42 protein-coding genes are annotated in these 48,467 nt (G+C 43.1%); 32 read left to right on the forward strand and 10 right to left on the reverse strand.

Going from position 1 to position 48,467, the window contains the following annotated elements; all coding sequences use genetic code 11:
* Positions 1–91 precede the first annotated feature (91 nt).
* The 9 genes from lacG (at position 92) to A0765_RS04370 (ending at position 12,647) form a co-directional block, all read left to right on the forward strand.
* Positions 92–1,498, forward strand: coding sequence for a 6-phospho-beta-galactosidase (gene lacG / locus A0765_RS04330; RefSeq protein WP_062004854.1), 1,407 nt, complete (start codon positions 92–94; stop codon positions 1,496–1,498).
* A gap of 223 nt (positions 1,499–1,721) precedes the next feature.
* On the forward strand, positions 1,722–3,617 hold the full coding sequence (locus tag A0765_RS04335) for an ABC-F family ATP-binding cassette domain-containing protein (protein ID WP_062004919.1): 1,896 nt from the start codon (positions 1,722–1,724) through the stop codon (positions 3,615–3,617).
* Positions 3,618–3,662: 45 nt separating this feature from the next.
* Positions 3,663–4,019 carry a hypothetical protein gene (locus A0765_RS04340; RefSeq protein WP_045635007.1) on the forward strand — a complete coding sequence of 119 codons (357 nt, stop codon included), beginning with the start codon at positions 3,663–3,665 and terminating at the stop codon, positions 4,017–4,019.
* A 4-nt stretch (positions 4,020–4,023) separates the two neighbouring features.
* Positions 4,024–4,887 (forward strand): Rgg family transcriptional regulator, encoded by an 864-nt coding sequence (locus tag A0765_RS04345; RefSeq protein ID WP_045635006.1) that lies wholly within the window; start codon positions 4,024–4,026, stop codon positions 4,885–4,887.
* A gap of 78 nt (positions 4,888–4,965) precedes the next feature.
* Entirely contained in the window at positions 4,966–6,147 is a 1,182-nt protein-coding gene (locus tag A0765_RS04350; RefSeq protein ID WP_062004856.1) for an MFS transporter, read from the forward strand.
* A gap of 256 nt (positions 6,148–6,403) precedes the next feature.
* Positions 6,404–6,808 (forward strand): PaaI family thioesterase, encoded by a 405-nt coding sequence (locus tag A0765_RS04355; protein WP_061910014.1) that lies wholly within the window; start codon positions 6,404–6,406, stop codon positions 6,806–6,808.
* On the forward strand, positions 6,789–7,550 hold the full coding sequence (locus A0765_RS04360; protein WP_062004858.1) for an HAD family hydrolase: 762 nt from the start codon (positions 6,789–6,791) through the stop codon (positions 7,548–7,550). The genes A0765_RS04355 and A0765_RS04360 overlap by 20 nt, the downstream gene beginning before the upstream one ends.
* Before the next feature lie 158 nt (positions 7,551–7,708).
* A complete protein-coding gene (gene tpiA / locus A0765_RS04365) occupies positions 7,709–8,467 on the forward strand; it encodes a triose-phosphate isomerase (protein ID WP_062004860.1) in 759 nt (252 codons plus the stop codon).
* Positions 8,468–8,531: 64 nt separating this feature from the next.
* On the forward strand, positions 8,532–12,647 hold the full coding sequence (locus A0765_RS04370; protein ID WP_062004921.1) for a GBS Bsp-like repeat-containing protein: 4,116 nt from the start codon (positions 8,532–8,534) through the stop codon (positions 12,645–12,647).
* Positions 12,648–12,678: 31 nt separating this feature from the next.
* Here A0765_RS04370 and A0765_RS04375 read toward each other — a convergent pair whose 3' ends face one another.
* The 4 genes from A0765_RS04375 to A0765_RS04390 are packed head-to-tail and all read right to left on the reverse strand — an operon-like array spanning position 12,679 to position 17,255.
* Positions 12,679–13,914: an aminoacyltransferase gene (locus A0765_RS04375; protein WP_062004862.1), complete on the reverse strand. Its 1,236-nt coding sequence runs from the start codon at positions 13,912–13,914 to the stop codon at positions 12,679–12,681.
* Between the two features lie 14 nt (positions 13,915–13,928).
* Positions 13,929–15,143 (reverse strand): aminoacyltransferase, encoded by a 1,215-nt coding sequence (locus tag A0765_RS04380; protein ID WP_062004864.1) that lies wholly within the window; start codon positions 15,141–15,143, stop codon positions 13,929–13,931.
* The gene (yidA, locus tag A0765_RS04385) at positions 15,143–15,952 is read right to left on the reverse strand and encodes a sugar-phosphatase (protein WP_062004874.1); all 810 of its coding nucleotides are present in this window, start codon (positions 15,950–15,952) and stop codon (positions 15,143–15,145) included. Before yidA ends, A0765_RS04380 begins: the two co-directional genes overlap by 1 nt.
* Position 15,953: 1 nt before the next feature.
* Positions 15,954–17,255, reverse strand: coding sequence for an HD domain-containing protein (locus A0765_RS04390; protein ID WP_062004876.1), 1,302 nt, complete (start codon positions 17,253–17,255; stop codon positions 15,954–15,956).
* 117 nt (positions 17,256–17,372) lie between these two features.
* On the opposite strand from A0765_RS04390, the gene A0765_RS04395 reads away from it, so the two are divergent.
* The 3 genes from A0765_RS04395 (at position 17,373) to A0765_RS04405 (ending at position 21,545) form a co-directional block, all read left to right on the forward strand.
* Complete coding sequence (locus A0765_RS04395; RefSeq protein WP_062004878.1) at positions 17,373–17,777, forward strand: YwiB family protein; 405 nt, start codon at positions 17,373–17,375, stop codon at positions 17,775–17,777.
* 191 nt (positions 17,778–17,968) lie between these two features.
* Positions 17,969–20,665 (forward strand): cation-translocating P-type ATPase, encoded by a 2,697-nt coding sequence (locus A0765_RS04400; RefSeq protein ID WP_062004880.1) that lies wholly within the window; start codon positions 17,969–17,971, stop codon positions 20,663–20,665.
* Between the two features lie 88 nt (positions 20,666–20,753).
* Complete coding sequence (locus A0765_RS04405) at positions 20,754–21,545, forward strand: DUF2785 domain-containing protein (protein WP_062004882.1); 792 nt, start codon at positions 20,754–20,756, stop codon at positions 21,543–21,545.
* Here the strand turns inward: A0765_RS04405 and A0765_RS04410 are convergent.
* The gene (locus tag A0765_RS04410; protein ID WP_062004883.1) at positions 21,539–22,399 is read right to left on the reverse strand and encodes a metallophosphoesterase; all 861 of its coding nucleotides are present in this window, start codon (positions 22,397–22,399) and stop codon (positions 21,539–21,541) included. The genes A0765_RS04405 and A0765_RS04410 overlap by 7 nt on opposite strands.
* A gap of 280 nt (positions 22,400–22,679) precedes the next feature.
* Here A0765_RS04410 and prfB point away from each other — a divergent pair.
* The 3 genes from prfB (at position 22,680) to ftsX (ending at position 25,441) form a co-directional block, all read left to right on the forward strand.
* Positions 22,680–23,775 (forward strand): peptide chain release factor 2 gene (prfB, locus tag A0765_RS04415; protein WP_142325634.1). Its coding sequence is split into 2 segments (ribosomal slippage): positions 22,680–22,751 and positions 22,753–23,775, totalling 1,095 coding nucleotides; the frame shifts between segments, so codons are not numbered across the junction.
* Between the two features lie 54 nt (positions 23,776–23,829).
* Positions 23,830–24,522: a cell division ATP-binding protein FtsE gene (ftsE, locus tag A0765_RS04420; RefSeq protein ID WP_048763806.1), complete on the forward strand. Its 693-nt coding sequence runs from the start codon at positions 23,830–23,832 to the stop codon at positions 24,520–24,522.
* Positions 24,515–25,441 (forward strand): permease-like cell division protein FtsX, encoded by a 927-nt coding sequence (gene ftsX / locus A0765_RS04425; protein WP_005589699.1) that lies wholly within the window; start codon positions 24,515–24,517, stop codon positions 25,439–25,441. Before ftsE ends, ftsX begins: the two co-directional genes overlap by 8 nt.
* A gap of 476 nt (positions 25,442–25,917) precedes the next feature.
* On the opposite strand, the gene A0765_RS04435 is transcribed toward ftsX, so the two are convergent.
* Positions 25,918–26,550, reverse strand: a complete 633-nt coding sequence (locus A0765_RS04435) for an MBL fold metallo-hydrolase (RefSeq protein WP_062004890.1) — start codon at positions 26,548–26,550, stop codon at positions 25,918–25,920.
* A 132-nt stretch (positions 26,551–26,682) separates the two neighbouring features.
* Between A0765_RS04435 and A0765_RS04440 the strand changes: the two genes are divergently transcribed.
* The 9 genes from A0765_RS04440 to A0765_RS04480 all read left to right on the forward strand — a co-directional run bounded on the left by A0765_RS04440 (position 26,683) and on the right by A0765_RS04480 (position 38,386).
* Complete coding sequence (locus tag A0765_RS04440; protein ID WP_062004892.1) at positions 26,683–29,127, forward strand: bifunctional DnaQ family exonuclease/ATP-dependent helicase; 2,445 nt, start codon at positions 26,683–26,685, stop codon at positions 29,125–29,127.
* 115 nt (positions 29,128–29,242) lie between these two features.
* Positions 29,243–30,217, forward strand: coding sequence for a YeiH family protein (locus A0765_RS04445; RefSeq protein ID WP_062004894.1), 975 nt, complete (start codon positions 29,243–29,245; stop codon positions 30,215–30,217).
* Positions 30,218–30,229: 12 nt separating this feature from the next.
* On the forward strand, positions 30,230–31,462 hold the full coding sequence (locus tag A0765_RS04450) for an FtsW/RodA/SpoVE family cell cycle protein (RefSeq protein WP_062004896.1): 1,233 nt from the start codon (positions 30,230–30,232) through the stop codon (positions 31,460–31,462).
* Positions 31,463–31,498: 36 nt separating this feature from the next.
* The gene (locus tag A0765_RS04455) at positions 31,499–32,047 is read left to right on the forward strand and encodes a DJ-1 family glyoxalase III (protein WP_062004897.1); all 549 of its coding nucleotides are present in this window, start codon (positions 31,499–31,501) and stop codon (positions 32,045–32,047) included.
* Positions 32,048–32,169: 122 nt separating this feature from the next.
* The gene (locus tag A0765_RS04460; protein WP_062004899.1) at positions 32,170–32,748 is read left to right on the forward strand and encodes an HAD-IA family hydrolase; all 579 of its coding nucleotides are present in this window, start codon (positions 32,170–32,172) and stop codon (positions 32,746–32,748) included.
* A gap of 1 nt (position 32,749) precedes the next feature.
* The gene (gyrB, locus tag A0765_RS04465) at positions 32,750–34,699 is read left to right on the forward strand and encodes a DNA topoisomerase (ATP-hydrolyzing) subunit B (RefSeq protein WP_061910407.1); all 1,950 of its coding nucleotides are present in this window, start codon (positions 32,750–32,752) and stop codon (positions 34,697–34,699) included.
* 85 nt (positions 34,700–34,784) lie between these two features.
* Entirely contained in the window at positions 34,785–36,509 is a 1,725-nt protein-coding gene (gene ezrA / locus A0765_RS04470) for a septation ring formation regulator EzrA (RefSeq protein ID WP_062004901.1), read from the forward strand.
* Between the two features lie 99 nt (positions 36,510–36,608).
* On the forward strand, positions 36,609–37,256 hold the full coding sequence (serB, locus tag A0765_RS04475) for a phosphoserine phosphatase SerB (RefSeq protein WP_062004903.1): 648 nt from the start codon (positions 36,609–36,611) through the stop codon (positions 37,254–37,256).
* 8 nt (positions 37,257–37,264) lie between these two features.
* Positions 37,265–38,386, forward strand: coding sequence for a glycerate kinase (locus tag A0765_RS04480; RefSeq protein WP_062004904.1), 1,122 nt, complete (start codon positions 37,265–37,267; stop codon positions 38,384–38,386).
* Here A0765_RS04480 and A0765_RS04485 read toward each other — a convergent pair.
* Together A0765_RS04485 and A0765_RS04490 are read right to left on the reverse strand one after the other, a co-directional pair.
* Positions 38,383–38,721, reverse strand: a complete 339-nt coding sequence (locus A0765_RS04485; RefSeq protein WP_062004906.1) for a nuclear transport factor 2-like protein — start codon at positions 38,719–38,721, stop codon at positions 38,383–38,385. The two genes, A0765_RS04480 and A0765_RS04485, sit on opposite strands and share 4 nt — an antisense overlap.
* The gene (locus tag A0765_RS04490) at positions 38,718–39,176 is read right to left on the reverse strand and encodes a DUF1694 domain-containing protein (RefSeq protein ID WP_062004908.1); all 459 of its coding nucleotides are present in this window, start codon (positions 39,174–39,176) and stop codon (positions 38,718–38,720) included. Before A0765_RS04490 ends, A0765_RS04485 begins: the two co-directional genes overlap by 4 nt.
* 184 nt (positions 39,177–39,360) lie before the next feature.
* Here A0765_RS04490 and eno point away from each other — a divergent pair, with 184 nt between their 5' ends.
* Both eno and A0765_RS04500 read left to right on the forward strand, forming a co-directional pair.
* Positions 39,361–40,665 (forward strand): surface-displayed alpha-enolase, encoded by a 1,305-nt coding sequence (gene eno / locus A0765_RS04495; RefSeq protein WP_015604660.1) that lies wholly within the window; start codon positions 39,361–39,363, stop codon positions 40,663–40,665.
* A 262-nt stretch (positions 40,666–40,927) separates the two neighbouring features.
* Positions 40,928–41,326, forward strand: coding sequence for a hypothetical protein (locus A0765_RS04500; protein WP_257000811.1), 399 nt, complete (start codon positions 40,928–40,930; stop codon positions 41,324–41,326).
* A gap of 58 nt (positions 41,327–41,384) precedes the next feature.
* Here A0765_RS04500 and A0765_RS04505 read toward each other — a convergent pair whose 3' ends face one another.
* Positions 41,385–41,570 (reverse strand): hypothetical protein, encoded by a 186-nt coding sequence (locus A0765_RS04505; protein WP_005589722.1) that lies wholly within the window; start codon positions 41,568–41,570, stop codon positions 41,385–41,387.
* A gap of 31 nt (positions 41,571–41,601) precedes the next feature.
* Positions 41,602–42,612 (reverse strand): lactonase family protein, encoded by a 1,011-nt coding sequence (locus A0765_RS04510; RefSeq protein WP_062004912.1) that lies wholly within the window; start codon positions 42,610–42,612, stop codon positions 41,602–41,604.
* 238 nt (positions 42,613–42,850) lie between these two features.
* On the opposite strand from A0765_RS04510, the gene A0765_RS04515 reads away from it, so the two are divergent.
* The 6 genes from A0765_RS04515 to A0765_RS04540 are packed head-to-tail and all read left to right on the forward strand — an operon-like array spanning position 42,851 to position 48,352.
* Positions 42,851–43,117 (forward strand): hypothetical protein, encoded by a 267-nt coding sequence (locus A0765_RS04515; protein ID WP_005592220.1) that lies wholly within the window; start codon positions 42,851–42,853, stop codon positions 43,115–43,117.
* A 28-nt stretch (positions 43,118–43,145) separates the two neighbouring features.
* Positions 43,146–44,411: an efflux RND transporter periplasmic adaptor subunit gene (locus A0765_RS04520; RefSeq protein ID WP_062004914.1), complete on the forward strand. Its 1,266-nt coding sequence runs from the start codon at positions 43,146–43,148 to the stop codon at positions 44,409–44,411.
* A complete protein-coding gene (locus tag A0765_RS04525) occupies positions 44,398–45,072 on the forward strand; it encodes an ABC transporter ATP-binding protein (protein WP_062004917.1) in 675 nt (224 codons plus the stop codon). The genes A0765_RS04520 and A0765_RS04525 overlap by 14 nt, the downstream gene beginning before the upstream one ends.
* 11 nt (positions 45,073–45,083) lie before the next feature.
* Positions 45,084–46,301, forward strand: a complete 1,218-nt coding sequence (locus A0765_RS04530; protein WP_048764025.1) for an ABC transporter permease — start codon at positions 45,084–45,086, stop codon at positions 46,299–46,301.
* A gap of 21 nt (positions 46,302–46,322) precedes the next feature.
* The gene (locus A0765_RS04535; RefSeq protein ID WP_045496783.1) at positions 46,323–46,979 is read left to right on the forward strand and encodes a response regulator transcription factor; all 657 of its coding nucleotides are present in this window, start codon (positions 46,323–46,325) and stop codon (positions 46,977–46,979) included.
* Positions 46,976–48,352, forward strand: coding sequence for a sensor histidine kinase (locus A0765_RS04540; RefSeq protein ID WP_048764028.1), 1,377 nt, complete (start codon positions 46,976–46,978; stop codon positions 48,350–48,352). Before A0765_RS04535 ends, A0765_RS04540 begins: the two co-directional genes overlap by 4 nt.
* The last annotated feature ends 115 nt before the right edge of the window (positions 48,353–48,467 follow it).

Raw genomic sequence — 48,467 nt, forward strand, 5'->3', positions numbered from 1 at the left:
TCAACCACTGCGTCTTGCTCGATAATCCAAAGACAATTGAGAGGCTAGGACTTTTGTCCCACTCTCCAAATGTTATTGAAAGGAAAATAAGATGATAAAAACCTTACCTAAAGATTTTATTTTCGGTGGTGCAACAGCAGCCTATCAAGCTGAAGGAGCAACCCACACAGATGGGAAAGGACCTGTTGCCTGGGATAAGTACCTAGAGGATAACTACTGGTACACGGCAGAACCTGCCAGTGACTTTTACCACAAATACCCTGTGGATCTGAAATTGGCTGAAGAGTATGGTGTCAATGGTATTCGGATTTCCATTGCTTGGTCACGGATTTTCCCGACAGGCTATGGCGAGGTCAATCCAAAAGGTGTGGAATTTTACCATAATCTTTTCGCAGAATGTCACAAGCGGCATGTGGAACCCTTTGTGACTCTTCACCATTTTGATACGCCAGAGGCTCTTCATTCAAATGGCGATTTCCTCAATCGGGAAAATATTGAGCACTTTGTGGATTATGCAGCTTTCTGTTTTGAAGAATTTCCAGAAGTTCGCTATTGGACAACTTTCAATGAAATTGGTCCCATTGGTGATGGTCAGTACTTAGTAGGAAAATTCCCTCCAGGTATCCAGTATGACTTGGCCAAGGTTTTTCAATCCCATCACAATATGATGGTCTCACATGCCCGTGCTGTTAAGCTCTATAAGGACAAGGGTTACAAGGGTGAAATCGGTGTCGTTCATGCACTTCCGACAAAATATCCTTACGATCCAGAAAATCCAGCAGATGTCAGAGCGGCAGAGTTGGAAGATATTATTCATAATAAATTTATCCTTGACGCTACTTATCTGGGACACTATTCAGATGTAACTCTGGCAGGAGTAAACCATATCCTTAAGGTCAATGGTGGTCAGCTGGATCTACGAGATGAAGACTTTGCGGCTTTAAAAGCAGCTAAAGACCTCAATGACTTCCTTGGCATCAACTACTATATGAGTGATTGGATGCGCGACTTTGACGGTGAAACAGAAATTATCCATAACGGAAAAGGCGAAAAGGGAAGCTCTAAGTACCAGATTAAGGGTGTAGGGCGCAGAGAATCTCCGACCCATATACCGAAAACGGATTGGGATTGGATTATCTATCCGCAAGGTCTTTATGACCAAATCATGCGGATTAAGAAAGATTATCCAAACTACAAGAAGATTTATATCACAGAAAATGGTCTGGGTTATAAAGATGAATTTGTGGACAATACGGTTTACGACGATGCTAGGATTGATTACGTCAAGCAGCATCTGGAAGTTTTATCCGATGCGATTGCGGACGGGGCTAATGTCAAGGGCTACTTTATCTGGTCTCTGATGGATGTCTTTTCTTGGTCTAACGGTTATGAAAAACGCTACGGCTTATTCTACGTAGACTTCGAAACCCAGGAGCGCTATCCGAAGAAATCCGCTCACTGGTATAAGAAACTAGCTGAAACACAAATCATTGAATAAAAAATAAAGCCGTTAGAGTTGAGCTCTTTCGGTTTTTTTGGGCATGCTAATCCATAGAAGTCTGATTTGATGGTATTCAATCGCTAGACAGGATATTCTGGTCTGAGTGCTTGCGGAAAAATTTAAAATTCTCCTTTGAATTGGCTTGAGAGATAGACAGTTTGGATTTCATTTTTTATGACAGCCAATGGCTCTGTACTTGGAAATCTGCTATAATGGTTTTATGATTATTTTACAAGCAAACAAGATTGAACGCTCTTTTGCAGGGGAGCTACTTTTTGACAATATCAACCTGCAGGTAGATGAGAATGACCGGATTGCACTGGTCGGTAAAAACGGAGCTGGTAAGTCAACCCTGCTCAAGATTTTGGTGGGCGAGGAAGAGCCGACTTCTGGTCAAATCAATAAAAAACGAGACTTATCCTTGTCCTATCTGGCTCAGGACAGCCGCTTTGAGTCGGAGAATACCATCTATGACGAGATGCTGCTGGTCTTTGATAGTCTGCGTCAGCAGGAAAAACGCTTGCGGCAGATGGAGCTGCAAATGGGAGAATTGTCAGGGGAAGACCTGACTGCTCTCATGAACCAGTACGATCAGCTGTCAGAGGACTTTCGACAAAAGGGTGGTTTTACCTATGAGGCCGATATTCGAGCGATTTTAAATGGCTTCAAGTTTGACCAGTCCATGTGGCAGATGAAGATTTCTGAGCTGTCGGGCGGGCAGAATACCCGTCTAGCTCTGGCCAAGATGCTCTTGGAAAAGCCAGAGCTGCTGGTCTTGGACGAGCCAACTAACCACTTGGATATCGAGACCATTGCTTGGCTGGAAACTTACTTGATTAACTACAGCGGTGCCCTGATCATCGTCAGCCACGACCGCTATTTCCTAGACAAGGTTGCGACCATCACGCTGGACTTGACCAAGCATTCCTTGGATCGCTATGTGGGCAATTACTCCAGTTTCGTGGTCCAAAAGGAGCAGAAGCTGGCCACTGAAGCCAAGAACTACGAAAAACAGCAGAAAGAAATCGCTGCGCTGGAGGACTTTGTTAATCGCAATCTAGTCCGGGCCTCCACAACCAAACGGGCTCAGTCCCGCCGTAAGCAACTGGAAAAGATGGAGCGTTTGGACAAACCAGAAATCGGCAGCCGCTCGGCCAATATGACTTTCAGATCTGATAAGGTTTCTGGAAATGTTGTGCTGACCTTGGAAGATGCAGCTATTGGCTACGGAGAGGAAGTCCTGTCGGAGCCGATTAACCTTGACATTCGTAAGTTCAATGCGGTAGCTATTGTCGGGCCAAATGGGATTGGAAAGACGACCTTGATTAAATCACTAATCGGTCAAGTTCCTTTCATCAGAGGCAAGGAGCAGCTGGGAGCTAATGTGGAAGTAGGCTACTATGACCAGACCCAGAGCAAACTGACTGCCAGCAATACGGTACTTGACGAGTTATGGAACGACTTCAAGCTGACGCCAGAGGTCGAGATTCGCAATCGCTTAGGTGCTTTCCTCTTTTCGGGAGACGATGTCAAGAAGTCTGTCAGCATGCTATCAGGTGGAGAGCGGGCGCGGCTGCTTCTAGCCAAGCTGTCTATGGAAAACAACAACTTCCTCATCCTAGACGAGCCGACCAACCACCTGGACATTGACAGCAAGGAAGTGCTGGAAAATGCCCTGATTGACTTTGATGGCACCCTGCTCTTTGTCAGCCATGACCGTTACTTTATCAATCGCGTGGCCACCCAGATTATCGAGCTCTCTGAGAGAGGCTCTACCCTTTATCTGGGTGATTATGACTACTATCTTGAGAAAAAGGCAGAGCAGGAAGCCTTGCGTGAGGAGACGGAGCAGGTTGATTCTGACAAGCCTGTCCCTGCCAATGACTATCAGCTTCAAAAGGAAAACCAGAAAGAACAGCGCCGGCTGGCCCGCCGCCTAGAGCAATTGGAAGCGCAAATCGAGGACTTGGACAGTCAGATCAGTCAGCTTCAGGAAGCCATGCAGGCTACCAACGACGCCAGTGAACTCATGGAGAGCCAGCAGCAAATCGACCAGCTGACCGCCGCCCAAGAAGAAGCCCTACTCGAATGGGAAGAACTGGCGGAGAAGGTCTAGTATTTTTAGGGGCAGTCAGTCCGCCCGCTTTGAAAGGAGCTACTGATGACGACAGAAAACGATTGGTTTATGCGGCAGATCAAGGGAGCGGCCAATATGCTTGGTTCGGCTCTGCGCCTAACAATCCAGCATTTGGATCTGGGGCAGTTTGAAGATGAGCAAGGCCGGCAGCTTGATGGAGCTGATTATTTGCAAGAGTTGCTGGAAAGCGAGCATTTTGCAGAGGCAGCTGATTTCGTTCAGGCCCAGATGAAGCGCCTGCCTTTCCATCAATATGAGATACTGGCGGACCAGTTCTTGCTTTATCTGGCCAGTCTGGAAGCCCCAGTAAAAGACCGGAATGGCTTGGATGAAGCCTATTTACAGGATTTGGAAAAGAAACTGAAAGAATTTAAGTGGTAAACAAATGGAAAATTTAGGCAAGGTTTTTCGTGATTTTCGTTTAAATGGGCATTATTCTTTGAAGGAAGCGGCGGGTCAGGTTTGCTCGACTTCTCAGCTGTCTCGTTTTGAGCTGGGTGAGTCGGACATGACCCTCTCGAAATTTTTAGATCTCTTGGATAATATTCATGTGACCCTTGAAAATTTTATGGACAAGGCACGGAATTTCCAGCAGCATGAGCACGTGGCCATGATGGGTAAAATTATCCCTCTTTACTACTCAAATGACATCAAGGGATTTCAGGACTTGCAAGCGGAGCAGTTGGAAAAGGCCAAGGCCAGCAGTGTTCCTCTTTACTATGAGCTGAATTGGATTTTGATGCAGGGCTTGATTTGTCAGCGGGACAGTCAGTTTCGCATGAGGCAAGAGGATTTAGATAAGGTGGCTGATTATCTTTTCCAAGTGGAAGACTGGACTATGTATGAGCTGATTCTCTTTGGCAATCTCTATAGTTTTTATGATGTGGACTATGTCTACCGTCTGGGCAAGGAAGTTATGGAGCGGGAGGACTACTACAAAGAAATCGGTCGCCATAAGAAATTGGTCTTGATTTTAGCCCTCAATTGTTACCAGCATTGTTTGGAAAGTCGTTCTTTTGATAAGGCTAGTTATTTTGAGGCTTACGTAGAGAAAATCATTGGCAAAGGCATCAAACTCTATGAACGCAATGTGTTCCTCTATCTCAAGGGTTTTGCGGCCTATCAGAAGGGGGAGAATAAGCAGGGCATCAAGCAAATGCAGGAAGCCATGCACATCTTTGAAGTGCTGAATTTACCTGAGCAAGTCGCCTATTATCAAGAGCATTTCGATAAGTTTGTAAAAGCATAATTTCCCAAATATGGGAAAAATAAAGAACCTCCCTCTATTCCTGATACAATAGTTTCAGAAATGGAGGGAGGTATTTTTATGAATCGACAAGCAGTGCAGCTGATTACACGGGCTGCTATTAATAAAAGTGGAAATATGCTTTATGACTATGGGAACAGCGTTTGGCTTGCTTCTATGGGAGCTCTGGGACAGACAGTCTTGGGTATTTACCAGATATCGGAGCTAGTCACCTCCATCTTATTCAATCCTTTTGGTGGAGCCATTGCGGACCGCTTTTCCAGACGTAAGGTGCTGATGGTAACAGATTTGATTTGTGCCGGTCTTTGTTTACTGATTTCCTTTATCTCAAATGACCAGCTCATGATTGGAGCGCTGATTTTTGCTAATGTGGTTCAGGCTATAGCCTTTGCTTTTTCTCGACCAGCTAATAAGTCTTATATTACCGAAATTGTGGACAAGGAAGACATTGTAACCTACAATTCTCATCTGGAATTGGCCTTGCAGGTTATCAGTGTCTCAGCCCCAGTTTTATCTTTTATCGTGATGCAGTATGCAAATCTGCGCATGACCCTTCAGCTGGATGCCCTTAGCTTCTTTCTGGCTTTTGCCTTGGTTTACTTTCTGCCCAATCATGAGCCAAGCAAGAAGAAGTCTCCCATCAATCTTGGAAATATCCTGAGAGATATCAAGGAAGGTTTAGTCTATATACGTCAGCAAAAAGAAATCTTCTTTCTGCTCTTGGTAGCTTCTGCCGTCAACTTTTTCTTTGCGGCCTTTAATTACCTGCTGCCTTTTACCAATCAGCTCTACGGTAAGACTGGCTCTTATGCAACTGTTTTGAGTTTGGGTGCTATCGGCTCAATCATAGGAGCCATTCTAGCCAGCAAGGTTAAGGCTAGTATGGGAAATTTACTTGTAGCTCTGCTATTGACTGGTGTTGGGGTAGCAGTCATGGGTGTCTCTGCCTTGCTACCGGTTCATCCATATTTCTCCTATTCTGGTAATCTTATCTGTGAGCTTTTTATGACTGTGTTCAACATTCATTTCTTCAGCCAGGTTCAGACCAAGGTGGACAAGCAGTATCTAGGCCGCGTTTTCTCAACGATTTACACGCTGGCAATTCTTTTTATGCCTCCTGCGACTTTTCTGATGACTCTTCTGCCGAGTGTCCATACCCTTTCCTTTCTCCTGATTGGTTTCGGAGTGATGGGATTGGCTTTGATTTCCTACCTTTATCAAAAGAGAATACAAAAAGACTAGGTTGGAGTGATTTCCAACCTAGTTTAATGTTTTGTCTTGCAAATCTTCAGCTGAGAATTTTTAAATTCATTACTAGCCTAATTTGGCTTAGAACTTTATTTCCAACCTACCAGCTCAAATCGGCTGATAGATTAGGAGTGCTAGAGATTTGGATAGCTGGTAGAAAAAATTTTTCCATTGGAATGTACATATAATCATTGTTCCTTGCTAGTAAAAGTAGTATGATGGGGTATAAGCAAAATTAATGGAGTGAGGAATGAAAGATTTTCATTTTGATGCAATTTCAGCATTTGAAAACTATAAAATTGAGGAGGCCAAAGATGGCCATGTTTTAGTAACCACAGAGGTCGTCCCCTCTTCTCTAAACTATTATGGCAATGCACATGGAGGCTACTTGTTCACCTTGTGCGATCAGATAAGTGGTTTGGTTGTTATTTCACAAGGAGCTGACGCTGTGACCTTGCAATCTTCCATCAATTATCTTAAAGCGGCTAAACTAGGCGATACTCTGAGCATTGAGGGGAACTGTGTCCATACTGGCCGGACGACTAGAGTGGTGGATGTGGATATTGTCAATCAAGATGGGAAGAATGTCTGCAAGGGGACCTTTACCATGTTTGTCACTGGCGAAAGGGGCGAAAATGCACAAGTTAGAATATAAACATTATCTTTTTGACTTTTATGGAACACTAGTAGATATCCGGACTGACGAAGATGATCCGACTTTATGGTTGTATCTTTCCCACATCTATGCAGCATATGGAGCAGATTATCAGCCAGAAGACTTGAAAAAGAAATATGGACAATTGGTAGTAGAGCAGGAAAAAAAGATGGCTCAAGAGAAAGGCGTTGCCTATCCAGAGGTTGATTTGGTGGCGGTTTTCATTCAGCTTTTGCAGGAAGCTCCAACTAAGCATGAAACCCAGACTCCGCTTCTTGATTTGCAGGCTTGGGGAGAGCAGTTGGCCGTAACGTTTCGGAGTTTGTCCCGTCGTCAGCTCCATGCCTATCCCAATACCCTGAAAGTTTTAAAGGCTATTAAGGAGCAGGGAGGCGATGTTATTTTGCTCTCTAATGCTCAAAAGGCTTTTACAATGCCAGAAATTGAATTGACGGGTTGTGCCGATTATCTGGACAAAGTTTATATTTCTTCGGATTATCAGATCAAAAAACCACAAGCAGAATGGTTAGAACTCGTACTGGAGGAGAATCGGTTCAATCCAGAAGATACGGTGATGGTTGGCAATGATTTTTCTACAGATATGGCTATTGCTCAAGCTGTTGGAATTGATAGCGTTTTGCTGAACACCTTTCCATACTCAGCTGCAGAGATAAATAAGCTTAATAAAATGCAGGCCAGAGTCATTACGGATATAGAAGAACTGCTGGAAAATAGGAAGTAAAAGATGTTACAAGGTCTTTGAATGATTTATTCACAGCCAAAACTGTGGATAACTCGTAGAAACATTACGATTTGATGAAAAATTGTGGATAACCTTTATTAATTTGCTTACTTATGATATAATAGCTCATATAAATAAAAATAGAAGAGGTATGTGAAATGTCACGTAAACCATTTATCGCTGGTAACTGGAAAATGAACAAAAATCCAGAAGAAGCAAAAGCATTTGTTGAAGCAGTTGCATCAAAACTTCCTTCATCAGACCTTGTTGAAGCAGGTATCGCAGCTCCTGCAGTTGATTTGACAACTGTTCTTGCTGCTGCAAAAGGTTCAAACCTTAAAGTTGCTGCTCAAAACTGCTACTTTGAAAATGCAGGTGCTTTCACTGGTGAAACAAGCCCACAAGTTTTGAAAGAAATCGGTACTGACTACGTTGTTATCGGTCACTCAGAACGTCGTGACTACTTCCATGAAACTGACGAAGATATCAACAAAAAAGCAAAAGCAATTTTTGCAAATGGTATGCTTCCAATCATTTGTTGTGGTGAAAGCCTTGAAACTTACGAAGCTGGTAAAGCTGCTGAATTCGTAGGTGCTCAAGTATCTGCTGCATTGGCTGGATTGACAGCTGAACAAGTTGCTGCATCAGTTATCGCTTACGAGCCAATCTGGGCTATCGGTACTGGTAAATCAGCTTCACAAGACGACGCACAAAAAATGTGTAAAGTTGTTCGTGACGTTATAGCTGCTGACTTTGGTCAAGAAGTTGCTGACAAAGTTCGCGTTCAATACGGTGGTTCAGTTAAACCTGAAAACGTTGCTTCATACATGGCTTGTCCAGACGTTGACGGTGCCCTTGTTGGTGGAGCGTCACTTGAAGCTGAAAGCTTCCTAGCTCTTCTTGATTTTGTTAAATAAGAATAACAATAAATGGCTTGTTGCCCTAAAGGTGGCAAGCTTTTTAAAAGTTTGGAGAAAAAAGGTGAAATCAAAGGAACTTATCTATTTAGCCAGCACTGCCATATTGCTAGCAGCAACGGCTAACGTGGTACAGGCAGAGGAAAATACGCCGACAACCACAGACCCTGAAGTAGCTAAAGCAGAACTTCAAGTAAAAAATGATCATCAACCTCAGCAGGGAGCCTTACCAGAAGAGGTGTCTACTGACCGTCAAGTCAAACAAGAAAGCTCGGTCGCAAAAGATGAAACTAGTCCAGTATACAAGGCACCAGAAAATCTGGCACCTGCTGCTAGTCTGGTCAAGGAGAATGTACCAGAAAATAAAGCAAGTGAACAAGCAAAATCAGCTGCTTCTGAAGCGATTCAGAATCCAGTAAAGGCTGAGCAGACTTCCTCAGCGATCAGCGCCAGTCCTGCATCTAAAAAAGGAAGCACTTCTTTTTATAATGCGGCTTCTTCATCTGGACAAACAGCGCGTGGCAATTCACAAGCAGAAATCAAGGGCTCTACCTTTGTGGATGTGAGTAGTCATAACGGCCATATCAGCGTAGAAGACTATCGCCAATTAGCATCCAAAGGTGTCGGCGGTGTCGTTGTCAAACTGACAGAAGGAACCCACTATACAAATCCTTATGCTGAGTCTCAGGTTCGAAATGCGCAAGCAGCTGGTTTGCAAGTATCAACCTATGCCTTCTCGCATTATACAAGTGATGCCGAAGCGAGAGCAGAGGCTCGTTACTATGCTGCTTTTGCTAATAAACTGTCCTTGCCTAAAAATACAGTCATGGTCAATGACATGGAAGACCCTAAAATGCAATCGGGGATCAACCAGCATACTCAGGCTTGGGCAGATGAAATGCGCAAGCAGGGATATGCAAATCTTATGTATTACACGAGCGCTAGTTGGGTTGACCAGAATAACCTACGCCACAAAGGTTCAATCAATACATCTCTCTTTGGCCTTGATAATTTTTGGATTGCTCAGTATCCAGCACCTAAGCTAAGTGCAAATGATGCTAAAAATTTGAAATATAATAGCAGAGCAGGAGCTTGGCAATTTACTTCTCAAGCGCAGCTGCTTTCTGGTAAGCATGTTTTCGACCAAAGTATTGACTACTCTGGTAGATTCACAGCTAGAGCTACTTTGGTCAAACAACCGCTGACAGGTAAGATTAGCATTCAAAATAATAATCCAAAAACTGGTACGTTTGATGTCGTTGTTTCCGAAGTTTCCGCACCACATGGAGTTCAGGAAGTTAAACTTCCGACTTGGTCCAGTGAGCGTGGGCAAGATGATATTGTTTGGTATACTGCAACGAAGCAAGCCAACGGAACTTATAAGCTGACAGTTAATGCTGCCAACCATAAAGGTTCTACGGGCGAATACAATGTTCATTTATATTACGTTCAAGGTGACGGCAAGCTGGTCGGCGTCGGTGGTACAACGACTAAGGTTTCAGTTGCTAAGCCAGAAGGCAAGCTGACTATTGCCAACAACGATCCTAAGGCCGGTACATTTGATGTGATCGTGTCTGAAGTTTCTAGTCCACAAGGCGTTCGTGAAGTCTTGCTTCCAACTTGGTCAAATGATCAAGGTCAGGATGATTTGATTTGGCACAAGGCACAGAAACAGTCAGATGGTACTTATAAATTTACTGTCCGTGCCAGTGAGCATAAGAATTCTGTTGGCGACTACAGTGTCCACTTGTACTATATCCAAAACGACGGCAAGTTAGTCGGCGTCGGTGGTACAACGACTAAGGTTTCAGTTGCTAAGCCAGAAGGCAAGCTGACTATTGCTAACAACGATCCCAAGACGGGTACATTCGACGTGATCGTGTCCGAGGTTTCCAGCCCACAAGGCGTTCGTGAAGTCTTGCTTCCAACTTGGTCAAATGAGCGAGGCCAGGATGATTTGATATGGCACAAGGCGCAGAAACAGTCAGACGGTACATATAAATTCACGGTTCGTGCTAGTGAGCACAAAAATTCCGTTGGCGACTACAGTGTCCACTTGTACTATGTCCAAAACGACGGCAGGATGGTCGGCGTCGGTGGTACAACGACTAAGGTATCAGTTGCGAAACCAGAAGGCAAGCTGACTATTGCCAACAACAATCCCAAGACTGGTACATTCGACGTGATCGTGTCCGAGGTCTCCAGCCCACAAGGCGTTCGTGAAGTCTTGCTTCCAACTTGGTCAAATGATCAAGGTCAGGACGACATCATCTGGCACAAGGCGCAAAGACAGTCAGACGGTACTTATAAATTTACCGTCCGTGCTAGCGAGCACAAGAATTCTGTTGGCGACTACAGTGTCCACTTGTACTATATCCAAAACGATGGCAAGTTAGTCGGCGTCGGTGGTACAACGACTAAGGTTTCAGTTGCTAAGCCAGAAGGCAAGCTGACTATTGCCAACAATGATCCAAAGACCGGTACATTCGATGTGATCGTGTCTGAAGTTTCTAGCCCGCAAGGCGTTCGTGAAGTCTTGCTTCCGACTTGGTCAAATGATCAAGGTCAGGATGATTTGATTTGGCACAAGGCACAGAAACAGTCAGACGGTACTTATAAATTTACTGTCCGTTCTAGTGAGCACAAGAATTCTGTTGGCGACTACAGTGTCCACTTGTACTATATCCAAAACGACGGCAAGCTGGTCGGCGTCGGTGGTACAACGACTAAGGTTTCAGTTGCTAAACCAGAAGGCAAATTGACTATTGCCAACAACGATCCAAAGACCGGTACATTCGATGTGATCGTGTCTGAAGTTTCTAGCCCACAAGGCGTTCGTGAAGTCTTGCTTCCAACTTGGTCAAATGAGAACGGTCAGGATGACATCATCTGGCATAAGGCGCAGAAACAGTCAGACGGTACATATAAATTTACCGTCCGTTCTAGCGAACACAAAAACTCTGTCGGCGACTACAGTGTCCACTTGTACTATGTCCAAAACGACGGCAAGTTAGTCGGCGTTGGTGGTACGACGACTAAGGTTTCCGTTGCTAAACCAGAAGGCAAGCTGACTATTGCCAACAACGATCCTAAGACCGGCACATTTGATGTGATTGTTTCTGAGGTTTCTAGTCCGCAAGGCGTTCGTGAAGTCTTACTTCCAACTTGGTCAAATGAGAATGGTCAGGATGATATTATCTGGCACAAGGCTCAAAGACAGTCAGACGGTACATATAAATTTACCGTTAGTGCCAGTGAGCACAAAAACTCTGTCGGCGACTACAGTGTCCACTTGTACTATGTCCAAAACGATGGTAAGATGGTTGGTGTCGGTGGCACAACGACTAAGGTTTCCATTGCGACAGTGGAGAAACCACAGGGAAAAATCAGTATCCAAAATAAAAACAATGAAACTGGTGAATTTGATATCGTCGTTTCTGGTGTTGTAGCTCCAGAAGGTGTCAAAACTGTCTATTTGCCAACTTGGTCCAGTCAAAATGGACAAGATGATATTCAATGGTATACGGCGGAACGGCAAGCTGATGGTACTTATCGCAAGCATGTTTATGCAAGAGACCATAAAAATAGCCAAGGCGAGTACAATGTTCACCTATATTACTTGAACAATCGCAATCAGCTGCAAGGAGCTGGTGGAGAGAAAACTACGGTTTCTATTAAACATCCTCAATCGCCTAGCAGTCAGCGTGATCGTGTTCTTGCAGCAGCAGCAGCGATGGTTGGTGTCAAGGGAGGCAGTGCTGAGCACCACCGTCTGGTCAATGACTATAATAGCGTTAGACCTCTACCAGTCGGTTATGCTGTGAAGAATTCAGATGACTGGTGCGACATTTTCACGACAGTTATTTTCCAAAGAGAAGGCTTGAGCGATCTTATTGGTCGTGAATGCGGTGTTGAGCGCCATATTCATATCTTTAAACGTTTAGGTATTTGGAATGAAGATGGTAATTCTACACCTAAAGCGGGCGATATCATCACCTTTAACTGGGATCAAAATAGCCAGCAAAATGATGGCTGGGCTGATCATATCGGTATTGTCGAAAAAGTCGAAAATGGTATCATTCATACGATTGAAGGTAACAGTAACGACGAAGTTAAACGTAATACTTACCGTATTGGTCATGGAAATATCCGTGGTTTCGCGTCACCTCGTTATAGATAAACACAAAAAAACCAAGGGAAACCTTGGTTTTTTAACGTCTTAGAATTTTCTTTATAAGCTGAAGCAACTTAAACTTAAGAGGGTTAGGATAGTAACGGAAAGTCCCCATTTTTCGGACGATGAAGCCGTTAAAGTTCTGCTTGAAGCGCAGAACACCGTCAGAACCGTCGAAAATTCCCATAATGCCTAGGAAATTATAAAATGGAATGCCTCTCTTGATACTTTCGGTCATAACGTATTCCTGCAGCAGGGCTGGGGCGTAGAATTTGTTAAACTCAGGATAGGAGCCGCTGAAAAGATAGGTTGTTTCCTGAGGAGTGTAGATAAAGAGGCTGGCAGCCAGGACTTGGTCTTGGTCGCCATACTTGTCAATCAGCTCTTGGGCTTCTGCTTTGCGGGTTTCAAAGCTGTCAAACTGGCTGGAAAGCTCTCGCAGCTGATTTTGCTTCTTTTCAGATTGAGGATTGTTTTCCAAGTCCGCCTGCAGTTTTTGAATTTTCTGGCCCAGTTTCTCTTGGTCTTTTTGTAAGTTCTGAAGATAGTCCTTGAAGTTAAGGCTGGCTGTCATAAAGTCTGCCTGCTGTCCAAAGCTATCATAAAAATCTTGATAGTAGTCTAGTGGCTTGTCATCATATTCCCGCCGGTCAGAAGTGGCAGCTGTGATGTCTTTGAAAACGCTGAGTTGGTCGCGTTCCAGTCTTTTAAGCTTGATACCAAAGGTGTTCGCCTTTTTGACTGTCGCTTTACCGCTTTTACTGAAGGACTTGAGCAAGTCTTTCTCCGTCAGACCAGCTAAGTCTTTGACATAATGCCAATCAGGCTCCCCGCCTGGATAGCCCGTCTGTAGGCCGTCAAAGGCAAAGCCCAAATCAGTCAGTTGCTGGATAAGCTCAACTTTTTCTTCAGATGTAGGCTGGCCATTGCTGTCAAAGGTCTGATAAGTCTCATAGGGCTTGATGATGAGCTCCAGGGCGCCTTCTTTTTTAGCATAGGCTTGCAAAGCTTGATAGAAGGGAGTCAGGTATTGAGCATCGGTAGAGACAGGGCCGCAGTTGATTTCCATATGTAGGCCGCCAGTCATAGGCATGCTGTAGAGGACAGCTGACACCACTACCTGGCCCTGCGGGTCAGTGTAGCCGACATACTGGGTACTGAAGCCACGCTTGCTCAGCAGCTCTGCCATTTCCACGGTCTGCATAAAAGAGCGTTGGGAGCTAGCTGAGGTATGCTGGATGAATTCTTCTTGGCTGAGAAGTTTAAAGGTCATAGGCTTCCTTTCTTTTAATGCTTGCTGCGCAGTTTCTTTCTGAGAGTGTAGGCCAGATTGGAGAAGTGGTAAAGAGGATTAGTTGGCAGGTTAAACTCACCAGCGAATTCCTCAATGGTCGGATTGAACTTGGATTTAAAGCTGTAAAGACCGCCCTCGAGGTTGTTTTCGATTCCGCCCATATTTTGCCAATCAGCTCCGCGCTCAAAAGCATGTTTGGCCGTTTCGTACCAAGTGATGATGGCAGGCTGGTAACGACGGTACTCCTCGTCCATTCCGGCATAGATATTTTCAGAGGTCTTGCCGTATTCTAAGACCAGAGTGCCAGACAGGGGAACGACAGTAGCCCCTTGGCTTATTTTGTCCTGCAGAAAGTCAATCTCTTCTTGGAGGCGTTTCTGTTCTTGCTGGTTATTCTCAATCTTGCTAGGCTTGGTTTTCTCGGTAAATTTCTCTGCTTCTTGGAGTGTCTTGGTCAGCTGAGCCTGCAAGTCTTCCAAGCGTGCCTTTAGATCAATGCTGGACAAGGTGATGTAGGAGTGCTCAGGATAAGTATCCAAGAGTTTTTGGTAATAGTCTTTGCCACGTAGGTGGATATTTTTTCGATTTTCCGTTTTCTTCATCAGGGCTGAAAAGTCATCCAGTAATTCTGCTCCGCCAAATTGGATTTGGATGCCTTTGTTACGGGCTGTACGAATAGCCTGGCGAGTACTTTTAGAAAGTAGATCCTCGCTGAAATCTTCTTTATGGATATTGGCCTGCAAGCGAGGTTGGATGGTTTCGTCCAGAGACTCAGTCCTTCCGACCCAGATAGCTCCAGCTTGTTGAAGCTCTTGAATCAGCTCAACCGTCTCGGCTTTGTCTTGCAATTCGCCACCCATCTTGCTTTCTGCCAGAAAGAGGCTAGGGTCAAACTTTACAAAGAGCGCTTTTTTCTCCTTGGCAAATTTCTTGAGCGACGCCAAAACAAAGGTCAGCAGCTCCTTGTCACTATAGTCCATAATAGGACCGCGAGGGATATAAAGCATGGTCATCCCCAAGGGCAGTGGTTTAATCAGGACACTGGCTGCAGCAATCAAGTGGCCGTCTTTGTAGAAGCCCAAGCGTTCATTTCCCCAGTTGTCCTTGATTTGAGCCCAGGCAGAGCTCTGCAGGAGATTGGCCTGCGGATGAGCCGTGACAAAATCATCGTGTTCCTGAGCTGAAATTCCAATTTTGTAGCTAAACATTATTTTAAAACCCACTCTCTAATAGCGTGTGCTACGCCGGATTCTTCGTTCGACTTGGTGATGTATTTGGCGATTTTCTTGAGTTCTTCTCTGCCGTTTTCCATGACAACAGGAGAGCCGACTGCTTCCAGCATGGCGCGGTCGTTTTCTTCATCACCGATGGCCATGGTTTGCTCCTTGGTCAAGCCAAGTTTTTCAGCCAGATGGAGGATAGCAGCTCCTTTATTGACAGTCTTTTTGACAATTTCCAGATAGAAAGGAGCTGATTTAACCAGTGTATATTTTTCAGCTAATTCCGGTGGTAGCTTAGCAATGGCCGCATCCAAAATTTCCGGCTCATCAATATACATGCACTTGACGATTTCTTTATTGACCATTTCTTCAGGTGTACGGTAAAAGATTGGCATGCTGACCAGATTGGACTCGTAAACAGTGTACTTGCCGATGTTTCGATTGGCTGTATAAATGCCGTCCTTGGTGATGGCATGCATGTGAACGCCTAATTTTCGCCCGAGCAGTTCGATATCCAGATAATCGTCGTAAGTCAGTGTTTCTTTGATTAATTCTTGACCTGTAACAGTATCCTGCACCAGTGCGCCATTGAAGGTCACGACATAGTTGCCTGGCTGATTAAGTCCTAGCTCCTCGAGGAGTTTTTGAACACCCGCAATAGGACGGCCGGTCGCAATGACGATTTTGACGCCAGCAGCCTTGGCATCCTGAACAGCGCTAAAGACTTCAGGTGTGATTTCTTTTTGGTTATTTACAAGGGTACCGTCAATGTCAACGGCAACTAATTTGATAGACATATTATTCTCCGTAGGTAAATTGGTCGTTTTTGATATAGTGCATAAAGGTCTGATTTTTTTCGCTGAAAAGTCCTGTATCTGCCAGCATTTCCTTGGGGAAGTAGAAGCGATTGTCGCCCTGTCTGGTTCCGGCTAGCGAATGAACGATAGGAGACAGGCTGGACAGTTCTGCTAAGCTGCCATCTTTTTGCAGAATCTCAATCTGGGTCCGGGGTTTTTCAACATCAGGTCGGTAGAAATCGTAAGGTAAATCAAAATTACGATGAATAGCAGTATAGTAATCAGGGTCAAAACCAACCTGTCCAACTAGGTCTCGCATGATATCCAAATGCGCTTCGTTTTCCTGAGAGAAGACGATAGACTTAAAGACCTTGCGGTTGATAAAACGCTGAGCCAAGTCAGATAAAATCTTGTCGGGACTCGTCATCCAAACTTGGAAATAGGTATTCATAACACCATCATCCAAGGCCAGATAATCCTGCAGGGTCACTCTGTTTTCAAAGAATGGAATGAGATTGGGCGATGACAGCGCAAAATAATCCTTCTGAGCTGGATAGAGGAACTTAGCCCGCTTGAGCAGATTTTGCAGCAAAACTTCCATAGCCCTGCTGGCTGGGTGAAAATAAACCTGCATATACATTTGGTAGCGGCTGACTACATAGTCCTCCACCGCATGCATGCCATTGCGCTTGAAGGCGATGCCGTTCTCTACAGGACAAATCACTCGTAAAATTCTGGTTAAGTCAAATTGTCCATAGGAAGCGCCAGTAAAGAAGGAATCTCGTAAGAGGTAGTCCATCCGATCCACATCAATCTGGCTGGAAATCAGCTGAACCACCTGCTTATTAGGGTAAGTATGATTGATGACGCTAGCTACCTTTTCAGGAAAATCTGGCGAAACCTGCACCAAGGCCTGATGAATCTCTGTCTCAGGACTGGTAATGATTTGCCGCGTAATGTTCTCATGATCGGTATCAAAGAGGCGCTCAAAAGTATGTGAATAAGCGCCATGTCCCAAATCATGCAGGAGAGCGGCTGTCATGGTTAGCAGGCTTTCGTGACTATCCCAGACATCGCTATATTTTTCATTGAAAATCTTGGTGATGCGTCGGGCAATCTCGTAAGCTCCCAGACAATGCGAAAAACGGCTGTGCTCCCCGCCGTGGAAAGTATAGCCGGAGGTACCCAGCTGTTTGATGCGGCGCAGCCGTTGAAATTCTTTGGTATTGATTAAATCATAAATAACCTGATGGTCCACATGAACATAATTGTGAACCGGGTCCCGAAATACTTTTTCAATCATAGTCCTATTATATCATAAATGCTCAGTGGGCGAAATTCAAAGCCTGAAGTAGAAAGGAAGAATTCTCAAGAAATTTTTGATAAAATAGAAGAAAGAAACAAGGAATGTGAGAAAATCATGAAAATTAGAATGAGAAATCAAATCAAATTAGATGAGCAAATGGAGTTGATTGACCAGGTCTATGATGTAGAATGGACGCAAAAAGGGGGCTATCACTATTTGATTTATCAGAGCGAGGAGCAGGAAAAGGTTGTTCTAAAATATAATGAAGACAAGCTGACCATGACCCGCTTTTCTGAGCCTAAGACCATTCTTCATTTTATTAAGAATGCTCAGCATTTAGTTTCTATCCCGACTCCGCTGGGGGCTCAACAGTTTGTGACAGACACTCAGCACTATCACTTAGATGTAGAAAATCAGGCTTTGGAACTTCATTATGATTTGAAAAGGGCCGACGATGATCAGCTTTTTGCTTCCTATCAGATGAAAATCGAATGGACGGAAGAAAAGTTTGAAAAATAACAGCTCTGCCTTGAAAAATACAAAAATTTTGGTATAATAAATACACTCAAGGGAGTAGCTAACGGTTTTACCGTTACAAGGTCGTCAATACGAAAGAAATTTCCGGCCTTGTATGAAATAGCGAGACTTGTTAATAAACAGGTCTCTTTTTTGTTTATTTTGAAAGAGGCCCATCAAAAGGAGGAGACATTTTGTCAAAAGAACAAAAGCGCCAAGCTTTTTATACGCAAAGTCCTGAGGAAGTTTTGCAAGCAATGGAAGCTTCCGAACAAGGATTGACCAGCCAAGAAGCAACCAAGCGTTTAGCTGATTATGGCCGTAATGAATTGGAAGAAGGAGAGAAAAAGACTCTCTTGATGAAATTCATCGAGCAGTTCAAGGATTTGATGATTATCATCTTGTTGGTAGCGGCGGTCCTGTCTGTCGTGACGTCAGGTGGTGAGGATATTGCGGATGCTATCATTATCCTAGCTGTTGTCATCATTAACGCTATCTTTGGTGTCTATCAGGAAGGCAAAGCTGAAGAAGCCATTGCGGCTCTCAAATCTATGTCCAGCCCAGCTGCGCGTGTCCTGCGTGATGGCCATGTCACAGAAGTGGATTCTAAGGACTTGGTACCTGGTGATATCGTTAGACTGGAAGCTGGTGATGTTGTCCCAGCAGATATACGACTTTTGGAAGCGAATTCCCTGAAAATTGAAGAAGCCGCTCTGACGGGTGAGTCTGTGCCAGTTGAGAAAGATTTGACTGTCGACGTAGCAGCAGATGCTGGTATTGGCGACCGGGTCAATATGGCCTTCCAAAACTCCAATGTCACTTACGGTCGAGGAGTAGGGGTTGTTGTCAATACAGGGATGTACACAGAAGTCGGTCATATTGCAAGCATGTTGCAAGATGCAGATGAGACTGACACACCGCTCAAGCAAAATCTCAATAGCCTGTCTAAGGTTCTGACATATGCGATCTTAGTGATTGCTGCGGTAACTTTTGTAGTTGGTGTTTTCATTCAAGGAAAAGATCCGCTTGGTGAATTGATGACATCTGTAGCCTTGGCAGTTGCAGCTATTCCAGAAGGTCTGCCTGCTATCGTTACTATCGTCTTGGCTTTGGGAACACAGGTTCTGGCTAAGCGTAATTCGATTGTCCGTAAATTGCCAGCAGTAGAAACGCTTGGTTCAACTGAAATTATAGCTTCAGATAAGACCGGTACCCTGACCATGAATAAGATGACGGTCGAAAAAGTCTTTTACGACGGAGTCCTGAATGAAGCTGGCCAAGATATTGAACTTGGACTGGAGCTGCCGCTCTTACGTTCTGTTGTCTTAGCCAATGATACCAAGATTGACCAAGAAGGCAAGCTGATCGGTGACCCAACGGAAACAGCCTTCATCCAGTATGCTTTGGACAAGGGTTATGATGTCAAAGGATTTTTAGAGAAATATCCTCGTGTAGCTGAGCTACCATTTGACTCAGACCGTAAGCTCATGTCTACCGTTCACCCATTGCCAGACGGGAAATTCCTCGTGGCAGTCAAGGGAGCTCCTGATCAACTCTTGAAACGTTGTGTTGCGCGTGATAAGGCTGGAGATATTGCAGCGATTGATGATGCTACTTCACAGCTGATCAAGTCTAATAACTCAGAAATGGCTCACCAAGCTCTGCGCGTGCTGGCTGGTGCCTACAAGATTATTGATAGCATTCCAGAAAACCTCACTTCTGAAGAACTTGAAAACAACTTGATCTTCACTGGTTTGATCGGTATGATTGACCCTGAACGTGCCGAAGCGGCAGAAGCGGTTCGTGTTGCTAAAGAAGCGGGAATCCGTCCAATCATGATCACAGGTGACCACCAAGACACTGCAGAAGCAATTGCTAAGCGTTTGGGAATCATTGAAGCTGGAGATACGGAAGACCATGTTTTGACTGGTGCTGAACTCAATGAACTTTCAGATGCAGAATTTGAAAAAGTGGTTGGTCAATACTCTGTCTATGCGCGGGTCTCTCCTGAGCACAAGGTACGGATTGTCAAAGCTTGGCAAAACCAAGGTAAGGTCGTTGCTATGACAGGTGATGGTGTCAATGACGCCCCAGCTCTGAAGACAGCCGATATCGGTATCGGTATGGGAATCACTGGTACAGAGGTTTCTAAGGGAGCTTCTGACATGATTCTTGCAGATGATAACTTTGCGACTATTATCGTTGCAGTTGAAGAAGGACGTAAGGTCTTCTCAAATATTCAAAAGACTATCCAGTACCTGCTTTCTGCCAATACAGCTGAAGTTTTGACTATTTTCCTAGCTACTTTGTTTGGATGGGATGTTTTACAGCCAGTTCATCTGCTTTGGATCAACTTGGTAACGGATACTTTCCCAGCTATCGCCTTGGGAGTTGAACCTGCTGAGCCAGGTGTCATGACTCACAAGCCTCGTGGCCGTAAGTCTAGTTTCTTCTCTGGTGGTGTCATGAGTTCCATCATCTATCAAGGATTGTTGCAAGGTGCTCTGGTGTTGGCAGTTTATGGCTATGCTATTGCTAATCCTGTACATATTGGTGATGTAAAAGCGATCCATGCGGATGCCCTTACCATGGCTTTTGCGACCCTTGGACTTATTCAGCTCTTCCATGCTTACAATGTGAAATCTGTTTACCAATCTATCTTTACAGTTGGGCCATTCAAGTCTAAGACATTTAACTGGTCTATTCTGGTTTCTTTCATTCTATTGGTTTCAACTATTGTGATTGATCCGTTGGAAAAGATTTTCCATGTGACCAAGTTAGATGTGACTCAATGGGCTGTTGTCCTGATCGGCAGTTTCTCAATGATTATCATTGTTGAAATTGTTAAGTTTATCCAACGTAAATTGGGTATGGACAAGAATGCTATTTAACAGCAAAAAGTCATCTGCGGATGGCTTTTTTGCGTACAAGGGGTTATAATCAACTTCAAAGAGTTCAACTCGAAAGGACGGTGAAAGTATGTATCAAAACTTACGAAAGAAGTTGGAAGAAGCTTCTCCTTTATATTGTGAGGAAGAAATCTTGTGGTTACTGGATCATATTGGTCATCCAGAAGTGACAATCCGTGATGAGTTAGCCTTTTCGTCCCTGGCAAGGGGACTTCAGGATGACTTGTTTTCAGCTGAACAGTTTCGTTTCTTGGCTCAAGAAGCAGTCAAAAGACAAGGACTTTTTTACAAGAGTGACGAAAATGGTCAAGCCACCTTAACACGTTCCTTCACGGCTTTGCTTTACGCTAATCTCTTAAACTGTGATGGTAATCCAAACTCTTTGTATTATCAGGCTTTATCAGTACAAGAAAGAACCTATTTACTAGATAAGGGGCTAAGCTATTTGTCAGTAGAAAGAGACACAAGAGGTTACTCCAGGAAATACGGTTGGGTTCATGCCTTCGCTCATGGAGCAGACTTATTGACAGAAGTGGCTTGTCATCCGGACTTTCCCTCCAGTAGGATGCCAGAGGTTTTAGAGGTCATTTATCAAGTGTTTAAAAGAGTTTCGGTCCGTTTCGGAAATGATGAGGACTGGCGCTTAGCCCAGGTGCTCTATCAAGCTGTTTTAAAGGAAAAACTGTCGCAGCATGAATTCAGACTGTGGCTTCAATCACAGAATTTCCCATTGGAAAGCAAGCAAGACTTCATTGCTTTTTCCAATTTTCGCTCCTGTTTATTAGAAGTCTATGTGCAGTTGGATAGCAAAAAACAGCTCTCAGATGAGCTGAGAACTGCTATTCAACATTTCCATTACTGAACTTCAATCATCGTTAAAGCATCTCGCAGTTCGTCTGCCAGGTGTTTTTTCTTATAGTCTCGAAATTCGACTAAATCTTTAACAGCATTATAACGCTTGTGCAGGCGGTACATCTGGGGAATCTTATACTGAGGAAAGTCATTAAAAAAGTTCCGAGTCAGTTCCCATTCGCGGATGTAGCCTAGAGGACGCATATGGTAGCGGACACCTTCGATGACACGGCTTTGATGTCGGTGATGGAGATGACCAAAAACCACCTCTTTCACCTTGTATTTGACAAAGAGGCGATGAAAAGCTTGGCTTCCTAGGAAGGCGTTGAAGCGCTGGAAGTAGGGGTGGTCGTATAGAAAATCTTGATGGGGGACAAAATGCAGAGCGACAATAATGGGACCATCTAAAGTCATCAGCAGTTTTTCCAACTCTTGCAGCGTCTGAGCTGTAATGCAAGGGTCGTCGAGTTGACGCTCCAATCTGCGGTCAAACCAGAAATTGGTTTTGGTTCTCAGATGCTCTTCCTTACTTTTTTCTGGAACAAAGCTATAGTCATACCAGCCAGAAAAGCTGACGAGCTTGGTTTGTCCGAACTGCTGGACCTGAAAATCATAGTTTGAAATTTCTTGCTCAGAAAGTCCCAGCATATCGTGGTTTCCCAGATTAAAAGAAATGGGAATCTCTTGCTTCAAAGTTTCAAGAAAGGGCAGACTGATCTTGTTCAGATCGTTGGACAAATCTCCTGCAATGTGTAGGTGGTCAATTTGCACCTCTTTTAAAAGCTGGCGAAGAATTTGCTGCTCGAAATCTCCAAACTGATTGGAGTCCAGATGGAGGTCGCTCATAAATCCGATTCTTATCATGGCTTTAGTCTAGCACATTTTTCAAAACTTGGAAATATTTAAGCGTCTTATGGAGAGCCTTACCTCTATTCGAATACCTAATAGATTATTAAAACCTTGTAATCCAGAATAATTTTTCCAACCCCATGTCATTATATTACTTTTTTAACAATTCCGTAACAAGCCGCTCCCATTCTTGCCTATCCATTAAAAATTGTATAAAATGAAGGTGCTTCATTATCCGATTAGGCAAATGTCTGAAAATGTGTTATAATAAAACGATATATGAAAAGAGGTATTTATGGACATTTCAGAAATTCGTCAAAAGATTGACGCAAATCGTGAAAAATTAGCTTCTTTCAGGGGGTCTCTTTGACTTAGAAGGTCTGGAAGAAGAAATTGCCATCTTAGAAAATAAGATGACAGAACCCGACTTTTGGGATGATAATATTGCAGCCCAGAGGACATCTCAAGAGCTCAATGAACTCAAGCAAACTTATGAAAATTTTCATCAGATGACCGAGCTTTTTGATGAATCGGAAATCTTGCTTGATTTTCTGGCTGAGGACGACTCGGTTCAAGAAGAGTTGGAAGAAAAGTTAACCGAGCTTGAGAAAATGATGACCAGCTATGAGATGACTCTCTTGCTGTCAGAGCCTTATGATAATAACAACGCCATTCTTGAAATTCACCCAGGATCTGGTGGTACAGAGGCTCAGGATTGGGGCGATATGCTGTTGCGGATGTACACGCGCTTCGGCAATGCCAAGGGCTTCAAAGTAGAAGTTTTAGATTATCAAGCTGGCGATGAGGCTGGGATTAAGTCAGTAACCCTTTCATTTGAAGGGCCGCATGCTTACGGTTTACTCAAGTCAGAAATGGGCGTTCACCGCTTGGTTCGGATTTCGCCATTTGACTCGGCGAAACGTCGTCATACTTCCTTTACCTCAGTAGAGGTTATGCCAGAGTTGGACGATACTATTGAAGTAGAAGTCCGTGATGATGACATTAAGATGGATACTTTCCGTTCAGGCGGAGCCGGCGGACAGAACGTCAATAAAGTATCAACTGGTGTGCGATTGACCCATATTCCGACAGGAATTGTCGTACAGTCTACCGTTGACCGGACCCAGTATGGCAACCGTGACCGGGCTATGAAAATGTTGCAGGCTAAGCTCTATCAGTTGGAGCAAGAGAAAAAAGCAGCAGAAGTCGACTCGCTCAAGGGAGATAAAAAAGAGATTTCTTGGGGCAGTCAGATTCGTTCTTATGTCTTCACTCCTTATACCATGGTCAAAGATCATCGAACCAGCTATGAGGTAGCTCAGGTAGATAAGGTTATGGACGGAGACTTAGACGGCTTTATTGATGCCTATTTAAAATGGAGACTCAACTAAAAACAGAGTGAAATCGCTAGATAAAAACTCTGATGAAAGGAATTGTACTAATTCATGTCAATGATTGAAATGAAAGACGTTGTTAAAAAGTATGACAACGGGACAACTGCTCTACGTGGTGTATCTATACGTATCGAACCAGGTGAATTTGCCTATATTGTAGGACCATCAGGAGCAGGAAAATCAACCTTTATTAGACTCCTCTATCGTGAAATTAAAATCGATAAAGGAAGCCTTGCTGTAGCAGGGTTTAACTTGGGAAAAATCAAGAAACGGGATATTCCAATGCTACGTCGTAGAGTTGGAGTGGTTTTCCAAGACTATAAATTACTTCCTAAGAAGACCGTTTATGAGAATATTGCCTATGCTATGGAAGTTATCGGTGAGCGTCGTAGAAATATCAAGAAACGCGTCATGGAAGTTTTGGATCTGGTTGGTCTTAAGCACAAGGTTCGTTCCTTCCCGAATGAGTTATCAGGGGGAGAACAGCAGCGGATTGCGATCGCGCGTGCCATTGTTAACAATCCCCAGGTCTTGATTGCTGACGAGCCGACTGGTAACTTGGACCCAGATAATTCATGGGAAATCATGAATTTGCTGGAGCGCATTAATCTGCAAGGAACTACAGTCCTGATGGCGACTCACAATAGTCAGATTGTAAATACCCTACGTCACCGCGTCATTGCTATCGAAAATGGTCGTGTGGTGCGTGATGAGGCGGAAGGAGAATACGGATACGATGATTAGAAGGTTTTTCCGTCATTTGATTGAATCGCTTAAGAGCCTTAAGCGGAATGGTTGGATGACAGTCGCAGCTGTGAGTTCAGTTACGATTACTCTCAGTTTAGTTGCTATCTTTGCCTCTGTTATTTTAAATACCGCAAAGCTAGCGTCTGATATTTCAAACAACGTTCGTATTGTTGTCTATATGCGTAAAGACATCGCTGACAACAGCAAAACAATCGTTAAAGAAGGTCAGACCGTTAAAAATAATGATTACCATAAGATTTATGACGCCCTAACTTCGATGGATCATGTCTCAAAGGTTACTTACTCAAGTAAAGAAGAACAGTATGAAAAGCTGACAGAGACAATGGGAAGTGAATGGAAGGTCTTTGAGGGAGATTCAAACCCACTTTATGATGCTTACATTGTCGATACGACAGAGCATAAATACGTAGATTCTGTTGCGGCAGAAGCCAAGAAACTGGAAGGCGTTTCGGAAGTGCAGGATGGTGGAGCTAATACGCAAAAACTGTTTGCCTTATCTGATTTTATCCGAGTATGGGGACTGGTAGGGGCAGGCTTGCTCATCTTTATTGCAGTCTTCCTGATTTCCAATACCATTCGGATTACTATTATTTCACGGAGTCGTGAGATTCAGATTATGCGTTTAGTGGGTGCAAAAAATAGCTATATCCGCGGTCCATTCCTATTTGAGGGCGCTTGGATCGGTTTGCTAGGTTCAGTTTTACCAGTAGTCTTAGTTTATTTTGGTTATAATATGGCCTATCAAACCATGAATAAAAATCTCGTTGCGCAAAATCTTTCCATGATTGAGCCACACTTGTTTGTCCCTGCTATGATTGGGGCTGTATCAGTCTTGGGAATCTTTATCGGTTCACTTGGTTCATCCATCTCCATGAGACGCTTCTTGAAGATTTAATAAAAAAACAGCCTACAAAGGCTGTTCAGATTGAAAACAAACATCATTTGGTGTTTGTTTTTTTATTGTGTTAAAAATATAAATTATTGTTATCGCTTTGTTTTCGATAGGCCAAGGCTGATTATGATGAGGGTAAAAAAGAATGCAGACAGGAGGCCTTTTGTGGTACTGTTTAGAAAAGGCTTGTCAAAAACATAAAAATTATAAGCAGAAAAACATAATCCAAGGAGAGTTATTATAGCTGAAATAGCCAGCAGAATTAACAAAATTTTTCTTTTATCCATCATGAAGACCATCCTTTGTTTTCTATGAACCAAGTATATCATATTAAGCAAAAAGCGACATGACATGAAAGACAGGTTCTAGAGCAATTTCCTGACTTTTTCTAAAAGCTCCTCTTTTCATTCTTACATAGAAATAGTCATTTACTAGATAAAAAATGAGGCAGTCTTGATTTCTGCCTCGTTATTAGTTTATTAGAAAAATGGATTGAAATTCTTTTCGTGGCCAATCGTTGTGTCATTTCCATGGCCGGGATAGACGCGATAGTCTTTGGGCAAGACAAATAATTCTTCGCGGATGCCAGCAAGGAGCTGGTCCATATTACCAGTCGGTAGATCTGTACGGCCGATGGTTTCACGGAAGAGAGCATCACCAGTCAGGACGACCTGCTCTTTTGGGAAAATAATGGAAACTCCTCCAATAGAATGACCAGGTGTCTGAACAGCATAGAAATGAAAGTCGTCTAGTTGGTAGTCTTGGTGATAAGTGAAATAATGTTCGGCAGGTCTGAGAATGACGTCTTCCAAATCTGCATGGCGGTCAAGACCAGATAGATTATCTGTCGGAGTATAGAGCCAGCTTGCTTCGCTCTCAGCTACATAGACGGGCGGATTGGCAAAGTTATCTCGGACCTTATCCAGACTCATAATATGATCGTAATGCGTATGAGTCAGCAAAATAGCTGTGATGGGCTTTGCGATTTCTTCTAGCTTGCGTTGGATTTTTCGCCAGTCGCTGCCGGGGTCAACTACGATGACATGACGGTCATTTTCAAGGATATAAGTATTTTCAAAAGCGATGAGATTGACAATTTTGTGAACTTTCATTGGGCTTCCTCTGCGTATGTTTTCTCAATAAAGAGTGTAACAAAAAAGCAGAAATTTTGCACAAAATTAATTTTGGGGCTCAGCTTATTTTCAGATGTCTCAGGCTGGCATTTGTGATATAATCATAGCAGTATGACACAATCTAACTATAAATATGCTGTCATCGACTTGGAGGCTACAAGTGCGAACAGCAATGCAAAAATTATTCAAATCGGCATTGTCATCATTGAAAACGGGGTGATTTGCCAAACGTATGAAACAGATGTGAATCCGCATGAGGACTTGGATGAGCATATTAAACAGCTGACAGGATTGGATGATCAGCGCTTACGCCAAGCTCCGGACTTCTCACAGGTTGCCCGTGAAGTTTATGAGCTGATTGAGGATGCGATTTTTGTCGCTCATAATGTCAAGTTTGATGCCAATCTATTGGCAGAAGCTCTCTTTTGGGAAGGCTTTGACTTGCTGACTCCGAGAGTGGATACGGTGGAATTGGCTCAGGTTTTCTATCCGACTTTTGATAAATATGCCTTGGGGAACCTGTGCGAACTTCTGGAGATTCCTCTGGAAAATGCTCATACCGCTTTAGCAGATGCTCAGGCGACAGCTCAGTTATTTCTAAAAATCCAGGAAAAGATGGCAGGACTGCCAAAGGCTTTGCTGGAGAAGGTGCTGGAATTTTCCGATAGTCTTATCTATGAGTCACGGTTAGCGATCGAAGAGATTTTTCAGTCGATGCCAGACTATTCTGGTCAGGCTTTGCAGGAGACGCATGGTATCTTTTTGAAAAAGCCGAAAATCTTGCCGCCTGAGAAGAAACTTTCGCAGGACTTTCTGACAAATCTTTATCTGCTGGGGCTGGACGAGCGCCCTGAGCAGCTGACATTTGCGCAATATGTGACTGAGGCGCATAGTCAGACTGCGGCTAGCTTTTTGGAGGCCCAGACAGGGCTTGGAAAGACTTTTGGTTATTTATTGCCCATTTTGGCTCATGGTCAGGATAGAGCCCTGGTGACCGTTCCAACGAAGATTTTACAGGATCAACTGATACAAAAAGAAGGTCGACTCTTAGAGGAAGTCTTTCATATCTCCTTTCATAATCTCAAAAGTCCCGAAAATTATCTGAAATTAGATTATTTTTATCAAAGTCTCTCGGTCTTGGATGATAATCGACTTGTTAATCGTTGCAAAATGCAGCTTTTGGTTTGGCTGACAGAGACGGAGACGGGTGATTTAAATGAAATCGGTCAGGCTTATCGTTTCGAGTCTTACTTTAGCCAGATACGCCATGATGGGAAATTAAGTAAGTATTCGCTCTTTTATGAAGAGGATTTTTGGCGACTGGGGCAGGCCAAGGCAGCTAGCAGTCGTGTCGTGATTACCAATCATGCTTATCTTTTGACGCGCCTAGAAGATGACCAGTCTTTGCTGGACAATCGGATGTTGGTGGTGGACGAGGCTCAAAAAATGTTTTTTGCCTTGGAAAGTTTTTCGCAGGCCAGTATCAATTTGACCAAGCAATTGCAAACTATCAGTCAAGCTCTACAGACAGAAAAACGGATTTTACAAGAACGCCTCTTGCAAAGCATCCAATTTGAACTGGCAGATGCTGCCGAAAAGCAGCGGGATAAGACCAGTGAATTGGATTCACAGAAGATAGCTAAGCTGCGTCAGGATGTGTCTGAGCTGGATGAGAGCTTATTGCCAGAGCTCAGGGAATTGTTTTCAACCAAGTACCAATACTATTGGCTGACGGAAGAACAGTTGACCGATCATCGGCTAATTAAGCTTCATGCTGGGCGCTCAGAACTGATGAGATTTAAGGATTTCCTGCCTGAGACAGTTAAGGTGATCTTGGTTTCTTCTACTTTAGAGATTAGTTCCAAGGTAAATTTGCCTCAATTACTGGGCTTTGAGGATTATCATTTTTATAAACTTCCTCAGCAAAAGAAGCCCCTACAGAAACTTTTTTTAGATCTAGATTTTCCAGATGTGGTGGAGTTACCAACGCAGGAATACGCTGATAGGATTGTTGCAAGCTTGGAGAGTTTAGTTTCACTGAATCTGCCGATGGTGGTTCTCTTTACCTCCAAGGATTTATTGCTGGCCACTTCAGACCAGCTGACCTTGCCACATTTGGCCCAGTATAAGAACGGCGAGCCAGCCAATATCAAGCGACGTTTTGACAAGGGAGAGGCACCCATCTTGCTAGGAGCAGGCAGTTTCTGGGAAGGAGCGGATTTTGCTCAGCAAGAGCAAATCATTCAGCTCATCACGCGGATTCCTTTTGATAATCCCAAAGATTTCTTTGTGCAAAAAATTAATCATCATCTGAAGGCAGAAGGCAAAAATCCTTTTTACGATTATCAGTTGCCGTCAGCTATTTTACGATTGAAGCAGGCCATGGGGCGAACCCGTCGCAATGAACATCAGAAGTCGGCGGTTATTCTTCTGGACAATCGTATTTCAACCAAGCGCTACGGTCGGCAGATCCAGCAAAATCTGAACCAGCTGGCATCTCTAGAAATGCTGTCGCAGCGGGATATTGTAAAGGAATTAAAAGAATTTTTCGACTAAAACTGCTTGAAAACAGTCAATTTTATCTGGCTGTTTTTCTAAATGATTGCAAATTTTCTCGGCTACTGATGCCAAAAATCTGCTATAATGAAAAGAATAGGAAGAAGGTTATGACGTGAAAAAGAATCTACCAGGAATTGTTCTATCGTTTGCGATAGCGGCTGTTTCCATTTGTTTAGGAAATTGGTTTCCACTGATTGGATCCAGTGTGTTTGCCATCATTTTAGGAATTTTGCTCAGTAATTTATGGAAACTTCCAGTTGCCTTTCAGCCGGGCTTGACCTATTCAGGAAAGAAACTGCTTCAATATTCTATTATCTTTTTAGGTTTTTCCATGTCTATCGGCAAGGTCTCTGCAACGGGCTTGTCCTCTCTGAAGATTAGTATTTTAACTATTTTGATTGCTTTCTTGGCGGCCTATGCAGCTGGGAAGTTCTTCAAGATGAGACGTGTTTTAACCATTTTGATTGGCTTTGGAACGGCAATCTGTGGTGGTTCAGCTATTGCAGCAGCTTCGCCTATTTTAGAAGCAGAAGAAGAGGAGATTGCTCTTTCCATTTCAACCATCTTCTTTTTCAATATTTTAGCTGTTTTCATCTTTCCTTTTCTGGGGCATCTCATGCAAATGTCCGATGCCTATTTTGGGACTTGGGCAGGGACGGCCATCAATGATACTTCGTCAGTCGTCGCGGCAGGTTATACTTACAGTCAAGCGGCGGGCGATTTGGCAACCATTGTCAAACTAAGCCGAGCGCTGATGATTGTACCCGTCTGCCTCATCTTTGCAGGTTATCGATATGTCCGAGATAAGCGGTCAGCTCAAAAAGTGGACTTGAAGAAAATTTTTCCCTGGTTCATTCTGTGGTTTGTTATGGCTTCTGTTGTGAGCAGCTTGGGAATTTTTCCATCAAATCTAGTTCCTTACACAAAGCTGTTATCCCAATGGCTGATGGCTATGGCCTTGGCCGGGATTGGAGCCAAGGTTTCATTCAAACAGTTCAAGGAAGCTGGAGCTGGACCATTATTAACCGGAGCTTTTGCTTGGTTCTGCGTCGCAGTCTCTAGCTTGATTATCCAATATTTTTTGTAAGAAAGGAAAATTATGCCTTCACAGCAAAGAACATTTGAGTCTCGGATTGATTACAGCTTGCTTTTACCAGTCTTGCTCTTACTATCGATCGGAGTTACGGCTATTTATATAGCGGTTAGTCATGATTATCCAAATAATGTCTTGCAGATTGTTGGTCAGCAAGTAGTTTGGATTTTATTAGGCTTTCTGATTAGCTTTATCGTTATGTTTTTTAACACTAAGTTTCTTTGGAAGATGACACCTTTTCTGTATATTCTAGGCTTAGGACTTATGGTTCTTCCGCTTGTATTTTATAGTGAGAGCTTAGTGGCTTCTACAGGGGCGAAAAACTGGGTATCTATCCGTGGGGTTACCCTCTTTCAGCCATCTGAATTTATGAAAATTTCATATATTTTGATGCTGTCGCGAGTTGTAGTGAAGTTTCTGCAGCAAAATAAAAAATATGAGCGAACCATTGCTTTAGATCTCTTTTTGATTGTAAAATTAGCATTATATACCTTGCCGGTTTTGTTACTTTTGGCCTTGCAGAGTGATTTGGGAACAGCCCTAGTATTTGCTGCAATTTACTGCGGTATTGTTCTCTTATCTGGTGTTTCGTGGAAAATTATTCTACCGATTTTCTTAACAGTATCCCTTCTTTTTACTGTCTTTATGTTGATCTTTATTTCAAATGGTGGCCGTGCTTTTCTACATGGTTTGGGGATGCCGACTTATCAGATTAATCGGATCTCAGCCTGGCTCCATCCGTTTGAATATGCTCAGACAGTGACTTATCAGCAGGCACAGGGACAGATTGCTATTGGAAGTGGTGGTTTGCTAGGTCAAGGATTTAATGTCTCAAATCTTCTAGTACCTGTCCGTGAAAGTGATATGATTTTCACCGTGATTGCGGAGGATTTTGGTTTTCTTGGCTCGAGTTTGGTGATTGTTATTTATCTGTTCTTGATTCATCGTATGCTTCAGATTACTATTAAGTCCAACAATCAGTTCTACACCTATATCTCGACCGGTCTCATTATGATGCTGCTCTTTCATATTTTTGAAAATATTGGTGCTGTGACAGGGATTTTGCCTTTGACAGGGATTCCACTCCCCTTCATTTCCCAAGGGGGGTCCTCCATCGTCAGCAATCTCATCGGAATCGGTCTCCTACTGTCTGTCTCTTATCAAAATAGCCTAGAAGAGGAGAAGCATGCGGTGACTCCGCCTGTTCGTAAAAAAATTGTACTTAGAAAAATAAAATAAGAAGTGGATACCTTGTATCCTAGAAAGGTGTTGTACATGAAAAAAGTAGCTCTCATGTTAGCCAATGGCTTTGAAGAAATTGAAGCCCTCACCGTTGTCGATGTCTTGCGTCGCGCAGGCTTTTTCTGTGATATGATTGGTTTTGAGGAGGCTGTGACAGGTTCTCATCAGATTACTGTCACAGCCGATCAAGTCTGGAATGGTAATCTATCTGCCTATGATATGGTTGTTCTTCCAGGCGGTATGCCAGGATCAACAAATCTGCGTGATGATGACCGCCTAATGGAAGTTCTACAGGAATTTCAAGCAGAAGATAAATTTGTCGCAGCTATCTGTGCGGCTCCGATTGCCCTTGACCGCGCAGGGCTCCTGAATGACAAGAACTTCACTTGCTATGATGGAGTGGAAGCCAACATTGAGAACGGTAGCTATCAGAAGCAGACCGTTGTCGTGGATGGAAAGCTAATCACCAGCCGTGGCCCATCCACAGCCCTGCCTTTTGCCTATGAGTTGGTTCACCAGTTAGGCGGAGATGCGGACCAATTAGCAAGTTCTATGCTTTTTAAAGACGTTTTTGAGAAGTAAAAAATTCACTCGATTTTCGAGTGAATTTTTTCTGTCTAAGTTGGATGAAAAATCTATGAAAATATGCTATTTCATCATAAATAAAAGCCCTTTTTTTCAAAAAATATGATATAATAAAGGGTATGAATTATCAAGATTACATCTGGGATTTGGGTGGGACTCTCTTGGATAATTATGAGACTTCAACCGCAGCTTTTGTCCATACCTTGCAGGACTTTGGTCTGACTGCGAGTCATGATGAAGTTTATAAGGCTCTCAAGGTCTCAACAGATTATGCAGTCTGCCAGTTTGCCCCTAGAAACAAGGAGTTTTTAAAGGCTTATAAGGCAAATGAGGCCAAGGAATTAGAACATCCGATCTTGTTTGAGGGAGCTTCAGAATTATTAGCACAAATTATCCAGCAGGGTGGTAGAAATTTTTTGATTTCTCACCGAGATGATCAGGTGTTAGAGATTTTGCAGAAGACGCAGATCAGTGGTTATTTTACAGAAGTAATGACGGCTGCTAATGGTTTTAAACGTAAGCCAGATCCTGAGTCTATGCTGTATTTAAAAGACAAGTACCAGATTGAGTCTGGTCTGGTTATAGGAGATCGGCCGATTGATATCGAAGCTGGTCAGGCGGCAGGATTTAGCTGCTATCTCTTTGATAATATGAACAATCTTGAAGAATTTGTAGATATTGAACTAGAAAAGGAATAACATGACAGAAGAAAAGCAACAAGACATACAAGCGCAAGAATATGACGCCAGTCAGATTCAGGTCTTGGAGGGCTTAGAAGCCGTTCGGATGCGCCCTGGTATGTATATCGGTTCGACCTCCAAGGAAGGTCTGCACCACTTGGTATGGGAAATTGTTGACAACTCGATTGATGAGGCCTTGGCTGGCTTTGCCACTCACATTCAAGTTTTTATTGAAAAAGATAATTCGATTACAGTTGTTGATGATGGTCGAGGCATTCCGGTTGATATTCAGGAGAAAACAGGTCGCCCGGCTGTGGAAACCGTCTTTACTGTCCTTCATGCAGGAGGAAAATTTGGCGGTGGCGGATACAAGGTCTCAGGAGGTCTGCATGGTGTAGGTTCTTCCGTTGTAAACGCCCTGTCCACTCAGCTGGATGTCCGCGTTTATAAAAACGGCCAGATTCATTACCAAGAATACCGTCGTGGTCATGTAGTCGCGGATCTAGAAGTCATCGGTGAGACGGATCGTACAGGTACGACCGTTCACTTTACGCCAGATCCAGAGATTTTCACTGAAACAGTAGAATTTGACTTTGAGAAGCTTAATAAACGGGTGCAGGAATTAGCTTTCCTTAATCGTGGTCTCAGAATTTCCATCACTGATAAGCGAGATGGAATGGAGCAGGCCAAGGATTACCACTATGAGGGTGGGATTGCCAGCTATGTCCAATACATCAATGAAAACAAGGATGTTATCTTTGATACACCGATTTACACTGATGGCGAAATGGACGATATTACGGTTGAAGTGGCCATGCAGTATACGACCGGCTACCATGAAACAGTCATGAGCTTTGCCAATAATATCCATACCCACGAGGGTGGAACGCATGAGCAAGGTTTCCGAACAGCCCTAACTCGGGTTATCAATGACTATGCCAAGAAAAATAAGCTTCTCAAAGAAAATGAGGACAATCTGACTGGGGAAGATGTGCGTGAGGGACTGACAGCAGTTATCTCTGTTAAGCATCCCAACCCACAGTTTGAAGGTCAGACCAAGACCAAGCTGGGCAATAGCGAAGTGGTTAAGATTACCAATCGCCTCTTCAGTGAAGCCTTCTCTGATTTCCTTTTGGAAAATCCTGCGGTGGCTCGAAAAATCGTTGAAAAGGGAATTTTGGCTTCTAAGGCTAGAATTGCTGCTAAGCGAGCTCGGGAAGTAACCCGCAAGAAGTCTGGTTTAGAAATCTCTAATCTGCCAGGAAAATTGGCTGATTGCTCGTCCAATAACCCACAGGAAACAGAACTCTTTATCGTGGAGGGAGACTCAGCGGGTGGTTCAGCTAAGTCTGGGCGTAACCGTGAATTTCAGGCTATTTTGCCAATTCGCGGTAAAATTCTCAACGTTGAAAAAGCCAGCATGGATAAGATTCTGGCTAATGAAGAAATCCGCAGTCTCTTTACTGCGATGGGAACTGGTTTTGGAGCTGACTTTGATGTTAGCAAGGCTCGCTATCATAAATTAGTCATCATGACTGATGCGGATGTGGATGGAGCTCACATTCGGACTTTGCTCCTAACTTTGATTTACCGCTACATGAAGCCGGTTCTGGAAGCAGGCTATGTCTACATCGCCCAACCACCTATCTACGGTGTCAAGGTCGGCAGCGAGGTAAAAGAATACATCCAGCCAGGTGCTAATCAAGAAGAAGAACTGCAAGCTGCTCTCGAACGCTATAGCGAAGGTCGCTCTAAGCCGACGATTCAGCGCTACAAAGGTTTGGGAGAAATGGATGACCATCAGTTGTGGGAAACGACCATGAACCCAGAACACCGTCTGATGGCGCGAGTTTCTGTCGATGACGCAGCAGAAGCTGATAAGATTTTTGATATGCTGATGGGAGATCGTGTAGAGCCTCGTCGTGACTTTATCGAAAAAAATGCAGTATATAGCACACTTGATGTCTAAAAAGTTAGAAAAAACAACCATTACAAATGAATTTGTGATATAATCAATATGTTTGCTTTTTAGTAAAAGAATGAAGGAGTTTTATATGTCTAATGGACTGATTATTCTCATTATTGTAGTAGCAGCACTATTAATTTTAGGCTATTTTACTGCTATCTATATGAGAAAACGAAATGAAGCGAAGCTTCGAAGTTTGGAGGAGAAAAAAGAGGAGCTTTACAATCTTCCCGTGAATGATGAAGTGGAAGAAGTTAAAAATTTACATTTGATTGGGCAAAGTCAAGTGACTTTCCGTGAATGGAATCAAAAATGGGTAGATCTCTCTTTAAATTCATTTGCTGATATTGAGAACAATCTCTTTGAGGCAGAGGGCTACAATAATTCTTTCCGTTTCCTCAAAGCCAAGCACGCGATCGAAAATATTGAAAGCCAAATTGATTTAATCAGTGAAGATATTCATGCGATTCGTCAGGCTTTAGAAGATCTGAAGAAACAAGAATCTAAAAATAGCGGACGAGTTTTACACGCCCTAGATCTATTTGAAAATTTGCAGCATACTGTGGCTAGCAATCCTGACGCCTATGGACGAGCTCTTGCAGAAATTCAGAAGCAAATGGAAAATATTGAGTCTGATTTCTCTCAATTTGTTACTCTCAATTCTTCAGGGGATCCTGTGGAAGCGGCAGAAATCTTAGACAAAACAGAAGATCGTATCTTGGCACTAACACAGATCGTCGAAAAAGTTCCAGCAATTGTAGAAGACTTGACTGAGAAATTACCAGATCAATTAGAAGATTTGGAGTCTGGCTACCGTAAATTATTGGAAACCAATTATCATTTTATTGAGACTGACTTAGAGGCGCGTTTCCAACAACTTCGTGCTAGTTTGAAACGAAATGAAGAAAATCTTGCAGCTTTGGAGTTGGATAATGCCTTGTATGAGAATGAACAAATTCAAGAGGAAATCGATGCTCTGTATGCTATCTTTACTCGAGAAATTGAGGCTCATAAAGTCGTTGAGAAGTTGGTGAACTACCTTCCTGACTATTTAGAACACACTAAAGAGAATAACCAACAGCTTCAAAGTGAAATGGAACGTTTATCACATTCCTTCTTGCTACCAGAACCTGAAATAAATCATATCAAGGATTTGAAATCTGAATTATCTGCTCAAGAAGCAGTGGTACACTCTTCACTTGAAGATACAGCTGAAATGAAGAAACCTTTCTCATTGGTTAGAGAAGAGTTGGAAGCTATTCAAGACCGATTGAAAGAAATCGAAGATGAACAGATTGAACTTGGTGAGCAGCTAGAAAAGATCGAAAAAGACGATGTCAATGCCTGTCAAAAGGTTACGATTTACGCCAATAAATTGCATACGATTAAGCGATTTATGGAAAAACGTAATTTACCGGGTATTCCAGAGTCCTTCTTAACAATTTTCTTTGGAGCAAGCGACTATATTGAGGAGCTGGCTAGAGAGTTGGAGGCAACTCGTGTGAATATTGAATCTGTTAACCGCTGGTTAGAGATTCTGGCAAATACAATGAATGAATTGGAAGAAGAGACATATCGAATTGTTCGGAATTCTACCTTAACAGAGCAGTTGCTACAATACTCTAACCGTTATCGTTCCTTCGATGATAATGTTCAGGCAGCCTTCAATGAATCCCTTCATGCCTTTGAAGTTGAATTTGATTATGCAAAATCTTTGGAAATTATTTCAAAGGCCTTGGATATTGTTGAGCCTGGAGTTTCAGCTCGTTTCATCAACTCATATGAAAAAACACGCGAAAATATTCGCTTCTAAGAAAGTTCCTTCGGGAACTTTTTTCTTTGCGATCTTGCTTGTTTTGCTATTAAAAATCCTGTATAATACAACAAATCACAGAAAATATGAGGTGAGTAGATGAGTCAGGTCACAGGTTTATTGGTTATGGATGTAGATAGCACTCTTATTATGGAAGAGGGCATTGATTTACTGGGCGAGGAAGCAGGAGTTGGGCAGCAAGTAGCTGATATTACCGAGCGAGCCATGCGCGGGGAATTGGATTTCGAGGCCGCCTTACGGGAGAGGGTTTCGCTTTTAGCGGGGCTTCCAGAAACTATCTTTTTTCAGATAGCTGACAAGATTCATTTCACGCCTGGTGCTAAAAAATTAGTAGATGAGCTGCATGCCCGCGGCTACAAGGTTGGCTTGGTGTCAGGTGGTTTTCATGAAACGGTGGATAGACTGGCTGAAGAGCTAGGAATTGACTATGTAAAGGCCAATCGCTTAGAAATCAAGAATGGCTTGCTTACAGGTCATGTGTCGGGAGAGATTGTTAGCAAAGATACTAAAGTTCGGATGCTGAAAGAATGGGCTCAAGAAAACAATTTGGAGTTAAATCAAACCATTGCTATGGGGGATGGCGCCAATGATTTGCCTATGATTCAAACGGCAGGCATTGGAATTGCTTTTAATGCCAAGCCAATTGTAAGAGAGCAAGCGCCCTATCAAATCAATGTTTATGACCTCTATCAAGTAATGGATATTTTAGATGGGAAGGAAAAATAGGAGGTACGATGCATATCTTATTAGCACCAGATTCTTTTAAGGAAAGTTTGTCTGCCGTTCAGGTAGCAGAAGCCTTGAAAGAAGGTTTCTCCCAAGCCTTGCCAGAGGCGACTTTTGACTTACTGCCTATCGGAGATGGTGGCGAAGGGACTGTGGCTGCCTTGATTTCTGCTATGAAGCTAAAAAAGTTTCGTCACTGGGTAACTGGACCTTTTGGCCAGCCAGTCGAAATGAAATATGCTAGACAAGACCAGCTAGCCCTTTTTGAAATGGCAGATTTAGTGGGACTGGCTTTAATTCCTAAGGAAAAACGCAATCCTTTAGGCTTAGAAACCAGAGGGCTGGGGGAGCTGATTCTTCATTTGGCCGAAAATGGAGTCAGGAAGATGCTGGTCGGTGTTGGAGGCTCGGCAACGAATGATGGTGGAATCGGTATGGCAGCCGGTTTAGGTTATGAATTTTTTGATGAAAACAATCATCGACTGCGGCCTGTCGGCTCTTCTTTAGGGAGAGTTGCCCGAATTTCTGCGGAACGTGTTCCAACTTTCCTGAATAATATTGGCATCGAAATTTTGACAGATGTGTCCAATCCTTTATGTGGACAGCAGGGAGCGACTCAGATCTTTGGACGACAGAAAGGCTTGTCTGAATGGCTTCTTTCATCTGTCGATCAGGAAATGAGGAAGTTCTATGAACTGGCTAATCCGCAGATTTTCACCCAAGCTGGTGCTGGTGCAGGAGGAGGCATGGCAGCAGGGCTGGTCACATTTGCCAAGGGGAAAGTCGTGCCAGGAATTGATACCTGTCTGGATTTGTTAGATTTTGACCACAGGGTTAAAGAAGCGGACTTGGTTGTAGTTGGTGAGGGGCGCATGGATAAGCAGTCTTTGGCAGGAAAGGCCCCAGTTGGAATCGCAAGGCGGACGCCAAAAGAGATTCCTGTTCTTGCGATTTGTGGCAGTTTGGCTGATGATTTGCCTCCATTTCCTTCGGAGAATATCCATGCAGCTTTTCCCATTATCTCGCAAGTGGCAGATTTGGACGTAACCTTAGCTCAAGCGAGGGAAAATCTGGTTCGTACAGCTTGCAATATTGGCAACCTATTAGCCATCAAAAAAAGCGGAATTTAATCCGCTTTTTTCAGTAAATATTCGATTTCTTTGACGATTAAGCCGTTTGCAAATTCAAATAGATCGCAGGAAAGGTCTCCGTGGTCATTGACCAAAACTGTTAGAATCCGACTTTGCTCGGAATTGCTGTGATAGTATTGGCAACAAAACTGTGCGGAACTATTCTGATAGGCCTCCTGTATCCTGTGGAGGTAGGCTTCTTTACCTTGAATGATTTCTGGGGATTCTCCATGCAGCTCCCAGACGACATGCTCGTCTAAAAAAGTTTGATAAATGTCCCAGTCACGCTGGTTTTCCGCCTCGAAAAAGGTAAATAATTTCTCTAAATTTGTCATTTATGAAATATTTTTTTCCAAAGGGAAGTTTTCTTGCGGGGAGATGGTCTACTCTCTGCTGGGTAGAGGATGTCGGCAAATTGCTTTCTCAAGTCCTTTTCTTCAACGGTCACAGGATGATCACTATGGATCACCAAACCAAAAGGAGAGGATTGGCAAAAAGCGGAGATAATGGTGGCCTCACAGCCTAAGTCTTTGGCGGTTTTTAGGTAGAAAACCTGCTGGCTGGATATGACTTCAGGCGATATTTTGACTGTGACGGGATGGTAGCTTTCAGTGATGTTCTCAACTATTTCTTTAAAATGCTGTTTTAGAAGCGAAGAATTAGCATCCGAAATAGAGCAGTAAGCAATCACCCGCTCTTCAAAAGTTTCCAGAAATTTGCGCTGTTCATCAGGATTGAGCTTAGCATTTCCCTGAGATTTTTCCATGATAATGTTATTTAGATCTGTCATATTTCTAGTATATCATAAATAAAGGATTTCTGATTTTCAAACTGTTAAGAAAAAGATAGGATGTAACCGATTGCATCTTAAAATTTGTGATTTTTCAAGCAAAGCTGCTGTTTTTCCTTGAAAAAAAAGCACTTTTGAGGTATCATAGACTAGTAAATAATTTTAAACAATAAGGAGAGTCAAAATGTCAATTATTACTGATGTTTACGCTCGCGAAGTCCTCGACTCACGCGGTAACCCAACACTTGAAGTAGAAGTTTATACTGAATCAGGTGCTTTCGGACGTGGTATGGTTCCTTCAGGAGCTTCTACTGGTGAACACGAAGCAGTTGAACTTCGTGATGGTGACAAATCTCGTTACGGCGGTCTTGGTACACAAAAAGCAGTTGACAACGTGAACAACGTTATCGCTGAAGCTATTATCGGTTACGATGTTCGTGACCAACAAGCTATCGACCGTGCAATGATCGCTTTGGACGGTACTCCAAACAAAGGTAAATTGGGTGCAAACGCAATTCTTGGTGTGTCTATCGCTGTAGCTCGTGCTGCTGCTGACTACCTTGAAATCCCACTTTACAGCTACCTTGGTGGATTCAACACTAAAGTTCTTCCAACTCCAATGATGAACATCATCAACGGTGGTTCTCACTCAGACGCTCCAATCGCTTTCCAAGAATTCATGATCGTACCTGCTGGTGCACCATCATTCAAAGAAGCTCTTCGTTGGGGTGCTGAAATCTTCCACGCTCTTAAGAAAATCCTTAAATCTCGTGGTTTGGAAACTGCTGTTGGTGACGAAGGTGGATTTGCTCCTCGTTTCGAAGGAACTGAAGATGGCGTAGAAACTATCATTGCTGCTATCGAAGCTGCTGGTTATGTTCCAGGTAAAGACGTATTTATCGGATTTGACTGTGCATCATCAGAATTCTACGATAAAGAACGTAAAGTTTACGACTACACTAAATTCGAAGGTGAAGGAGCTGCTGTACGTACTGCTGCAGAACAAATCGATTACCTTGAAGAGTTGGTAAACAAATACCCAATCATCACTATCGAAGATGGTATGGACGAAAACGACTGGGATGGTTGGAAAGCTCTTACTGAACGTCTTGGTGGTAAAGTTCAATTGGTTGGTGACGACTTCTTCGTAACAAACACTTCTTACCTTGAAAAAGGTATCGCAGAAGGCGCTGCTAACTCAATCCTTATCAAAGTTAACCAAATCGGTACTCTTACTGAAACATTCGACGCTATCGAAATGGCGAAAGAAGCTGGTTACACTGCCGTTGTATCACACCGTTCAGGTGAAACTGAAGATTCAACAATCGCTGATATCGCAGTTGCAACTAACGCAGGACAAATCAAGACTGGTTCACTTTCACGTACAGACCGTATTGCTAAATACAACCAATTGCTTCGTATCGAAGATCAACTTGGTGAAGTTGCTGAATACCGTGGTTTGAAATCATTCTACAACTTGAAAAAATAATTCATTCTAATGGAATGAAGCAAATCCCTTGAGGCTAACTCAGGGGATTTTTAATAAATAAGGGGAGACTTCTGGGGTGTTTTATTTTATACTGTATATTCTAAGCAAGGGATGGCTAGCTCTAATTATTTTCTTTCTAGGCCTCTTTTTAGCTTATAGGCGGAAATCATGGTCTCTGGCATTTTTGGTGACTCTTTTATTCCTCTTAATCTCCAGTATATTCTTGTATCCTCAGTTTAGTCTATGGATTGCTTTTCCCTTTTTGTTTCTCGCTTTCTATTTATTGGTAAAAAGATATAGGTGGCTTCTTTATCCTGCTCTTGCTTTAGGCTTGTTGCTATTGGCGGTTTCGCCTATAATTGGCTATCTTTTTAGAGTTTATGTTCCAGTGACTCAGTATGCCTATCTTGAGGAAAAAGGGCAGACAGTAGTGGTTCGGGAAGATTATTATGGAGCATTTTTTAGTGAAAGTGATATAGAAATCACGACCTATGTAAATGGTCAACTTGCTTATGCAAATAAGATGGTTTATGAAAAGGTTGACTTACATGATTTTAATAAGGACAAAGATGTCGATAAGGACGTTTTTCTTGCTCAACCCTTGACAAGAGAACGACTTGAAGAGTTACATGATTTTATGAATCGGAAATGGACTAGATAAGGCCTAATCAAATAAAAAAGCTGTTGGAATTTTATCCAACAGTTTTTTAAATAATATTTTAGAAAATAGACTTAACTTTGTTGATGACGTCGTTGAGACCTTTTGAATTTGCGACCAAATCTTTAGCCTTATCTAAGTATTCGCCTAGCTCATCTTTGTGGTCTTCGACAAACTTCTTAGCTGCATCAAAATCTTTCTTTTCGATCAATTCTTTGACTTGGTTAAACAATTCTACTGGATTCATTTTGAATGCTCCTTAGATAATTTTCTTTTGATTATTGGAAGGTTACGCAGACAGCTTCTGGCACATAGAAATCATGAGAGATTTCTGTTAATCGACCTGTTTCAGAATCGCGTTTGAAGACAGTTGCATTGTCCGAATCTTGGTGGACAGCGATGAGGTAGTTTTGGTCAGGTGTGATATTGAAATCGCGTGGATTTTTGCCCTTTGTTGGCGTGATTTCAACGAGCTGTAGACTTCCATCAGCTAGAATTTGATAAACAGCTATTGAGTCATGGCCACGGTTAGAGCCATAGAGGAATTTCCCATCAGCAGAGATGCGGATGGCTGCAGTGCCATTAAAATCTTCAAATCCTGCTGGGAGAGTTGAGATGGTCTGTAGGTGTTCAAACTGACCAACACCATCATAAATCAATACTTCGATGGTAGAGTTTAATTCGCAGATAAGATAAGCAATTTTATAATGGTTATGAAAGACAATGTGGCGTGCTCCGGCTCCAGCAGCACATGTGTAGGTAGCCAATTTGTTTAGTTGTCCGTCTTCCGTCACATCGTAGGTAGTAACTTGATCTGTTCCGAGGTCACAAGTAATCAGATATTGATCGGGAGTCAAGTCAGCATAGTGGACATGGGCAGAGGCTTGATTGGCGTGAGGTCCTTGCCCGACATGAGTATCTGAATCAGCCAGTTTTAGACTGCCATCTTCTTGCTGCTTGTAGACCAGCACTTGCCCCTTGTGGTAGTTAGCTCCGTAGACAAGTCCTCTTTCGTTATCTACAGCAACATAGCAAAGCGGTGCGCCCTCTTCAACCACATGATTGAGAAGCTGTTTTTTTTGGTCATAGGCTGCAATCCCCCCTTGTCCGTCTTTGGCACCAACGGTGTACAGATGATCAGCTTGGTCAAAGGCTAGATAAGTGGGACTTGGTTCTTCGACTACTAATTCTAAGTTTGAGAGCTCTCCCTTTTCAGTATCAAACTCTGCCTTGTAAATTCCTTTGGAAACTCGTCGGGTGTATGTTCCAAAATAAACTGTTTGAGTCATGTTTCCACCTCATTCTTTTAAAATCAATCTATTATACCATAAAATGACTTAAGAAGCTGTTTGGATAGGAAAAGTCCTGTATCTAGAGGAGAATTCCAAATTTTATCAAAAAATAGATAAAAAACAGATGGTGGGTAGGAAGGGGATAGACCACTTTGATAGAATGGAATTGTTCAAAAAAACAAATACGATCAGGAAAGCTCAAAATTCCTGTTTTCTAAAACAAAGGAGAAATCAAATGAACGTAAAAAAATTCGCTATGCTTGTAACTCTTATCGGAATGTCTGTCTTTTTCCTAGCTGCATGCGGTTCTAAGAATGCTGACAATAAAGAAATTAGTGATGGGAAAAAAGTAGATTTTAAGAAAGATGCTGTTGATCAAAAAACGAAAACAGTAGACGGCAAGGAAGTGACAGAGTATACCATGCCGGACGGAAACGTGATTCAAATCCCAGCAGATGGAGAAGAATTACCAACAGATGAATCTGAATCAACTGATAAATAAAAGTTAGAACTTGTAGGTTGGAGGCAATATGTTTCAAATAAAAAAAATGAATCGTAAAACCATTCTATTGGGAAGCACGGTCATTCTTGCTTGTGCAGGGCTGGGAGGCTATGTACTTCTTCATCAGGTTAATCAACAACAAGCCATGAAAATGGTCGATAATAAGATTGATTCACTGACGGTCCAAGATGCTGTTAATAACAGTAAAAAAACAAGCCTAGTTTTATCTGGAGAAGTAGTTGCTAACAATAGCAGTAAGGTCAAGATTGATCCATCAAAAGGTGAAGTTAAGGAAGTATTCGTTAAAAATGGCGATACTGTTACACAAGGCCAGCCTCTCTTTTCCTACGTAACCTCTCAGGAATTGACAGCCCAGTCTGCTCAGTATGATGCTCAAGCTAAGGCCAATAGCATTACGGCTGCTCAAACTAGCGCATCCATCAAATGGGAAACCTATAACCGAAAGCTGGCTAATCTCAATACTCTTAAGAATAAATACAATTCTAGTAAGGATGAGTCTTTGTTAGATCAGATAAAATCTGCTGAAGACGAGCTGGCTCAAGCGCTAAGTGACGCAAAGACTGCTGACAATGAAGTAACGAATGCTCAGATTGAGGCTGAAAAGGCTCAGGTGACAGCTCAAACGGAATCAGACCGCATGAAATATGATACTGTGACGGCTGATACAGCGGGAACTATTACCTCGATGAACGAAGATCTTCCGACTCAGTCCAAGGCTAAAAAGGAAGAAGAAACCTTTATCGAAATCATGGACAAGTCTAAAACTCTGATCAAAGGGAGCGTTAGTGAATTTGACCGTGAGAAGCTGAGCGTGGGCCAGAGAGTAGATGTCGTGGACCGCAAGGATCCTAAGAAACGCTGGAGTGGTACCGTGACGCAAGTCGGCACCTTGACAACTGCAAATACTGGAAATAGCAATGGTGGAAATAAACAACAGGAAAATCCCAACCAAGGCAAGTATCCTTATACTGTCGAGCTGGACCAAGGCGGTGAAATGCCACTTGTAGGCTCCCATTCTTATGTCAATGTCGTGGAAAATGCTCCTGAGGCCGGTAAGGTAGTCGTCAACAAGGCCTATACTTTCAGTAAAAATGGTAAGACCTATGTCTGGAAGGTAGAGGGTAAAAAGGTAAAAATGAAGGAAGTTAAGACCAAGAAAGTCTCTGACCGTTTGGTAGAGATTACAGAAGGTCTGACTATGAAGGATACCATTTCGACGCCTAGAGAAGGCATGGAAGAAGGGATGGAGGTAGGACAGAATGTTAAAGCTTAAGGATATCCACAAATCTTATCAGCAGGGCAGTCAGGAATTTCCGATTTTAAAAGGAATTGATCTGCATGTGAAAGAGGGGGATTTTCTAGCGATTATGGGGCCGTCCGGATCTGGCAAGTCCACCCTGATGAACATCATCGGATGCCTAGATAAGGCGAACTCAGGGACCTACCATATCGAAGGGACTGACGTCTCTGACCTGTCTGACAACCAACTATCTGATTTGCGTAATCAGAAGATTGGCTTTGTTTTCCAGAATTTCAACCTCATGCCTAAGCTGACAGCCTGTCAAAATGTTGAACTGCCTCTGACTTACATGAAAGTTCCTAAAAAAGAGAGACGCGAGCGCGCTTTGGAAATGCTGCGATTGGTCGGTCTGGAAGAAAGAAGTGACTTCAAGCCTATGGAGCTGTCCGGTGGTCAAAAGCAACGGGTAGCTATTGCGCGTGCCCTAGTGACCAATCCCAGCTTTATCTTGGGAGACGAGCCGACTGGGGCGCTGGATACCAAGACCAGTGTTCAGATCATGGAGCTGTTCAAGCAGTTTAACGAACAAGGTAAAACCATTGTCATCATTACCCACGAGCCAGAAGTGGCTCAGCTTTGCAAGCAAACGGTTGTCTTGCGGGACGGTAATATAGAGACTCGGGCATTAGGATAGAAGGGGGCTATATGGAAGATATTTTTGTAGCTCTAAACTCCATCCTGTCCCACAAAATGCGCTCTATGCTGACCATGCTGGGGATTATCATCGGGATTGGCGCTATTATTGCTATCTTTTCCATCATTGAAGGAAATACAGAAAATACCAAGCGTCAGCTGATCGGTGGTAGCAATAATACCATCAAAGTCGTCTACGACAAGAAAAGCGCCATCGATCCCTCTATTCCGGAGAAATCCCAAGCGCAGAAGCCTTCCTACATTCCCTTCATGGGAGAGGATGTCTTGTCCAAAATCAAGGAAATTCCTGGAGTTAAAAATGCTTTGATGACCTATGGGGCGGACGAAAAGATTTACTATCTCAGCCAAAAGTCATCTAGCAAGGTTCAGGCAGTTTCCCAGTCGGTAGCTGACATCAAGCAGCAACGGCTGTTGGAAGGGGAGGGCTTTGACTCTGAAGCCTTCAAAAATCAAGAACAAGTAACCTATCTAGAAAAGTCTCTTTATGATACTCTTTTTCCTAAGGGAGACGGTATCGGTAAGTACGTAGAAGTCAAGGGCAATCCTTTTAAAGTTATCGGCGTCTTTGAGTCTACTGAGCAGAGTGGCCTGACCTCTGGTTCGGAAAAGGTGGCCTATATTCCTCTGCAACAATGGCATCGGATTTTTGATACCATTAATGTCAGTCCAGAAGTCACCGTTCAGACCCACAAAGCCGATGATTTGAAGAAGGTGGCCAAGAAGGTCAGTGATTATCTCAATCAGCAGATGCCTCAGTCAGACTATATGTTTGGTGTGCTAAATCTGCAAGAATTTGAGCGTCAATTGGATAACCTTAACCAGTCTAACTTTGTCTTGCTAGCGGGTATTGCCAGCATCTCCCTCTTAGTCGGAGGTATCGGTGTTATGAATATCATGCTGGTCTCAGTGACAGAGCGGACGCGTGAAATCGGGATTAAAAAGGCTCTGGGAGCTCGACGAAAGATCATTCTCAAGCAGTTCCTGATCGAAGCGGTTATCTTGACTTTGATGGGAGGAATTATTGGCGTAGTAGCAGGTATCGCCTCTGGTTTTGCTATTACCCAGTCTTTGGCCTATCCTTATATTTTATCCCTCTTTTCAGTCTTTGTAAGTTTGCTCTTTTGTTGTATAATAGGAGTAGTATTTGGGCTCTTGCCAGCCGTGAAAGCATCCAAGCTGGATCCAATTGAAGCCCTGCGATTTGAATAAATAAAGGAGAATCAAGCATATATGCACAAGATTTTAGTAGTGGAAGACGATACTACGATTAATCAAGTCATTTGTGAATTTTTAAAAGAAAGTAACTATGCAGTTACACCAGTCTTTGATGGAGGCGAGGCTTTGCTTCAATTTGAAGCAGAGTCTTTTGACTTAGTTATTTTGGACATGATGTTGCCAACCATGAGTGGGCTGGATGTCCTCAAGGAAATTCGCAAGACTTCTCAGATTCCGGTCATGATTCTGACAGCGCTAGATGATGAGTACACTCAGCTGGTCAGCTTTAACCACCTCATCAGTGACTATGTGACCAAGCCTTTCTCACCACTAATCTTAGTTAAACGGATTGAGAATATTCTGCGACGAAATACGGTTGCGTCAGAGATTACTGTTGGTGATTTGACTGTCTCTATCGATGATTGTACCGTTTACTGGCAGGAAGAAAAGATGCCTCTGACCAAGAAAGAGTATGAGATCTTGCAGGCTCTAGCCAAGAGAAAGGATCATTTAGTAACCCGCGATCAGCTCATGAATACCATTTGGGGCTACAGTGAGCTAGACAGTCGGGTGCTAGATAATCACATCAAGAACATTCGTAAGAAAATCCCAGGTATCCCTCTGAAAACCATCACAGGTATGGGCTATCAGCTTGGAGGAGAAGACACGTGAAGATTGTCAAAAAGAACTTCCTCTTGACGACTTTCATCATCTTTGTCGTTGTGACGATCGTTCTATCCACTCTCTATTTTGCCATGCCGGTTTACTACCAGCAGGTCAAGGGAGGAGAAGCCCAGCGTGAGTTTGCTCAGGTAGCCAAGCAGGTCAAGGGAAAGTCTAGCCAAGAAATCAGTGAGCTCTTGAGCAATTATAGCAAAAAAAGCAATCAGATCTGGTTCACCTTGCTGGCGAAAGACAATACGATTCTTTACCCAGCACTTGAAACGAATGGAGAAAGCTCTCTCCAGCTGACGATTGTTCCGACCATCGCCAATAGTAACTATGAAAGCAAGACTCTGTCAGAAAGTTTTCGGACATCGGACGGCAAAGAAGTAGTCCTGCGAGGCGAGTATTCTCTGCAGCCCGTTTCGGATGCCAGTCGGATCTTGCTTAATCTTTATCCTTTTGTATTATTTTTGTCGTTGAGTCTGGGAGGGCTTGCTGCCTATCTCTATAGTCGGACCTCCAGTCAGCGAATTAAGGATATTTCCTCTAGCACTCGGCAAATGACAAGTCTGCTTCCAGATGTTTCCTGTCAGGTGAAAGGGCATGATGAAATTGCCGATCTAGCTCAGGATATCAATCACTTATATGCCAACCTCCTAGCAAGTATGGAAGCTCTGCGATTAGAAAATGAAAAAGTTGCAGAAAGCGAGCGCGAAAAGGCAGAATTTCTCCGAATGACCTCCCACGAACTCAAGACACCCATTACCAGTATGATGGGAATGATTGACGGGATGATTTATGGAGTGGGCGATTTTAAAGATCGGGACAAATACCTGCAGAAGTGCCGCGAAATATTGGAAGAGCAATCAGGCTTAGTCCAGTCTATCCTAGCCATTTCAAAGCTAGAAATGACCATGGAGACAGAGCGAGAAATCTTCTCACTCAAAGAGCTGCTTGAAGCAAATATCAGTACCTACAAGGTTCTGGCTGACCTCAAGCATTATCAATTTAATGTCCAACTTACAGAAACGAAAGTCCGAGGAAATAAGACCTATTTACTGAAAGCTATTAAGAATCTGATTGACAATGCCTTCCATTATACAGTAGAAGGCGGAGAAATCTTGGTTCGTTTAGAAGATGGGCTATTAATTGTAGAAAATGAAGCTGAGCGAGTGCTGGATGACTCACAGATCCAGCAGATTTTCCAGCCATTTTATCGACCAGACTACAGTCGCAATCGCAAGGATGGTGGTACGGGGCTGGGGCTCTTCATCGTGCAGCAGATTTTAGAAAAGCACCATCTCGCTTATCGCTTTGAAGCAGTTGAGAATAGGTGGATGCGCTTCACGATTTTTTTACCTCAAATGGAACAGATATGAGGCTGGGACAAAAGTCCTAGTCTCTTAATTGTCTTTGGATTGTCGAGCAAGACGCAGTGGTTGAGTGGGCTCTATTACGCTGATTTCATCAGCTTTTACAGCCCTACTCAACTGT

It is taken from the genome of Streptococcus cristatus (assembly GCF_001588905.1).
Taxonomy (GTDB): Bacteria; Bacillota; Bacilli; order Lactobacillales; family Streptococcaceae; genus Streptococcus; species Streptococcus cristatus_N.

Coding starts and splice junctions, on each gene's coding strand:
- A0765_RS04520 (WP_062004914.1), top strand. CDS start 43,146: ATGTTTCAAATAAAAAAAATGAATCGTAAAACCATTCTATTGGGAAGC.
- ezrA (WP_062004901.1), top strand. CDS start 34,785: ATGTCTAATGGACTGATTATTCTCATTATTGTAGTAGCAGCACTATTA.
- gyrB (WP_061910407.1), top strand. CDS start 32,750: ATGACAGAAGAAAAGCAACAAGACATACAAGCGCAAGAATATGACGCC.
- ftsE (WP_048763806.1), top strand. CDS start 23,830: ATGTCAATGATTGAAATGAAAGACGTTGTTAAAAAGTATGACAACGGG.
- A0765_RS04340 (WP_045635007.1), top strand. CDS start 3,663: ATGACGACAGAAAACGATTGGTTTATGCGGCAGATCAAGGGAGCGGCC.
- A0765_RS04440 (WP_062004892.1), top strand. CDS start 26,683: ATGACACAATCTAACTATAAATATGCTGTCATCGACTTGGAGGCTACA.
- A0765_RS04535 (WP_045496783.1), top strand. CDS start 46,323: ATGCACAAGATTTTAGTAGTGGAAGACGATACTACGATTAATCAAGTC.
- ftsX (WP_005589699.1), top strand. CDS start 24,515: ATGATTAGAAGGTTTTTCCGTCATTTGATTGAATCGCTTAAGAGCCTT.
- A0765_RS04435 (WP_062004890.1), bottom strand. CDS start 26,550: ATGAAAGTTCACAAAATTGTCAATCTCATCGCTTTTGAAAATACTTAT.
- A0765_RS04530 (WP_048764025.1), top strand. CDS start 45,084: ATGGAAGATATTTTTGTAGCTCTAAACTCCATCCTGTCCCACAAAATG.
- A0765_RS04380 (WP_062004864.1), bottom strand. CDS start 15,143: ATGTTTAGCTACAAAATTGGAATTTCAGCTCAGGAACACGATGATTTT.
- lacG (WP_062004854.1), top strand. CDS start 92: ATGATAAAAACCTTACCTAAAGATTTTATTTTCGGTGGTGCAACAGCA.
- A0765_RS04450 (WP_062004896.1), top strand. CDS start 30,230: ATGCCTTCACAGCAAAGAACATTTGAGTCTCGGATTGATTACAGCTTG.
- A0765_RS04480 (WP_062004904.1), top strand. CDS start 37,265: ATGCATATCTTATTAGCACCAGATTCTTTTAAGGAAAGTTTGTCTGCC.
- A0765_RS04485 (WP_062004906.1), bottom strand. CDS start 38,721: ATGACAAATTTAGAGAAATTATTTACCTTTTTCGAGGCGGAAAACCAG.
- yidA (WP_062004874.1), bottom strand. CDS start 15,952: ATGTCTATCAAATTAGTTGCCGTTGACATTGACGGTACCCTTGTAAAT.
- A0765_RS04355 (WP_061910014.1), top strand. CDS start 6,404: ATGAAAGATTTTCATTTTGATGCAATTTCAGCATTTGAAAACTATAAA.
- A0765_RS04350 (WP_062004856.1), top strand. CDS start 4,966: ATGAATCGACAAGCAGTGCAGCTGATTACACGGGCTGCTATTAATAAA.
- A0765_RS04510 (WP_062004912.1), bottom strand. CDS start 42,612: ATGACTCAAACAGTTTATTTTGGAACATACACCCGACGAGTTTCCAAA.
- tpiA (WP_062004860.1), top strand. CDS start 7,709: ATGTCACGTAAACCATTTATCGCTGGTAACTGGAAAATGAACAAAAAT.
- A0765_RS04490 (WP_062004908.1), bottom strand. CDS start 39,176: ATGACAGATCTAAATAACATTATCATGGAAAAATCTCAGGGAAATGCT.
- A0765_RS04515 (WP_005592220.1), top strand. CDS start 42,851: ATGAACGTAAAAAAATTCGCTATGCTTGTAACTCTTATCGGAATGTCT.
- A0765_RS04460 (WP_062004899.1), top strand. CDS start 32,170: ATGAATTATCAAGATTACATCTGGGATTTGGGTGGGACTCTCTTGGAT.
- A0765_RS04360 (WP_062004858.1), top strand. CDS start 6,789: ATGCACAAGTTAGAATATAAACATTATCTTTTTGACTTTTATGGAACA.
- A0765_RS04345 (WP_045635006.1), top strand. CDS start 4,024: ATGGAAAATTTAGGCAAGGTTTTTCGTGATTTTCGTTTAAATGGGCAT.
- A0765_RS04395 (WP_062004878.1), top strand. CDS start 17,373: ATGAAAATTAGAATGAGAAATCAAATCAAATTAGATGAGCAAATGGAG.
- A0765_RS04335 (WP_062004919.1), top strand. CDS start 1,722: ATGATTATTTTACAAGCAAACAAGATTGAACGCTCTTTTGCAGGGGAG.
- A0765_RS04390 (WP_062004876.1), bottom strand. CDS start 17,255: ATGATTGAAAAAGTATTTCGGGACCCGGTTCACAATTATGTTCATGTG.
- A0765_RS04505 (WP_005589722.1), bottom strand. CDS start 41,570: ATGAATCCAGTAGAATTGTTTAACCAAGTCAAAGAATTGATCGAAAAG.
- A0765_RS04410 (WP_062004883.1), bottom strand. CDS start 22,399: ATGATAAGAATCGGATTTATGAGCGACCTCCATCTGGACTCCAATCAG.
- serB (WP_062004903.1), top strand. CDS start 36,609: ATGAGTCAGGTCACAGGTTTATTGGTTATGGATGTAGATAGCACTCTT.
- A0765_RS04525 (WP_062004917.1), top strand. CDS start 44,398: ATGTTAAAGCTTAAGGATATCCACAAATCTTATCAGCAGGGCAGTCAG.
- A0765_RS04375 (WP_062004862.1), bottom strand. CDS start 13,914: ATGACCTTTAAACTTCTCAGCCAAGAAGAATTCATCCAGCATACCTCA.
- A0765_RS04405 (WP_062004882.1), top strand. CDS start 20,754: ATGTATCAAAACTTACGAAAGAAGTTGGAAGAAGCTTCTCCTTTATAT.
- eno (WP_015604660.1), top strand. CDS start 39,361: ATGTCAATTATTACTGATGTTTACGCTCGCGAAGTCCTCGACTCACGC.
- A0765_RS04455 (WP_062004897.1), top strand. CDS start 31,499: ATGAAAAAAGTAGCTCTCATGTTAGCCAATGGCTTTGAAGAAATTGAA.